This window comes from Streptomyces europaeiscabiei, from assembly GCF_036346855.1.
Lineage (GTDB): Bacteria > Actinomycetota > Actinomycetes > Streptomycetales > Streptomycetaceae > Streptomyces > Streptomyces europaeiscabiei.
Window position 1 is genome coordinate 10,451,696 of sequence record NZ_CP107841.1, and the last position, 57,671, is coordinate 10,509,366.

At 69.7% G+C, this 57,671-nt stretch carries 47 protein-coding genes and 2 pseudogenes (2 of these 49 running past the window's edge); 23 read left to right on the forward strand and 26 right to left on the reverse strand.

The window, feature by feature from the left end; translation table 11 throughout:
• The 4 genes in view from OG858_RS45450 to OG858_RS45465 are tightly spaced (at most 59 nt apart) and all read left to right on the forward strand, a layout consistent with a single transcriptional unit that may run on beyond the window.
• Nucleotides 1–239, forward strand: partial view of a CaiB/BaiF CoA transferase family protein gene (locus OG858_RS45450; RefSeq protein ID WP_319069226.1) — the 3' end only. It extends 1,021 nt beyond the left edge of the window; the window shows 239 of its 1,260 coding nt (coding positions 1,022–1,260); the start codon falls outside the window, past its left edge; its stop codon occupies nucleotides 237–239.
• 59 nt (nucleotides 240–298) lie between these two features.
• Nucleotides 299–1,480 (forward strand): acyl-CoA dehydrogenase family protein, encoded by a 1,182-nt coding sequence (locus OG858_RS45455; RefSeq protein ID WP_086748750.1) that lies wholly within the window; start codon nucleotides 299–301, stop codon nucleotides 1,478–1,480.
• 41 nt (nucleotides 1,481–1,521) lie between these two features.
• The gene (locus OG858_RS45460; RefSeq protein ID WP_086748749.1) at nucleotides 1,522–2,304 is read left to right on the forward strand and encodes an electron transfer flavoprotein subunit beta/FixA family protein; all 783 of its coding nucleotides are present in this window, start codon (nucleotides 1,522–1,524) and stop codon (nucleotides 2,302–2,304) included.
• Nucleotides 2,305–2,330: 26 nt separating this feature from the next.
• Nucleotides 2,331–3,296, forward strand: a complete 966-nt coding sequence (locus OG858_RS45465) for an electron transfer flavoprotein subunit alpha/FixB family protein (RefSeq protein ID WP_086748748.1) — start codon at nucleotides 2,331–2,333, stop codon at nucleotides 3,294–3,296.
• 989 nt (nucleotides 3,297–4,285) lie between these two features.
• On the opposite strand, the gene OG858_RS45470 is transcribed toward OG858_RS45465, so the two are convergent.
• The 6 genes from OG858_RS45470 to eno all read right to left on the reverse strand — a co-directional run bounded on the left by OG858_RS45470 (nucleotide 4,286) and on the right by eno (nucleotide 10,720).
• A complete protein-coding gene (locus OG858_RS45470; protein ID WP_086748747.1) occupies nucleotides 4,286–5,152 on the reverse strand; it encodes a 3-hydroxybutyryl-CoA dehydrogenase in 867 nt (288 codons plus the stop codon).
• Nucleotides 5,153–5,516: 364 nt separating this feature from the next.
• The gene (locus OG858_RS45475; RefSeq protein WP_086748746.1) at nucleotides 5,517–6,425 is read right to left on the reverse strand and encodes a LysR substrate-binding domain-containing protein; all 909 of its coding nucleotides are present in this window, start codon (nucleotides 6,423–6,425) and stop codon (nucleotides 5,517–5,519) included.
• Nucleotides 6,426–6,556: 131 nt separating this feature from the next.
• Complete coding sequence (locus OG858_RS45480; RefSeq protein ID WP_327725913.1) at nucleotides 6,557–7,663, reverse strand: alcohol dehydrogenase catalytic domain-containing protein; 1,107 nt, start codon at nucleotides 7,661–7,663, stop codon at nucleotides 6,557–6,559.
• A gap of 69 nt (nucleotides 7,664–7,732) precedes the next feature.
• Nucleotides 7,733–8,284, reverse strand: coding sequence for a carboxymuconolactone decarboxylase family protein (locus OG858_RS45485; RefSeq protein ID WP_086748744.1), 552 nt, complete (start codon nucleotides 8,282–8,284; stop codon nucleotides 7,733–7,735).
• Between the two features lie 26 nt (nucleotides 8,285–8,310).
• Nucleotides 8,311–9,321 carry a VOC family protein gene (locus OG858_RS45490; protein ID WP_328543775.1) on the reverse strand — a complete coding sequence of 337 codons (1,011 nt, stop codon included), beginning with the start codon at nucleotides 9,319–9,321 and terminating at the stop codon, nucleotides 8,311–8,313.
• Nucleotides 9,322–9,409: 88 nt separating this feature from the next.
• Nucleotides 9,410–10,720 (reverse strand): phosphopyruvate hydratase, encoded by a 1,311-nt coding sequence (gene eno / locus OG858_RS45495; RefSeq protein WP_319267243.1) that lies wholly within the window; start codon nucleotides 10,718–10,720, stop codon nucleotides 9,410–9,412.
• 477 nt (nucleotides 10,721–11,197) lie between these two features.
• Here eno and OG858_RS45500 point away from each other — a divergent pair, with 477 nt between their 5' ends.
• Nucleotides 11,198–11,764, forward strand: a complete 567-nt coding sequence (locus OG858_RS45500) for an NADPH-dependent FMN reductase (RefSeq protein WP_319267241.1) — start codon at nucleotides 11,198–11,200, stop codon at nucleotides 11,762–11,764.
• Between the two features lie 144 nt (nucleotides 11,765–11,908).
• Here the strand turns inward: OG858_RS45500 and OG858_RS45505 are convergent, their stop codons facing one another.
• Complete coding sequence (locus OG858_RS45505; protein WP_086748740.1) at nucleotides 11,909–12,940, reverse strand: LacI family DNA-binding transcriptional regulator; 1,032 nt, start codon at nucleotides 12,938–12,940, stop codon at nucleotides 11,909–11,911.
• 184 nt (nucleotides 12,941–13,124) lie between these two features.
• On the opposite strand from OG858_RS45505, the gene OG858_RS45510 reads away from it, so the two are divergent.
• Nucleotides 13,125–13,904: a fumarylacetoacetate hydrolase family protein gene (locus tag OG858_RS45510; RefSeq protein WP_086748739.1), complete on the forward strand. Its 780-nt coding sequence runs from the start codon at nucleotides 13,125–13,127 to the stop codon at nucleotides 13,902–13,904.
• A gap of 164 nt (nucleotides 13,905–14,068) precedes the next feature.
• Here the strand turns inward: OG858_RS45510 and OG858_RS45515 are convergent, their stop codons facing one another.
• Nucleotides 14,069–15,349 (reverse strand): MFS transporter, encoded by a 1,281-nt coding sequence (locus OG858_RS45515; protein ID WP_327745681.1) that lies wholly within the window; start codon nucleotides 15,347–15,349, stop codon nucleotides 14,069–14,071.
• A gap of 728 nt (nucleotides 15,350–16,077) precedes the next feature.
• Here OG858_RS45515 and OG858_RS45520 point away from each other — a divergent pair.
• The 3 genes from OG858_RS45520 to OG858_RS45530 all read left to right on the forward strand — a co-directional run bounded on the left by OG858_RS45520 (nucleotide 16,078) and on the right by OG858_RS45530 (nucleotide 18,740).
• Nucleotides 16,078–17,079, forward strand: a complete 1,002-nt coding sequence (locus OG858_RS45520) for a C-terminal binding protein (protein ID WP_319267237.1) — start codon at nucleotides 16,078–16,080, stop codon at nucleotides 17,077–17,079.
• Entirely contained in the window at nucleotides 17,079–18,131 is a 1,053-nt protein-coding gene (locus tag OG858_RS45525; RefSeq protein WP_327725915.1) for a phosphotransferase family protein, read from the forward strand. Before OG858_RS45520 ends, OG858_RS45525 begins: the two co-directional genes overlap by 1 nt.
• A gap of 78 nt (nucleotides 18,132–18,209) precedes the next feature.
• Complete coding sequence (locus OG858_RS45530; RefSeq protein ID WP_327745683.1) at nucleotides 18,210–18,740, forward strand: cupin domain-containing protein; 531 nt, start codon at nucleotides 18,210–18,212, stop codon at nucleotides 18,738–18,740.
• Nucleotides 18,741–18,991: 251 nt separating this feature from the next.
• On the opposite strand, the gene OG858_RS45535 is transcribed toward OG858_RS45530, so the two are convergent.
• Nucleotides 18,992–19,918, reverse strand: a complete 927-nt coding sequence (locus OG858_RS45535; protein ID WP_086748735.1) for a LysR family transcriptional regulator — start codon at nucleotides 19,916–19,918, stop codon at nucleotides 18,992–18,994.
• A 153-nt stretch (nucleotides 19,919–20,071) separates the two neighbouring features.
• Here OG858_RS45535 and OG858_RS45540 point away from each other — a divergent pair, with 153 nt between their 5' ends.
• A complete protein-coding gene (locus OG858_RS45540) occupies nucleotides 20,072–21,244 on the forward strand; it encodes an acyl-CoA dehydrogenase family protein (protein WP_328543773.1) in 1,173 nt (390 codons plus the stop codon).
• Nucleotides 21,245–21,367: 123 nt separating this feature from the next.
• The gene (locus OG858_RS45545; RefSeq protein WP_086748733.1) at nucleotides 21,368–21,865 is read left to right on the forward strand and encodes a flavin reductase family protein; all 498 of its coding nucleotides are present in this window, start codon (nucleotides 21,368–21,370) and stop codon (nucleotides 21,863–21,865) included.
• Between the two features lie 1,230 nt (nucleotides 21,866–23,095).
• Here OG858_RS45545 and OG858_RS45550 read toward each other — a convergent pair.
• Nucleotides 23,096–24,169, reverse strand: a complete 1,074-nt coding sequence (locus OG858_RS45550) for a 2-hydroxyacid dehydrogenase (RefSeq protein WP_328543772.1) — start codon at nucleotides 24,167–24,169, stop codon at nucleotides 23,096–23,098.
• Between the two features lie 202 nt (nucleotides 24,170–24,371).
• A complete protein-coding gene (locus OG858_RS45555) occupies nucleotides 24,372–25,421 on the reverse strand; it encodes an L-idonate 5-dehydrogenase (protein WP_319267233.1) in 1,050 nt (349 codons plus the stop codon).
• 284 nt (nucleotides 25,422–25,705) lie between these two features.
• Between OG858_RS45555 and OG858_RS45560 the strand changes: the two genes are divergently transcribed.
• Nucleotides 25,706–26,899 (forward strand): RNA-guided endonuclease InsQ/TnpB family protein, encoded by a 1,194-nt coding sequence (locus OG858_RS45560; RefSeq protein WP_319317119.1) that lies wholly within the window; start codon nucleotides 25,706–25,708, stop codon nucleotides 26,897–26,899.
• Between the two features lie 46 nt (nucleotides 26,900–26,945).
• Here the strand turns inward: OG858_RS45560 and OG858_RS45565 are convergent, their stop codons facing one another.
• Both OG858_RS45565 and OG858_RS45570 read right to left on the reverse strand, forming a co-directional pair.
• Nucleotides 26,946–27,731, reverse strand: a complete 786-nt coding sequence (locus tag OG858_RS45565) for an SDR family oxidoreductase (RefSeq protein ID WP_319069238.1) — start codon at nucleotides 27,729–27,731, stop codon at nucleotides 26,946–26,948.
• On the reverse strand, nucleotides 27,728–28,672 hold the full coding sequence (locus tag OG858_RS45570) for an NAD(P)-dependent oxidoreductase (RefSeq protein WP_319267229.1): 945 nt from the start codon (nucleotides 28,670–28,672) through the stop codon (nucleotides 27,728–27,730). The genes OG858_RS45565 and OG858_RS45570 overlap by 4 nt, the downstream gene beginning before the upstream one ends.
• Nucleotides 28,673–28,980: 308 nt before the next feature.
• Between OG858_RS45570 and OG858_RS48425 the strand changes: the two are divergent.
• The 3 genes and pseudogenes from OG858_RS48425 to OG858_RS45585 all read left to right on the forward strand — a co-directional run.
• A pseudogene (locus OG858_RS48425) lies at nucleotides 28,981–29,313 on the forward strand (MFS transporter); the annotation flags it as partial.
• Between the two features lie 85 nt (nucleotides 29,314–29,398).
• Nucleotides 29,399–29,914 (forward strand): MFS transporter, encoded by a 516-nt coding sequence (locus tag OG858_RS45580; protein ID WP_319267227.1) that lies wholly within the window; start codon nucleotides 29,399–29,401, stop codon nucleotides 29,912–29,914.
• 164 nt (nucleotides 29,915–30,078) lie between these two features.
• Nucleotides 30,079–31,566: a gluconokinase gene (locus tag OG858_RS45585; protein WP_319267225.1), complete on the forward strand. Its 1,488-nt coding sequence runs from the start codon at nucleotides 30,079–30,081 to the stop codon at nucleotides 31,564–31,566.
• Here OG858_RS45585 and OG858_RS45590 read toward each other — a convergent pair.
• From OG858_RS45590 to OG858_RS45615, 6 genes are all read right to left on the reverse strand, one after another.
• Nucleotides 31,514–32,155 carry an MFS transporter gene (locus tag OG858_RS45590; RefSeq protein WP_319267223.1) on the reverse strand — a complete coding sequence of 214 codons (642 nt, stop codon included), beginning with the start codon at nucleotides 32,153–32,155 and terminating at the stop codon, nucleotides 31,514–31,516. The genes OG858_RS45585 and OG858_RS45590 overlap by 53 nt on opposite strands.
• Nucleotides 32,156–32,200: 45 nt before the next feature.
• Complete coding sequence (locus OG858_RS45595) at nucleotides 32,201–32,608, reverse strand: hypothetical protein (RefSeq protein ID WP_330346580.1); 408 nt, start codon at nucleotides 32,606–32,608, stop codon at nucleotides 32,201–32,203.
• Nucleotides 32,609–32,811: 203 nt separating this feature from the next.
• Entirely contained in the window at nucleotides 32,812–33,708 is an 897-nt protein-coding gene (gene gnd, locus OG858_RS45600; protein ID WP_319069242.1) for a phosphogluconate dehydrogenase (NAD(+)-dependent, decarboxylating), read from the reverse strand.
• A 6-nt stretch (nucleotides 33,709–33,714) separates the two neighbouring features.
• Entirely contained in the window at nucleotides 33,715–34,665 is a 951-nt protein-coding gene (locus OG858_RS45605) for an NAD(P)-dependent oxidoreductase (RefSeq protein ID WP_328543771.1), read from the reverse strand.
• Nucleotides 34,662–35,729 carry an NAD(P)-dependent oxidoreductase gene (locus OG858_RS45610; RefSeq protein ID WP_086753269.1) on the reverse strand — a complete coding sequence of 356 codons (1,068 nt, stop codon included), beginning with the start codon at nucleotides 35,727–35,729 and terminating at the stop codon, nucleotides 34,662–34,664. The genes OG858_RS45605 and OG858_RS45610 overlap by 4 nt, the downstream gene beginning before the upstream one ends.
• The gene (locus OG858_RS45615; protein ID WP_319321322.1) at nucleotides 35,729–36,721 is read right to left on the reverse strand and encodes a cyclase family protein; all 993 of its coding nucleotides are present in this window, start codon (nucleotides 36,719–36,721) and stop codon (nucleotides 35,729–35,731) included. The genes OG858_RS45610 and OG858_RS45615 overlap by 1 nt, the downstream gene beginning before the upstream one ends.
• A 193-nt stretch (nucleotides 36,722–36,914) precedes the next feature.
• Between OG858_RS45615 and OG858_RS45620 the strand changes: the two genes are divergently transcribed.
• The 5 genes from OG858_RS45620 (at nucleotide 36,915) to tkt (ending at nucleotide 45,390) form a co-directional block, all read left to right on the forward strand.
• Nucleotides 36,915–37,706 carry an IclR family transcriptional regulator gene (locus OG858_RS45620; protein WP_256960999.1) on the forward strand — a complete coding sequence of 264 codons (792 nt, stop codon included), beginning with the start codon at nucleotides 36,915–36,917 and terminating at the stop codon, nucleotides 37,704–37,706.
• A 191-nt stretch (nucleotides 37,707–37,897) separates the two neighbouring features.
• The gene (locus tag OG858_RS45625; RefSeq protein WP_406202105.1) at nucleotides 37,898–39,466 is read left to right on the forward strand and encodes a sugar ABC transporter ATP-binding protein; all 1,569 of its coding nucleotides are present in this window, start codon (nucleotides 37,898–37,900) and stop codon (nucleotides 39,464–39,466) included.
• Nucleotides 39,466–40,719, forward strand: a complete 1,254-nt coding sequence (locus tag OG858_RS45630; protein ID WP_086752420.1) for an ABC transporter permease — start codon at nucleotides 39,466–39,468, stop codon at nucleotides 40,717–40,719. Before OG858_RS45625 ends, OG858_RS45630 begins: the two co-directional genes overlap by 1 nt.
• A gap of 114 nt (nucleotides 40,720–40,833) precedes the next feature.
• Nucleotides 40,834–41,952, forward strand: coding sequence for a substrate-binding domain-containing protein (locus OG858_RS45635; RefSeq protein ID WP_328545256.1), 1,119 nt, complete (start codon nucleotides 40,834–40,836; stop codon nucleotides 41,950–41,952).
• Between the two features lie 162 nt (nucleotides 41,953–42,114).
• A complete protein-coding gene (gene tkt / locus OG858_RS45640; RefSeq protein WP_328543770.1) occupies nucleotides 42,115–45,390 on the forward strand; it encodes a transketolase in 3,276 nt (1,091 codons plus the stop codon).
• Nucleotides 45,391–45,724: 334 nt separating this feature from the next.
• On the opposite strand, the gene OG858_RS45645 is transcribed toward tkt, so the two are convergent.
• From OG858_RS45645 to OG858_RS45665, 5 genes are all read right to left on the reverse strand, one after another.
• Nucleotides 45,725–47,335 (reverse strand): alpha/beta hydrolase, encoded by a 1,611-nt coding sequence (locus tag OG858_RS45645; RefSeq protein ID WP_319320157.1) that lies wholly within the window; start codon nucleotides 47,333–47,335, stop codon nucleotides 45,725–45,727.
• A gap of 284 nt (nucleotides 47,336–47,619) precedes the next feature.
• Entirely contained in the window at nucleotides 47,620–47,745 is a 126-nt protein-coding gene (locus tag OG858_RS45650) for a hypothetical protein (RefSeq protein WP_319269700.1), read from the reverse strand.
• A gap of 62 nt (nucleotides 47,746–47,807) precedes the next feature.
• Entirely contained in the window at nucleotides 47,808–49,319 is a 1,512-nt protein-coding gene (locus OG858_RS45655) for a tripartite tricarboxylate transporter permease (protein ID WP_086746596.1), read from the reverse strand.
• Nucleotides 49,320–49,349: 30 nt separating this feature from the next.
• Nucleotides 49,350–49,850, reverse strand: a complete 501-nt coding sequence (locus OG858_RS45660) for a tripartite tricarboxylate transporter TctB family protein (protein ID WP_327725926.1) — start codon at nucleotides 49,848–49,850, stop codon at nucleotides 49,350–49,352.
• Nucleotides 49,850–50,857, reverse strand: coding sequence for a tripartite tricarboxylate transporter substrate binding protein (locus tag OG858_RS45665; RefSeq protein ID WP_319320159.1), 1,008 nt, complete (start codon nucleotides 50,855–50,857; stop codon nucleotides 49,850–49,852). Before OG858_RS45665 ends, OG858_RS45660 begins: the two co-directional genes overlap by 1 nt.
• Before the next feature lie 120 nt (nucleotides 50,858–50,977).
• Between OG858_RS45665 and OG858_RS45670 the strand changes: the two genes are divergently transcribed.
• Nucleotides 50,978–51,865, forward strand: a complete 888-nt coding sequence (locus OG858_RS45670) for a LysR family transcriptional regulator (protein WP_319320162.1) — start codon at nucleotides 50,978–50,980, stop codon at nucleotides 51,863–51,865.
• 437 nt (nucleotides 51,866–52,302) lie between these two features.
• Here OG858_RS45670 and OG858_RS45675 read toward each other — a convergent pair whose 3' ends face one another.
• Nucleotides 52,303–52,881, reverse strand: a complete 579-nt coding sequence (locus OG858_RS45675) for a Rieske (2Fe-2S) protein (RefSeq protein ID WP_330346581.1) — start codon at nucleotides 52,879–52,881, stop codon at nucleotides 52,303–52,305.
• A gap of 193 nt (nucleotides 52,882–53,074) precedes the next feature.
• On the opposite strand from OG858_RS45675, the gene OG858_RS45680 reads away from it, so the two are divergent.
• Nucleotides 53,075–54,619 (forward strand): flavin-containing monooxygenase, encoded by a 1,545-nt coding sequence (locus tag OG858_RS45680; RefSeq protein WP_327745689.1) that lies wholly within the window; start codon nucleotides 53,075–53,077, stop codon nucleotides 54,617–54,619.
• Between the two features lie 234 nt (nucleotides 54,620–54,853).
• Here OG858_RS45680 and OG858_RS45685 read toward each other — a convergent pair.
• Nucleotides 54,854–55,051: pseudogene (locus tag OG858_RS45685) on the reverse strand (transposase); the annotation flags it as partial.
• 311 nt (nucleotides 55,052–55,362) lie between these two features.
• Between OG858_RS45685 and OG858_RS45690 the strand changes: the two are divergent.
• Nucleotides 55,363–57,671 carry the 5' portion of an ATP-binding protein gene (locus tag OG858_RS45690; RefSeq protein ID WP_327725929.1) on the forward strand. It continues 793 nt past the right edge of the window, so only the first 2,309 of its 3,102 coding nucleotides appear in the window; its start codon is at nucleotides 55,363–55,365; its stop codon lies beyond the right edge, outside the window.

Genomic DNA, 57,671 nt, shown 5'->3' on the forward strand with positions numbered 1-57,671 from the left:
TCAACTTCGCCAAGAAGCTCGGCCTTCCCGGCATCGTCGACATCCCCGCCACACCCGTCGGCGGAGTCGACGGAGCAGAAGGCAGGCCCTCCCGCCAGGTCGCGAACCCCATCGCGCTGAGTGGCACACCGGCGCGGTACCGCCTGCCGCCACCGAGCCTGGGCCGGCACACCGCAGAGATCCTGCACCGCTCTTCCGGCCACGACCACACCCCCGCGCCGAACGAAGCGGTCAGCTGACCGTTCCGGACGCGGGCACCAAGACCGACCTGATCACCCACAACCCCCAGGAGCCAACGATGAGCGTTGCCAAGCCGATGAAGGACCCCCTCGATCTGCTCGACATCTCCTCCCTCCTCAGCGACGAGGAGCGCGAGATCCAGGCCACCGTGGCCAAGTTCCTCGCCGACCGGGTGCGCCCGCACATCGGCGAGTGGTTCGAGAACGCCCACTTCGCCCGCGAACTAGCCCCAGAACTCGGCAAGTTGGGTGTTCTTGGTATGCACCTCGAAGGCTACGGCTGTGCCGGGACGAACGCGGTCAGCTACGGCCTCGCCTGTCTGGAGCTGGAGGCTGCGGACTCCGGGTTCCGCAGCTTCGTGTCCGTGCAGGGCTCGCTGTCGATGTTCTCCATCTGGAAGTGGGGCTCGGAGGAGCAGAAGCAGGAGTGGCTGCCCCGGCTGGCCGCCGGTGAGGCGATCGGCTGTTTCGGCCTGACAGAGCCCGACTTCGGCAGCAACCCCTCCGGGATGCGCACCCGGGCCGTCCGGGACGGTGGGGGAGACTGGATTCTCAACGGCTCCAAGATGTGGATCACCAATGGCGGGATCGCCGATGTCGCCACCGTCTGGGCGCAGACCGAGGACGGCATCCGCGGCTTCCTCGTCCCCCGCGGGACCGCCGGCTTCACCACGCAGGACATCAAGCAGAAGATGTCGCTGCGCGCGTCCATCACCTCGGAGCTGTACTTCGACAACGTACGGCTGCCCGACTCGGCCCGCCTGCCGCTCGCGCAGGGACTTCGCGGACCGCTGTCCTGCCTGAACGAGGCCCGCTTCGGCATCCTGTTCGGCGCGGTCGGCGCGGCCCGCGACTGCATCCAGGTGGCCATCGAGTACGCCGACTCCCGCGTGCAGTTCGACAAGCCCATCAGCGCCTTCCAGCTCACCCAGAAGAAGCTCACCGACATGAGCGTCTCCGTGGGCAACGCCGCACTGCTCGCCATCCACCTGGGCCGGCTCAAGGACCAGCACGCCATCCGCCCCGAACAGATCAGCGTCGGCAAGCTCAACAACGTCCGCGAAGCCATCGCCATCGCCCGCGAATGCCGCACCGTCCTCGGTGCCAACGGCATCTCCCTGGAGTACTCACCGCTCCGCCACGCCAACAACCTGGAGTCCGTCCTGACCTACGAAGGAACCAGCGAGATGCACACCCTTGTCGTCGGACAGGCGCTCACCGGCCAGGCGGCGTTCCGCTGACCGCTGAAGACCGGTCCACCGAAGGCTGAAGGAAGACGCCCGTGAACATCGTCGTACTCGTCAAGCAGGTGCCGGACACCGGTGCCGAACGCACCCTGTCCCCGGCCGACCACCGCCTCGACCGCGAGGACGCCGATCTCGTTCTGGACGAGATCAACGAGCGCGCCGCCGAAGAGGCCCTGAGTCTCAAGGAGACGGTGGACGCCCACATCACCGTCGTCTCCATGGGACCCGACTCCGCGCTCGAAGCCGTACGCAAGGTTCTGGCGATGGGCGCCGACCGGGGCATCCACGTCTGCGACGACCGCCTGCGCGGCGCGGACGTAGTGACCACCGCTAAGGTCCTGGCGGCCGCCGTACGGACCGTGGAGAACGTCGACCTGGTACTCGCCGGCGACGCGACCACCGACGGTCGGGCGAGCGCGGTCCCCGCAGTCGTCGCGGACCTGCTCGCCCTGCCGCAGGTGACCCACGTACGGAAGCTCGATGTGGACGCCGGGCGGGTGCGCGGCGAGCGTGAGACCGAGAACGGCGAGGCGACGCTGGACGCCCCGCTGCCCGCGCTGGTCAGTGTCACCGAGAAGATCAACGAGCCGCGCTATCCCTCGTTCAAGGGGATCATGGCCGCGAAGAAGAAGCCGGTGGACACGGTCGGCCTCGACGACCTGTTCCCGGACGCGGACGACGCCGCGTTCCTCGTGACGCGCACCCGTGTGCTGGAGGCCGTCCCGCGGCCCCCACGGTCAGCCGGAACCCGCGTCACGGACGACGGCTCGGCAGGCCGGCAGCTCGCCGCGTACCTGATCGCCCAGAAGCTCGTCTGAACCACCCGAACAGGAAACAGGCACCGATGCCCGATGTCCTCGTACTCGTCGACCACGACGGGGAACGTGTCAACAAGTACACATACGAACTCCTGGCCGCCGCGCGGCGGCTGGGGGACCCGGCCGCCGTTGTCGTGGGAACTCCCGGCACGGCGGCGCGTCTCAGGAAATCCCTCGCCCGTCACGGCGCCGCGAGTGTTCATGCGGCGGAGTCCACCGAAGCGGCCGAGTTCCTGGTCACGCCCGCCGTGGACGCCCTGGAGCTCGCGGTGCGCGAGACCTCTCCCGCCGCCGTGCTCGCTTCCGCGACGACGGACGGCGGGGAGGTGGCGGCGCGTCTGGCCGCGCGGCTGGAGGCCGGGTTGCTGATCGACGCCGTCGACCTGGACGCCTCCGGTGTGGTCACCCAGATCGCCTTCGGGGGCTCGTACACCGTGCGCTCCCAGGTAACCCACGGCATACCGGTGATCACCGTACGCCCAGGGGCCTTCGAGCCGGAGGAGCATCCCGGCGGGGCCGTGGAGCGGACGCTGGCCCTGCCGGTCGTCGACCCCACGACCTCCGCTCGTGTCACGGACCGGCGCGCCGCACCCGCGGGCGACAGGCCGGGGCTCACCGAGGCTGCCGTCGTCGTCTCCGGAGGCCGAGGTGTCGGAGGAGCGGACGGCTTCGAGGTGGTGGAGGCACTGGCGGACGCTTTCGGAGGCGCGGTCGGCGCCTCGCGTGCCGCGGTGGACGCCGGCTACTACCCGCACCAGTTCCAGGTCGGGCAGACCGGCAAGTCCGTGTCCCCTCAGCTGTACATAGCCCTGGGTATCTCCGGGGCGATCCAGCACCTCGCCGGAATGCAGACGTCCAAGACGATCGTCGCGGTCAACAAGGACCCGGAGGCGCCCATCCTCGACCTCGCCGACTACGGTGTGGTGGGCGACCTGTTCGCGGTGACTCCCCAGCTCACACAGGAAGTCGCCGCCCGCCGCGCCGTCGATTGAGGTGCTGCGCGACCGGAGGGGGCGGCCGACGGCCGCCCCCTCCGGCCATTCGCTGACTGCGGTGAGCGTTCACCTGCGGCAACCCCGAGACCGATGCCAGCCCTGAGACCGGGCATTGAGACACCGACCATGGGGGAGGACCCCATGCGATACATCGGGAAACCCGGGTCCTGCTGCGATGTGTACATCGACGCCGATCCCACGCGGGTGAGGGCGTTGGTGACGGACATTGCTCTGCCGGCCCGCCTGAGCCCTGAGCCCTGAGCCCTGAGCCCTGAGCTGCAGCGTGTGGAATGGCTCGACGGCGCCGAGGCGCCCGCACCGGGAGCCCGTTTCGCGGGGTACAACCACCACCGGATGATCGACGAGTGGCGGAAGGTGTCGCACATCGCCGAGCTGGAGGAACAGCGTGCTTCGGCTGGGCGGTCGTTGATCCGGACGGCCGCTACGGTGACCCGGTCGTGGACCCCGCGAAGCCCCTGCCACATGGCGCTTCGAATTCGGGCCCGAAGGGACCGGCACGAGGCTGAAACGGTCTGCCTGGTGGGGACCGGGCCGTTCCGGGGTCGATCCGGCCATGGAGCCCAGACCGGAGCGGGACAAGGAGATCGTGGCCTTCCGGCTGGCGGAGCTTCGCACGAACAATGGGAGCAGCCTTGTACGGCATCAGGGCGCTTGCCGAAGCAACCAGCCAGCCAGATCTGTCGCGACCGGCGCAGATCAGAGCCGGTTGGCCCACGTCAGCCATGCTCTCAAGTCGGCCTACGCATGAGCCCCTACTACCAAGAGGGCGGCCGGTTCGTCGGACGTTCCGCACAGCTGCAGGGTGCGCGAGTCCGCTCACCGAGGCCGCCCGGTGCGAGGCGAACCTGTGCGCGGCAGCCGACGGGGCGCACCGCGAGCGCGACGGCAGCTCCCACGGTAGTCCTGGCCGCCGGGCTGAGGCTGTTCTGTGAACCTGTACCCAACTACCGTCGCCTTTCCGGCCTTCAGGTCGCCTGGTAGTTGAAGAACCCTTGTCCCGACTTGCGCCCCAACAGGCCCGACTCGACCATGCGGCGCAGCAACGGGGGAGGGGCATACAGCGGTTCGCGGTACTCCTCGTACAGTGCCTCACCTATCGCCGCGACGGTGTCCAGGCCGATGAGGTCGGCGAGGCGCAGTGGGCCCATGGGGTGGGCGCAGCCGGCGGTCATCCCGGTGTCGATGTCCTCGGCCGTCGCCGTGCCGGAGCTGACCATCCTTACCGCTGCCAACAGGTAGGGAACCAGGAGGGAGTTCACCACGAAGCCGGCGCGGTCCTGCGTGACGATCGTCCTCTTGCCCAGAGTCTCGTCGGCGAAGGCCCGCACAAGCAGTTCGGTGACCTTCGAGGTGTGCAGCGAGGGGATTATCTCGACCAGTGGCATGACAGGGACCGGGTTGAAGAAGTGCAGGCCGACCACCGACTCCGGCCGTCCGGTCGCTGCCGCGAGCCGGGCGATGGGGATCGAGGAGGTGTTGCTGGCGAGTACGGCGGCCGGATCGGTGACCACCTCGTCGAGCTGCCGGAAGAGCGCCGTCTTGGCCTGCTCGTCCTCCACGGCCGCCTCGATCACCAGGTTCGCCCCGGACAGGTGGGAGAGGTCCCCGGTGGCTGAGATCCCGGCCAGCGCATGGGCACGGTCCTCCGAGGTGAGGGTGCCGCGTTTCTCCGCCTTGAGCAGGGAGTCGGCCACGCCGGCCAGACCGGCACGGGCCCTGTCCTCGGTCACGTCGCACAAGGTGACGCGCAGGCCGGCCCGGGCGCAGACCTCGGTGATGCCCCGGCCCATCTGCCCGGCGCCGACGACGCCCACGTGCTTGATCGATGTCATGCGTTCCTCCGCCTGTCCTTCTCCGTCCGGCGGCAGTCGACGGACGCCGCCACGGTCTGTTGTTGCCGAGTCGAGCCTAGGCCGGTCGCACCCCCTCTGAGCTGCTCGGACGGTGCGTTTCCCGCGTACAAAGATGCGCCGGTTCGGTGTCGGTCGGCGGTGCGGCGGGGAAGCCCCGCCGTCAAGATCAGGGATGGGCCCGGCGCCTGGAGAGGCGAGCCCGAGGAGGTGGTCGTGGGAGCGAGGACGGCACGACCGGACGGGGACATGACGGCACTGGCGGGGAGTGGGCCGAGGCACCCCGCGAAGGCCGCGGATCGCCAAGCTCGCCCCATGCCGTCCGCCTGCCGGCGCAACCGCGGCTTCAGCCGGCGGCGATCGTGGCGGCGGCCGCCTCCCGCAGGCGGCGGATCACGCCGCGCACGGCGGGGGAGGTCTCGCCTCTGCGGTAGGCGCCCACCAGTCGCGTGGTCAGCGGTACGTCCGCCAGCGGGCGGTAGGCCACTCCGGGGATCTGCACGCGGCGCAGCGACTCGGGGACCAGGGCCACCGCGAGACCACCGCCCACCAGTGTCAGAGCCGCGATGAAGTCCCGTACCGGGGGAGCGCACCGTGGGCTGAAACCACCCCGCTCCGCCACCTCCAGGATCTGGTCCCGGCAGCCGTACTCCTCGTCGAAGTGCGGGGCCACGAACTGCTCGTCGCGCAGCTGCGCCGCCGGTACCGCCTCGTACGCCGCCAGCGGCGCGTCGGTCGGCAGCGCCAGGACGACCTCCTCGGTGAGCAGACAGATGGCCGTGACCTCGGGCGGGTACTCCGGCCGCCAGCGCAGGAAACCGACGTCGATGTCCCCGCAGGCCAGTGCTTCCAGCTGCGCCGGGGTCTCCAACTCGCGTACCTGCAGGGTGAGCTGCGTGCCGGGGGCCGCACAGCGGGTGAGGACGTCGGTCAGTACTCCGGAGAAGGCGGCCGAGGCGACGTACGCGATCTGGGCGTGCCCCAGCTCCCCGCGGCCTGCACGTCGTCCCACGGCCTCGGCCCGCGCGGCCTGGGCGAGGGTCAGCCGCGCCTCGTCGAGGAACAGTCGCCCGGCGCTGGTGAGTGCCGGGCGGGTGCGTCGTCCGCGGTCGATCAGGCGGACGCCCAGGTGCGACTCCAGCGCCCTGATCTGGGCGCTGAGTGCCGACGGAGCGAGATGCAGACGGTCCGACGCCCGTGCGAAGTGCAGTTCCTCCGCGACGGTGACGAACGATTCCAGCCAGCGCAGTTCCACCGGCCCCTCCGTCCTGCTGGGCGTGTGCTCAGGCCTGCACCGGCCGAGTGTACGGCCGGTGGGTCGGGACACCCCGCGGCGGCGTCAGGGCAGAACAGGACCGCCGCGGGGTGAGTACGGTACGCCGTGGTTCAGGGGATGACGACGTAGTTGCTGAATCCGCCGTCGCGGTCCTCCAGGCCCGAGATCGCCTCGTTGACCCTGGACAGCGGGAAGGGCTTGACCTGCAGGTAGGACAGGTCCAGAGCGCCCGTGGCCACCATGTCGGCGAGTTCCTGCCCCTGAGCGGTGCTGAACCAGTTCGAGCCGATCAGCTGGACCTGCTCGTCCATGAGCCACTTCACGTCCACGGGCAGCCGGTCGGCCACGCCCCCGACGTTGACCACCTTGCCGCCCCGCCGGACGCCCTGCATGGAGTCGAGCATCGTCTCCACCGGGGCCTTGGCACCCAGCGCGCTGATGACATAGTCCGCGCCCTCGCCGCCGGTGCGGGACTTCGCCCACTCACCGGTGGAGCCGTCACCCAGCCGGAAGACCTCGACCCGCTCCGGGTCCAGTTCCTTGACGCGCTTGAGGAGTTCCTCGTTCCGGCCGGTCCCGAGAACCCGCGAGGCACCGGAGGCCAGCGCGAGCACGGTTGAGGCGACCCCGAGGGTTCCGGTGACCCCGTCGATCAGCGCGACCTGGCCGGGGCCGGCGGCGGCGTTCTTGAGGGCTCCGTAGGAGGTGCCGATGTAACCCAGCTTGCCGGCCTGCTCGAACGTCATGGTGTCCGGGAGGTTGACGATCGAGTACTGCGGGGCGGTCATGTACTCGGCGAAGCCGCCGTAGGGGTAGAGGTCGAAGATCCGCTGGCCGTCACGTGAGGTGCTGAAGTAGCCGTTCAACGTGAAGTAGCGGCACCGGCTCAGTTCGCCGCCCCGGCACACCTGGCAACTGCCGCAGGAACGCAGGGGGTTGACGTAGACCCGGTCGCCCGGCTTGGTGTGCAGCACCGCCTCGCCGACCGCTTCGACCACACCGGCGGCGTCCAGGCCGAAGATGGCGGGGAACTTCGGCAACGGCTGGTGCGGGAACCACGTGGGCCAGTTGTTGATCACGTTGGCCATGTTCGGCACGATCCCGCACGCCTTCACCCGCACCAGTACGTCGGTCGGGCGCGGCGTCGGCACGTCGATCGTGTCCACCGACATCGGCTCACCGAGCGCGTGCAGTCGTGCAGCGAGCATTTTCGCCATTGACATACTCCTCGGAACTGCTCCGTCCCGGGCGGCCGGGGGCGGAGACATCAAGAATTCCCTACGAACTCAGGAATTGGGGAAAGGGTTCGGGTAGTTTTCCTCAAGGTCGATGCCGAGCAGTCCCATGATGCGGACGCCGGAGTTGTACCAGGCGATGGACAACGACAGTTCGACCATCTGCTTGTCCGTCAGGCGGTCGGCGGCGGCACGCCAGGTCTCCTCCGAGACATCGACCCGGAGTGTGGATTCCTTGGCGAGACGCATCACCGCCTTCTCCGTGTCGTCGAACAGACCGGACGACTCGAAGGCGGCCACCGCCGCGAGCTGTTCCGCCGTGAGCCCGGCCTTGAGCCCGTGCGACTGGTGGTGCGCGACCTCGTACGCCGACCGGGTCGCGTATCCCACGGTCAGGATGGCCAGCTCCCGCAGCTTGGGGCTGAGGTCGGCGGCCCGCAGCGAGTTGGCGTAGGTCAGGAAGGCGTCCAGCTGGGTCGGCGCGTTGGTCAGGGCGAGGAAGATGTTCGCCGTAGGGACCTTGCGTTCGGCTTCCAGCCGGTCGTACAGGGGCTTCTGCGACTCGTCGGCGTCCTCGCGGCGCAGATAGGGGACGCGTGCCATGGGTGTCTCCTCGGGGGACGAAAGGATCAGCGGGTGGACTGGGGCTGTTCGCGCAGGAACCGCTCCAGCGACATGGGATTCGGCGGCTCGGCCGGCGGAGTCTGCTTGACGCCGACGAAGGGCGACGCCTCGAAGTACCACTTCTCCAGCGCCGGCAGGCCCCAGCGGGCGTTGGTGCTCAGCGATCCCGCGTCCCAGCGCACCGGCTCGATCTCGGTGTCGATCGTCTGGTAGTGGCTGTTGAAGACCTCCACCCGGTGCCCGTCGGGGTCGCGGAGGTAGGCGAAGAGCATCCCGCCCGGACCGTGACGGCCGGGGCCGCGCTCCACGCCCTCGCCGTAGCCATGGATGCCCGCGAAGTCGCAGGAGGTGAAGATGTCGTGACTCTCCGAGACGGTGTACGCGAAGTGGTGCAGGGCGGGCCCGGTGTTCTCGACGATCGCCAGGTCCAGGCACGTGCCCTTGCGGTACATGAACGCGCCCAGCAGCTTGTCGCCGTGCGCCAGGTACTCGGAGTTGCGGAAGCCCAGCTCGCCGTAGAACGCGCACAGCTCGTAGGTGTCGGGCGCGAAGGTCTGGTAGTGATCGAGCCGCTGCGCGTGCGCGCCCTTGTGGAGCTGGAAGTCGATGTGCAGCCTCGGCCGGGTCTCCATGTGCGCGCAGAGTTCGAGCGGAGTGCCGATGGGGTCGCTGACGTGCAGGGTGCGGCCCTGGTACGGGGCGTCGACCCACTCTGCGGGCAGTCCCCGCTCACGGAACCAGTCGTACGCGATGTCGAGGTCCTCGTCGAAGAAGACCCGGAAACCGATCCTCCTGCTGGAGCCCGCGCCCTCTTCGTCCAGTTCCAGGACGAGGCTGTGGTGGCAGGCTTCCGACAGGCCGCGGAGGTAGCAGGTGCGCTCGTCCTGGTCGCTGACGACGAGTCCCAGCACGTTCACGTAGAAGTTCCGGCTCTCGGCCAGATCGGCGACGGTGAGCCGGACGTGGCTGGAGCGGGTGATGTTGAAACTCGGGCGCAGATTGACGGGTGGCAGCATGCTGGTCTCCGTGCTCGGATCGGCTCTGGATTTCGCTGACTTTAATACTTCGAGACCCTTTTGCGGCTTGGCTGCAAGGGCCTCGGATTTATGGCTCGGCCGTGAAGGCAGCGGATCCGGCGAATGTGAAGGCGGACCACCCGCTGAATTCCGCGGATTCACCGAGGGACTCCTCGATGCGCAGAACCTCGTTCCACTTGGCCATGCGCTCGGAGCGGGTGAACGAGCCCACCTTCAACTGGCCGGCGTCCCAGCCGACGCTCAGATGGGCGATGGTGATGTCCTCGGTCTCGCCGGAACGCGCCGAGACGATCGTGCCGAATCCGGCTTCCTTCCCGGCCCGCAGTGCCTGGAGCGCCTCCGTGACCGTACCGGCCTGGTTCGGCTTGACGAGGACGGCGTTCACCGCTCCGACGGTGGCTGCGGTCTCCACCCGCTTCGCGTTCGTGACCAGGTAGTCGTCGCCGATCACCTGGCAGCGGTCGCCGTAGCGCCGGGTGAACTCCAGCATGCCGTCGTGGTCGTCCTCGCCCACCGGGTCCTCGACGGACAGGATCGGATACTGCTCGATCCAGCCGCCCAGCATGTCGATCAACGCCGCGGTGTCCAGAGTGCGGTCGTCCAGGGCCAGGGTGTACCGCCCGCCGCTGCCGAACTGTGAGGCCGCGACGTCCAGCGAGATGCCCACCTCGGTCGAGGGAGCGAAGCCCGCGGTCTCGATGGCGCGGGTCAGCATCTCCAGCGCCTCCTCGTTGGAGTCGAAGGCCGGCCAGAAGCCGCCCTCGTCGGCCACGCCCTGGGCCTTCCCCGCCGCGCGCATCAGGCTCCCGGCCGCCCGGTAGATCTCCGCGGTCCAGTCCAGGGCCTCGGAGAAACTGTCCGCCGCCGGGCACATCACCATGAAGTCCTGCACGTCGACCCGCCGGTCCGCGTGGGCGCCGCCGCCGAAGATCTGGATCTCGGGCAGCGGTATACGGACCGGGCGTTCGCCCGCCAGATGCTTCCACAGCGGGACGCCCGCCGATGCGGCGGCGGCGTGCAGGACGGCCATGGACGTGGCCACGATCGCGTTGCCGCCGAGACGGCTGCGGTCCGGAGTTGCGTCGAGGTCCACCAGAAGCCGGTCGACGGCCTCCTGGTCACTCGCGTCACGGTCGGCGAGAGCGGGTGCGATCTCGCCGTTCACCGAGCCCACCGCGCGCCGGACGTCGAGCCCGCCGAAGCGGCTGCCTCCGTCGCGCAGGTCGAGTGCCTCGCCCCGGCCCGTCGAAGCCCCCGCCGGCGCGATGGCCCGCCCGACCGAGCCGTCCGCGAGGTGCACCTCGACCTCGACGGTCGGCCGACCACGTGAATCCCACACTCTGCGGCCGTGGAGCTTGGCGATCCGCGCGTCTGTCATGCGGTGCAACCTTTCGGAGTTCGGACGATCCGGGTGATGGCCGGGATGCCCGTGCCTGTCATCGGGGGTGGGACGTCCGCACGGCCGAAGGCGTACGGAGGCCATCACTGACGGACGAGCGCGGGCGGACCCCGAGGGGGCGCCACCCGGATCGATACGAGGGCGTTGCGAGCGAGCGAAGGGTCGTACCACTCTCTTCGTCGCAGTGCTAACGATAGCGCAATCCTGCGAACTGTCGACGGTGATGTCAAGGGGCGAGTTGTGCTCCACCCTTATCGGTCTGCCGTGTGACTCTGCCTCTTGGGTCACCTTGAAGTGAATGCTATCGTTCGCACGATCCTGCTCCGGCAAGGACTCCGACGGGCCCGCACGCTTCCTGGACGGACGGACAGCACAGGAAGGGGCGGGCCCGCCGGGCCGGGCCGCGGCCGAAAGGAAAGTGAGCCCGATATGGCAACCGAGCCCTCTGTGGCGCCGATGACACTCACCACTGTGGTGGCCAGTACGCGTCCCGGGCGTGTGGGAAGGTCCGTCGCGGACTGGTTCACCACCCGGTCCGCTGAGTGCGACCAGTTCGAGTCGCACACCGTCGACCTGCGGGAACTCGCCCTTCCCTTCTTCGACGAGCCGCATCCGCCCGCCCTGCGGCAGTACACGAAGAGCCACACCCGCCAGTGGAGCCGGATCGTCGAGGCGTCGGACGCGTTCGTCTTCGTCACCCCCGAGTACAACGGCGGCTTCCCCGCCCCGCTGAAGAACGCGTGGGACTACCTCGCCGTGGAATGGCACCACAAGCCGGCCGCGTTCGTCAGCTACGGAGGCGTCTCGGCGGGCACCCGGGCGGTACAGATGGGCAAGCAGGTCGTGGCGAACCTCAGGATGCTGCCGATCGGCCCGACCGTGAGCATCCCGTTCGTCAACGAACGCGTCGAGGACGGCGCTTTCCGGCCCGGCAAGATCCATGAGGCGGCGGCCGAGCAGATGCTCGACGAACTCGTGCGTACCGCCCGTGTCATGCGCCGACTGCGCGGCGGAACGTACTGAACTGCCGCCGGATTCGGTGGGTTCGTGCGAAGACGCCCGGAGCGGTGGGCTCCGGGCGCCTTCCGCGTGTGCGGGTGCGGCTGCCCCTGGTTCAGAGGGACCTGGGGCTGCCCCGGTTCAGAGGGACCTGGGGCTGCCCCAGGGTCAGAGGGACCTGGACGAAGGCTTTCCGCCGGGGGATGCCGTACTGCCGCGCAGGATCAGTGATCCGACGGAGACCGACGTGTACGGACCGTCGTTGCCCGGTTTGGTCTTGAGGCGACGCATCAGCCACAGTGCGCAGCCGGTGGCCATCTCCTGGATGGGTAGGCCGATCGTGGTGAGTCCGGGACCCCACCAGGAGAAGCCCGGCTCGTCTCCGAACCCGATCACGGACAGCTTCGCGGGCACTTTCACACCCTGCTCGGACAGTTCTTCCAGAACCCCCCGGGTGAGCTGGATCGATCCCAGCACGAGCGCGGTGGGGGCGTCCGGGTCCTTCAGCAGCCGACGCATCGCCTGGCGGCCGTGGTCCACGGACGACGGCGGTCCCAGCTCCGTGCGACCGGCGTCGTCCGGCAGGCCGCCTTCGCGCAGAGCGCTGCGGAAGCCGCGCAGACGTTCCGAGCCCGTGGGCAGTTCCTCGGGGCCGCCCATGTACGCGATACGCGTGTGGCCCTGGGTCACCAGGTGGGCCGTGGCCTGGCGCAGCGCCTCGTGGTCGTCCACGCCGAACCACTGGGAGCCGAGCGAGGGGTGGCGGCGCAGCAGTTGCAGGTGCGGCACCGTGCGCAGGAGCTTGACGGAGTCGTTGTGCGGGCGCGCGGTGGGCACGATGATGACGCCTGCCACCCGGGTCGCGGACAGCTCCCGCAGATGGCGCAGCTCCACCATCCGGTCGTCGTCGGTCTCCGCGAGCATCAGCTGGAAGCCCTCGGCCTCCATGTTCTTGGACAGCTCGTGTGCGATGGTCGAGTAGAAGCTGTTGCGGATGTCCGGGATCACCAGTGCGACCACGTTGCTGGAGGCTCCGCGCATCATCCGGGCCGCGCGGTTGCCGACGTACCCCATCTCGGAAGCGGTTCGGCGGACCTTGAACTTGGTCTCCTCGCTGATGCGGGGATCGTCGGCGAGGGCCCGGCCGACCGTCGAGACGGAGACGCCGAGGCGTTCGGCGATGTCTTTGGTCGTGATCACGTAAGGGCCCCTTCGAGCTGGCTGATCCCGTGCCGTCACTTTCCGTGTGCCAACGATAGCGCTTGTGTTGCGCTCCGCGGCCAAGAGGGAGGGGTCGCGAGATTGATCGTTCGTTGCGTGCTAACGTTAGCATTGATGGATGAGTCGTGCAGCCGTATGCGGCTGCCTAGTTGCGGAGGTTTCCGTGCGCATCATCAGGTATGCCGTCGGCGGTGTGCGTCACTACGGAGAACTCGTATCCGGTGACGCCGGGATCGCGAGATTCGAGGGGGATCCCTTCACCGGGATGATCCCCGCCGGCCACGTCGACAAAATCGGCGACGTGGTCATTCTCCCGCCGCTCGAACGGCCCCGGATCTTCGGGTTCGCCTACAACTACGCCTCGCACGTAGACGAGACCGACCGTGAGCTTCCGGAAGTTCCCGTGTGTTTTATGAAGCCGAGCACCGCGGTGGTGGGTCCGGACGACTCCATCGTCTATCCGGCGGATGGTGAACTGATCCATTTCGAAGGCGAGTTGGTCGTCGTCATCGGAAAGGAAGCCCGTCATGTGAAGCCCTCCGAGGCCCACGAGTACATCCTCGGCTACACGTGCGGCAATGACGTCAGCGACCGCGTCGTCCAGCGCAGGGAAAGCGCGTACGGCACGCTTCTCATCGGGAAGGGACAGGACACCTTCGCTCCCCTCGGACCCGTCATCGAGACCGAACTCGACCCTTCGGCGCTGTCGCTGACGACCCGTGTGAACGGCGCCGTCATGCAGTCGGCGAGCACGGCCGACCTGCTGCTCTCCGTTCCCGACATCGTCAGCTACCTCAGCCGCTACGTCACCTTGCTGCCCGGAGACGCGATCATGACCGGTACGCCGTCAGGTGTCGGGCCGATCCGTCCCGGAGACGTGGTCGAGGTGGAGATCGAGGGTATCGGTGTTCTGCGTAACCCGGTGGTGGCCGAGAGCCTCTGACTTCGCCCGCCGGCGACCACACACAGGGGCCTGCCCACCGCTCGGCGGTGGGCAGGCCCCTGTGGAATGTCGGGGGTGCCTCCCCGCGTCCCCGTAGGGGCGCGGGGACGTGACGTGTGCGGCTCCGCCGGGTGGGAGCGGCCGGCCCCACCAGCCCGCAGGTTCTAGCGGAGCGCTTGGCGGGCCGCGTTGTTGAACTGCGAGGTGCGGACGAAGGCCAGGGCGGCGACGCCCACCAGAGGCAGGACCGTGACCTGCAGCAGCCCGGCCCGGGTCCAGCCGAAGGAGTCCACCAGGGCTGCGAAGAGCAGGCCCGAGAACGCAGCAGGTCCGTAGTAGCTGGTGACGAAGAGGCCGGAGGCGCGTCCGATCTGTCCGGGGCGGACGGCCCGCTGCATCGCGCTGTTGGTGTTGGGGTAGATGAAGCCCAGCCCGAAGGCGCCCATGAGGAAGGCGAACAGGCACTGCACGCCTACGCCGGCCTGCGTCTCGTAGATGCACACACTGATGGCGGAGACGGACAGCAGGCTCAGGATCAGCAGGTTGCGCTGGTTGAAGCGGTCGCCGAGCCAACCGCCGAAGATGGCTGTCATGCCGCCGAAGCCGAGGAAGCTCATGGACAGTGCGGCCTGTCCGGGGGTGTAGTGCAGCGAGGTGATGAGGAACGTCGGGTAGAGGCCGAGGAACCCATAGATGGCCACGCCGCTGATGACCGAGTGGACGGCGAGTGCGACGGTGTTGCGGTTGTAGGCGGAGGACGGCATGTACTCGTAGGTCCTGGTCGAGGCGGCCTTCTCGACGGAGTGCTCGGTCAGGCCGGCCTTCACGAGGAACAGGGAGGCGGCGGCGATCAGCAGCCCGGCCGCGCCGAACAGGTAGAAGGGCGAGTGCCAGGTGCCGTGGGTGCTCATGAGCTGGACGCCGATCAGCGGGGCCATGAACACGCCGACCGAGTAGCCCACGCCGATGATGCCGAAGGCGAGGCCGCGCCGGTGGGCGAAGAAGGCGCCGATCGCCGCGAAGATCGCGGCGGACTGCATTCCCTCACCGAAGCCCGAGACGACCCGGTACAGGGTCATGTCGGCGAAACCGGTCGCCAGCGGCGTGGCCATCGTGCCCAGGGAGTAGATCACGATGCTGGTCACCAGCACCGTCTTGCGGCGGAAGCGGTCCAGGAGATAGCCCGCGGGAAGGCCGGCCAGGGCCATGCCGAGGGTGAAGTTCGTCGCCAGCAGCCCGCCCTGCTCCAGGGAGAACCCGTACTCCTCACGGATGTTGGGCAGCAGGGGAGGAAAGACCTGACGGTCCATGGCGTTGACCATGTAGGAGAGGACGATGACCAGGAAGCCCACGCCGATCATGGGGCGGGAAAGGGAGGGTCGGTTGCCTACCTGTGTTTTGCCGGCGGGCACCGCGCTGGTGTCGACTTGCGCTGCGTGAGTCATAGCGGCTCCTGAGAAGGAATGGGCCACGGCGGGCCGCGGCGGTTCCACCGCCGTACGGGGCCGTACGGGCGATGACGAGAAGCGGTGGGCTGAACACGGACTCGAGCCGACGACGGCGATGTGGTCGTCGACTGAGGGAATGAGGGCGACGGAGTCCCGCGCGGTCGGACACCGCATGCGGAATTCAGCCGTATATCGCCCGTCGGGACGTCCGTGGCTATGGCGACTGCGACAGCCGGACTTCGTGCGGACACTTGTCGGTCACACGGTCGGCGCTGGCTGAAACCATGAAGGGAAGTGCCGGGCGCGTCAAGATGCGGACACCGGTTTTCTTCGGTGACTCACGTTTTCCCGTGGCGGAGGGGCTCCCTCGTGCTGACATGGGCCCTGCGATCGGATATCGACGAACAGGTGTACGTCGCACCCTTGACGCGCTGAACGCTCGGAATGCTATCGTTAGCACCATGTGGCTGTGACAAAGTGATTCGACGTGTCCTGGTATCCCGTGATCCGTTCCAGGTGCGTACCGCGGTGCCTGCCCCGACCACAAGTCGGCGAGCACCGACGAGCCCAGTGACCCCCTCAGTCCCACCCAAGGCGGCCGACGGCCCATCGGACGTGCCGGCGGCAGTGGTTCCGGGTGGCGATCAAACCCGCTCACCGGACGCGACCGGGCGTGACGCCCGACCGTCCGTCGCGGCCGTACGACTCTGCGAGGACGACCTGCCATGAACCAATCGAGCCGCCCAGACACCGTGCTGCTCACCGACTACGCCTGGCCCGACGACTCCGTCGAGCGATCCGTCATCGAGGCGGCGGGCCACACTCTGGTGACCGGCCCTGCCGAGCCCGCCTCCGCCGAGGCCATCGAGGAGCTGGTGGCCGAGCACCGGCCCGCCGGGATCCTGACCTGCTGGGCGCCCGTCTCCGCCACCGCGATCGGAACCTCACCGGACCTGCGGATCGTGGCCAGGCTCGGCGTAGGCCTCGACAACATCGCCGTGGAGGCCGCCACCGACCGGGGCGTCTGGGTCACCAATGTTCCCGACTACTGCGTCGAGGAGGTCGCGGACCACGCCGTCGGCATGGTGCTGGCCTGGACACGCGGCCTGGCCCTGTTCGACCGGGACGTCCGTGCGGGCCGTTGGAACCCCGCTGGCGCCCGGCTGCGCCGGCTTTCGACACTGACCTGCGGTGTCGTCGGATACGGACGCATCGGACGCGCGACCGCCGGTCGACTCGGCGCGTTCGGCTGCCGGATCCTGGCCCATGACCCGCACCCGCCGACGGACACCCTTGGAGTGGAGATGGTGGGCCTGGAGGAGCTGCTGCGCCGCAGCGACGTGGTGATCCTCCACGTGCCGCTCACACCGGACACGCACCACATCATCGGATCCGGGCAACTGGCACTGATGCGGCGGGGCGGCCTGCTGGTCAACGTCAGCCGGGGCGGCCTGGTGGACACCGACGCGGTGATCAAGGCGCTCGACAGCGGGCACCTGGACGGAGCCGCCTTCGATGTCCTGGAGAGCGAGCCGCACGTCCCCGACGGACTGCTGGCGCAGCCAGGTGCGCTGCTCACCCCGCACGTCGCCTTCTCCTCCGACTCCTCGGTCACGGAGCTGCGCCGCCGGGCTGCCGAGGAGGTCGTACGGATCCTGGCGGGCCAGGCACCGGCCCACGCCCGCAACAGTCCCCGCGGTCTGCCCGCCGGGTCCGGTGGCCGGTGATGAACCAGCCCTCCGCGCCGATGAGCCCGCACACCGAGCCGGCCGACTTCCTGTTCGCCCAGGGGCTCGCCGAACCAGGTGAGCCCGCGCGCTGGACACCGCTGGCCGGCGGTGTGTCGTCCGACCTGTGGCGAGTGGATCTGCCGGGACGTTCCCTGTGCGTGAAGCGGGCCCTGGCCCGGCTCCGGGTCGCCGCCGACTGGGAAGCACCGGTGTCGCGCAACGCCTACGAATGGGCGTGGATGCGGTTCGCGTCCCGGCACCGGCCGGACAGCGTGCCGGAGCTGCTGGCCCACGACGCCGAGGCCGGCCTCTTCGCGATGGCGTTCCTGCCTCCCGAGCAGTACCCGGTGTGGAAGGCACAGCTGTTCGGCGGCCAGGTGGAGGTGGCGACCGCCGCGGCCGTCGGGGAACTGCTCGGCACCCTGCACGCCGCGAGTGCGGGCGAAGCCGCCCTCGCCGCGGAGTTCGCCACCGACGACAACTTCCACGCGCTGCGCATCGAGCCGTACCTGCTGGCCACCGCAGCGGCGCACCCCGGTCTGGGCGACATCCTCCAGAACCTCGCCGACCGTACGGCCACGACCCACCTGGCCCTGGTGCACGGCGACGTCAGCCCCAAGAACATCCTCGTCGGCCAGGCCGGGCCCGTGCTGCTGGACGCCGAGTGCGCCTGGTACGGCGACCCGGCCTTCGACCTGGCCTTCTGCGTCAACCATCTGCTCCTCAAGAGCCTGGTCATGCCGGGGCACCGAGCCGATCTGCTCGACTCGGCCCGGGCGCTGACGGAGCAGTACGTCCGGTGCGTCGACTGGGAGCCCAGGCAGGCCCTTGAGACGCGGGCCGCGGCGCTGCTCCCGGCACTGCTGCTCGCGCGCGTGGACGGAAAGTCCCCGGCGGAGTACCTCACCGACGACCGGCACCGGCTGTTCGTACGCACCGTGGCGTCCGCCCTGCTGCGGGCGCCCGCCCCAACGGTGGCGGACGCCCTGGACGCCTGGGCGACCGCGCTCGACGCCCCGACCGAGCCCGCCAGTGGTCGGCACGACTGACAGCAACCGATTCGAGGAGTTCGTCGGGCCGGGCGGACCGGGCGGACCCGACGGACCTGAACGAGGAGAGAGAGACGTATGCGCAGAGTCGTCACCGGTCATGACGAGAACGGCAGATCGGTCGTCGTCAGTGACGGCCCCATCCCGCGCAGCCGGGACTTCACCAGCCTCCCGGGCTGGGTCTCCCGCCTGCCGTGGGCCACCGAACCGGGCGAGCGGGTCAGCCGGACCGGCGAGGACCCCACGCCGAAGGTCACCAGCCTCCTCCCGACGCCCGGCGGCACGCGGTTCATCGTCCTTACCTTCCCACCGGACAGCGCGATGGCCGACCCGACGTTCGACCCGGTCGCCTTCGACCGGGAACAGAGGGCGGACTCGCCCGGCATCGCGGACCTCATGGAGCCCGACGGCATGCACACCACGCCGACCGTGGACTACGGCATCGTGCTCCAGGGCGACATCGTCCTCGAACTCGACGACGGCCACCGCACACCCCTCTCGGCAGGGGACATCGTGATCCAGAACGGAACCCGGCACAGCTGGCGCAACCGCAGTGACCAGCCGGTCACCATGGCCTTCGTCCTCGTCGGCGCGGAGCGCGACGGCTGACAGGGGCGGAGCGGTTCCTGGCCCGAATCCGGGTTCGCCCTCTCCGCGTGAGACGACCGCAGTAGGCACGACGGCAGGCGGGCCGAAGGTCCGGGCCGGCGAGCCACCCGCTGCCCACTCTCCTCCTGAACGTGCAGGCGAGCGCCGAGCGGGTACGGGTCCGCGCTCCGCACATACGGATGAAGCCCCACGGCGTCGACGCTCCGTGGGGCTACCGCCGTACGCGGGAGCCGGCCGGAGCCGGGCGCGTGTCAGGCGCCGGTGTCCGGTCCGCCGAAGCCGGCGAGTGTCTTCTCGGCGTACTGGAGGAACGCGCGGGCCCGGTGTGTCGGGATGACGTGCGAGGCATGGGCGATCACGAGCTCGACATCGTCCAGCGGGTCGCTGAGCGGCACGGATGCCAGGGGGAGTCCTTCGACGCTGGTGTCGGTCGGCCAGGTCTGAATCAGTGTGGCGAAGCCGAGACCGCGGGCGACCATGCTGCGGACGGCTTCGATGCTCGAGGTCCGGTACCGGATGTTAGGCCGTGCTCCGGCTAGGGAGAACCAGTGGTCCGCGTTCTGCTGGGCGGGCGGCTCCGCGTGGATGATCAGCGGCTCGTCCGCCAGTTCGGCGAGTGAGACGGACTCGCGCCCCGCCACAGCGTGGTCGGCGGCCACGATGACGTACGGACGGCTTGCGCGGAGCGTCGTACAGGACAGGCCGGCCTCGTCACCGAATGCGTACAGCAAAGCGACATCGCAAGAGCCCTGTGCCAGGGCTTGTCTCATTTCGTTTAGCTGACCCTCGATCAGCTCCAAGTTGACCGCCGGGTGATGCCGGGTGAAACCGTCCACCAGGAGCGGGATCAGGAAAGGCGTCAGGGCGGCATAGCAGCCAACTGTCAAGCGGCCGGCCAGTTGGCCTTCCTCGGCCTGAGCGCCGGCCGTTATCTCGTCGGCCTGAGTCAACATCGCCTGGGCGCGTCCGAGGATCCGGCTGCCCGCCTCGGTGAGAGAGACCCCTTTCGCCCGACGTCGTATCAGCAACTGCACGCCGAGGCGGCGTTCGAGGTCGGCGATCGCCGTCGAGATGCTGGCCTGGGAGGCATGGCACCGCACCGCTGCCGCGCTCATGGAACCGGTGTCCGCCACGGCGACGAAGTATTCCAGCTGGCGGAGGGAAAAATTGGCTGCCATTTCTCTCCTACTGCTATGGGAACTCTCTATAAGCCTTATCGGAAAGTTCTGCTTTTCCTGGATGTAACGCAGATGTCATCCTAAGCCGCAGTTCACCCGTGGAAAAGGCTTGTTTTACGAGCAAGCCCCGGCGCGCTCAACGAGGAGACCTCCATGACCACGCTTCTTGACCCCACCCGATCCGCAGACCGAGGAATTGACGGCAGCGTGCTCGACCGCGTCCGCGCGCTCCTTCCCCAGATCGCCGCACGCTCTGCCGAGGGAGAGGACACCCGGGCGGTTCCGGCGGAGATCGTCGCCGCACTGCGCGAGGCCGGTGTGTTCCGGATGGCCCTGCCCCGGGTGTGGGGTGGAGAAGAGTTCGGGCTGCTGGAAGGCGCCCGGGTGGTGCGGGAGATCGCCCGAGCCGACGGATCGACGGGCTGGACCGTCCAGGCCGCTTCGATGGCATGGTTCTTCGTACGGTCGCTGCCCCGGGAGACGCTGGAGAAAGAGGTGTTCGGAGGTGGAGCGGATCCCATGCTCCGAGGAGCAGTGGCTCCGAAGGGACTGGCGACGCCGGTGAAGGGCGGTTACCGGATCAGTGGCCGATGGCCGCTGGCGAGCGGTCCGTTCACTCCGGACTGGATGCTCGGAGGATTTCTGGTCGAAGGGGCGCCTCCGCTGCCGGACGGCCGCCCGGACATGCGGGTCGCGCTGTTCCGGCCCGAGCAGGTCACCTTCCTCGACACCTGGGACGCGGTCGGCCTGCGCGCCACCCAGAGCACGGACTTCACCATGGACGACGTCTTCGTGCCCGAGCATCACACGGGGCCGATGTTCGGAGGCAACAACATCCCCGCACCCCTTTACGACCTGCCCTACTCGCCCACCGGGGCCTCGCACGACGCCGTCATCCTCGGCGCCCTCGACGGTGCGCTCGCCGATCTTGCCGAACTCGCCGCCACCAAGCGGCCGGCGTTCAACCCGAGGGCCCTCCTCGGTGAGGACCCGGTGTTCCAGGAGGAGTTCGCCGAGCTGCATCTGCGGGCGGGGGCCTTGGCTGCCCTGTCGGAGCAGACCGGACGCATCGTCATGGACCGTGCGCTCAAGGGTGAGGCGCCCACCGCGGCCGAGTGGTTCAGCTACAAGGGCACCACCCAGCACATCCATCACGAGGGCATCCGGATCCTCAACGAGATCATGACCCTCTCGGGCAGCGCGGGCCTCTACAGCGCCAGTCCGCTCCAGCGCCGCTGGCGCGATGTCCGCTGCGTCTCCCAGCACGTGGTCGGCAACACGGGAGCGATGCGCCGGCTCGGCGCGGTCCTGTCGGGACGGGACTGACATGCCTCTCAACCCTTCCGAGGAAGCAATGCATACGCGACTGACCCCCCTATCGCGAACCTCCGAGAGCCACGCCGAAGCTCGGCCGCACCGCACACACCGACACCGGAAGGGTGGCCCCCGATGAGCCCTCTGCATGCGACACCGACCAACCCTGCCCTGCTGCGTCAGGCATTCGGATGCTTCCCGTCCGGGGTGACAGCCGTGTGCGCACTCGACTCCGGCACCCCGGTGGGCATGGCCGCGAGCACATTCACCCCCGTCTCCCTGACACCTGCCCTGATATCGGTCTGTGTGCAGGACACTTCCACGACCTGGCCGAAACTGCGACGGCGAAGCCACGTCGGCGTGAGCGTGCTCGCGCAGGGACAGGACGAGATCTGCCGGTCCCTGGCCGGCAAGGAGGGCGACCGGTTCGCGGGAGTCGACTGGGACGCCAACGACGACGGCAGCGTGTACATCCACGGCGCAAGTCTCTGGTTGAACTGCTCACTGCACGCCGAACTCCCCGGCGGTGACCACACGATCGTCCTCCTGGAAATCCAGGGCCTGCAGGCCCAACCCGACAGAGAACCTCTGGTGTTCCACAACAGCAGGTTCCGACGCCTGGCCGTCTCATGAGCAGGCGGCCGCTGCGAGGGGCGCACGATGCCCGCCCGTAGTCCGATGCTGTGAGGGCCACCGCCGGCCGCAGACGATGTCAGACCCATCGTCTGCGGCCATGGCGATGTCTGGCGGTCACCATCGCGGTCTGCGCCTGCCGGGTACTGAACTGGCCGACGTGATGTCGTTGGAGGAATCACGCCGACGCGAAGTGCAAGCGGACTGCCTCTCGTTCGACCGCGACCGGCTTTTGGGGCGCCCCGAGGTGCTCGGACAGCGGTCCCCATGAGCACTTGTGGAAGCGGCGCCCGATCAGCGTCTTCGCATGAACACGACGTCAGGGCCTGCCCTGTCTGTCTCCGCTGAGTTCGGAGGGCGGCGACGAAGTGCCCGGCTCCGGGCCCGCCCGGCACGCCGCAGTGGCAGGAGACTTCGCGGCCCCGAGAACGCGAGCGGCGGACTCCGCGGCTCTTCGGATTTAGGTCAGCGCGTCCCGAACCGGTCGTCCTTCCCGGGGGACATCTGGACTCGACCCAAGGCCGTGTCCTGCCTTCCCCCGGTGACCGGTCATGACGTCTGACCGCCTGCGGACAGCGCCTTACAGCGTGGCGCGGGGACGGTCGACGGCTCGCTTCCCTGACCTTCACCGATCCCTGCCCCGACCGGGAGAGTTCCCGCACAGGCAGTGACCGCCGCGCGGAGGACCTGTGCCGCCACTCATGCCCTTTCACGTGCCGATGCCCCGTCTGTACGTCCACTCCGCAGCAGTTGGCTCGTCCGGAGCACGCTGTACGCCCTGCTGTTCGTGCTGCTGACGTGCCTCGGTGAATCAACACGATCTGCCGGAGTCACCTGCTTGCTCAGCCACAGTGTCGAGTGCAGTCACTCTGCCCGCAGAGGGCTCCGACGGCGAGACTCTCGATCCGTCCGAGTCTCCCGACCGCTGCCACGACCCCCGCCTCGGAAAAGCTGTCTTCCCACATGCGTCCCCTCGGGTCCTACCGCGCGCCCTCGTCGCGCTGTCGCTGACGGACGACACGGCAACTCCCGTGCGCCAACTCCCCGGCGTCGTCGGAGGACCGCTGGCGAGCGGCGGCCGGTCCGCTCGCACCGCCATCTGCGGGTGGCGCATATAGGAGCCATCCCGTGGGTCGGCCCTGGTCGCTGCGTCCCGCCCCGCCGCGCGCCTCGACCGTCGAAAGCCGACCGTTCGTGGGGCTCGGACACCGGGCAGCCACTTCCTTCTCTTCACGGGCCAAGTCTCAAGTGTGCCGATTGGCCTGGGGCATCACTTCGCCACGTCAGCCGACCGTCCTTCCGGGCCCCCGACGGCCGTGCCCTGGTCCCCGGCAGCGGCGTCGGCGCCGCTTCGCCTCCCAGTACGGCCTCGATATTGCTCGCCGCCAACTCGACCATCGCCGCGCGCGTGGCCTCCGTCGCCGAACCCACATGCGGCAGCACCACCAGATGTGGCTCGGCGAATAGCCGATCGTCCGGGTCCGTACGGGGCTCGTCCACCATCACGTCCAGTCCCGCCGAGTGCAGCATCCCGGCTCGCAGCGCGGCGACCAGAGCCTCCTCGTCGACGATTCCGCCCCGTCCGGTGTTGACGAGCGTCGCCGTCGGTTTCATCCGGGCGAGTTCCGGTGCGCCGATCATGCCGGCGGTCTCGGGCGTCAGGGGAGTGTGCAGGGACACCACGTCACTGGTGCGCAGCAGCTCGTCGAAGGTGACCCAGCGGGACAGGCCGTCGTCCTCCTTGCGGCGCGGATGGTGGTGTTGGACCCGCATGCCGAATCCGGCCGCCCGCCGTGCGAGGGCCTTGGCGATCTGCCCGTAGCCGATCAGCCCGAGCGTCGCGCCCTGTACGTCGAGCCCCAGGAAAGCGTCCATGCTGAAGGCGCCCCACTCGCCGCGCCGCAACGAGGCCATGCTGGCGCCGAGGCGCCGCCGCGCCATCAGGATCAGCGCCATCGCCACGTCGGCGGTGGTGTCGGCGAGCACGCCGGGGGTGTGGGTGACCACCACGCCGCGCGCGGCGGCGGCGTCGACGTCCACGCCGTCGTAGCCCATCGACGCGAGCGCCACGACGCGGAGGCCGGGGCCGGCCGCGTCCAGCAGTGCGGCGTCCACCCGGTCGCTGCCGAGGACGAGCAGCCCCTCGCAGCCTCGGACCAGTGTGCCCAGTTCGGCGGAGGTGGGAGGCGCCGTTCCTTCCCAGGCGGTGACGTTGTACCGCGAGGCGAGCCGCCCGACGGCGGGGCCTGGCAGGCCGGTGCGGCTCACCGCGACACGGGGACGGGGTACGGGCGTGCCCGACATGCTGGACTCCCATGGTCGGAGGGGATGCTGGCGGGTGAGTGGTAGCCCTGGGTGGACCGGAGTGGATGGGCCACCTCGCCGGGACCGTGCGGGTGAACCGGTCCGGGAAGGTGATGCTCGGAGCAGGCGGGCGGACACGACCGCCGCCGGGACGGGCGGGCCGGTTCGGGGCCGGCCCGCGTGAGGGCGTCGTCGGACCGCGTCAGGGCTTCGCCGCATCCGCGAAGTCGAGGAGCACCTTGCAGGACCGCGCCGGGTCGGCTGCCAGTTCGAAGGCTTCGCCGGTGTGCGCCACGGGGAGTACGGAGGTCACCACCGGGTCGACCGGGAGGCGGCCGTCGGCCAGCGCCCGGAGTACCTCGCCGAGCTCGGTGTCGAAGCGGAAGGAGCCGACCAGCCGTAGCTCCCTCGTGATCACCGCGTTCGCGGCGACCGGGGTGTCCCCGGGCGGGAGCAGGCCGAGGCCCACCACCAGGCCGCCGCGGTCCACTCCGTACACGCAGGTACGCAGCCCGGCGGGGTTGCCCGAGGATTCGATGGCGATGTCCGCCGCCAGCCCCTCCATTCCGTCCCCGCCACTCACGGGGCCGCCGATCCGTACGGTCGAGTCGGCGCCCACCTGCTTGGCGACGGCCAGCGGCGCCTCGTGGACATCGGTCACGGTGATCTCACCGGCTCCGGCTGCGCGCAGCGCCGCGACCACCAGGCAGCCGATCGGTCCGGCGCCGGTCACCAGGACCCGCTTGCCCCGTACGTCGCCGGCCTGTCGTACCGCGTGCCAGGCGACCGCCGCGGGCTCGGCGACTGCGGCGAGCCGCAGGTCGAGCCCCACAGGCAGGGGCAGGACCCGTTCCGCGGGCACCACCAGGACATCGGCGAAGCCGCCCTGGACGTGGGGGTTGCGGGCGGCGCTGCCCAGATAGCCGGTGTCCAGGCAGGTGTTGCGCCGTCCCGCCGCGCACTGTCGGCACGTGCCGCAGGAGGCCAAGGGGTGCACGGCCACCGGGGTTCCGGGCGGTGGTGCCTGCGCGCCGGGGCCCGCCGCGCGTACCAGGCCGACGATCTCGTGGCCGAGGACAAGCGGTTCGCGCAGCCGGAACTCGCCGACCGCGCCGTGCCGCCAGTAGTGGAGGTCGGAGCCGCAGATCCCGCCGTAGCGGATGTCGACCGCCACCTCGCCGGGTCCGGGCACCGGCACCGGCCGCTCCTCCACGCGCAGGTCGCCCGCCCCGTGGGCCACGACCGCTCGCATCGTCGATGAGGAAGACGAAGAAGACGAAGAAGACGAGGAAGACGAAGAAGACGAAGAAGACGAGGGAGACGCGGAGGACGAGGGAGACGCGGAGGACGAGGGAGATGAGGGCGAGTTAGATGGGTTCGAGCTCGATGAGTTTGGTGAGTTCATCGGGTTCCTCCGTGGATACTCCGGCGTTTATGCCGGAGAGGAAACGGATTCCTGCGGAGCAGGGCAAGGGGCGAGATCGTGCCCTGACCCGGAGGTTTGATCTTAAGTCGCAGCCTCGCTAGTTTGTGAGCGTGACCGCGAAGCATGTGAAGCGGGCGTTCAAGTACCGCTTCTATCCGACGGATGCGCAGGCGGCGGAGCTGTCGCGCACCTTCGGATGCGTGCGCAAGGTCTACAACCTCGCCCTCGCCGCTCGCACGGAGGCGTGGGCACGCCAGGAGCGGGTCAACTACAACGCCACTTCGGCGATGCTGACCGCCTGGAAGAAGACCGGGGAACTCTCGTTCCTGTCCGAGGTGTCGTCGGTCCCGCTCCAGCAGTGCCTGCGGCATTTGCAGACGGCGTTCACCAACTTCTTCGCCAGGCGGGCCAAGTACCCGCGCTTCAAGTCGCGGAAGAAGCCGGCGAAGTCCGCCGAGTACACCACCTCCGGTTTCCGCTTCCGGGAAGGGAAGCTGACCCTGGCGAAGATGTCCAGTCCGCTGGACATCGTGTGGTCCAGGCCCTTGCCGGAAGGCGCGAGCCCTTCGACGGTGACCGTCTCTCAGGACAGCGCGGGGCGCTGGTTCGTCTCGATGCTGTGCGAGGACCCATCCGTCAGAGCGCTCCCCGCGGGCGACAGCGCGGTGGGCATCGATGTCGGCCTGGACCACCTCCTGACCCTCTCGACGGGGGAGAAGATCGCCAACCCTCGCCATGAGCGCCAGGACCGCGCCCGGCTGGCCAGGGCTCAGCGGAATCTGATGAAGAAGACGAAAGGTTCGGCGAACCGGGCCAAGGCCCGGCGCAAGGTCGCCAAGGTGCACGCCCGGATCGCCGACCGGCGACGCAACCTGCTCCACCAGCTCACCACTCGGCTCGTGCGTGAAAACCAAACGCTCGTGATCGAGGACCTGACCGTACGCAACATGGTCAAGAACCGCTCCCTCGCCCGTGCCATCAGCGACGCCGCATGGCATGAGTTCCGGAGCTTTCTGGAGTACAAGGCAGCGTGGTACGGAAGGGAAGTCGTGGTCGTGGACCGCTTCTTCCCCTCCTCCAGGCTGTGCTCCACCTGCGGCATCCTCCGGGAAAGGATGCCGCTGCATGTCCGGACCTGGACGTGCGGCTGCGGAACGACCCACGACCGGGACGTGAACGCGGCGAAGAACCTGTTGGCGGCCGGACGGGCCGTTACAGCCTGTGGAGTTGGTGTAAGACCTCAACGGAGTTCTCCGGGCGGGCAGTCGGCGATGAAACAGGAAGCCTCACGGCGCGAGCCGTAGGAATCTCCTCCCTTCAGGGAGGAGAGCGTCAAGTCCTCGGTCCTTCTCAGATGACCGCGGTCAGGCCGCCGTCGACGGCGATCACCTGACCGTTGACGAAGTCCGACGCGGGGGCGGCGAGCCACACCAGCGTGCCGACGAGATCCTCGACCGAGGCCCAGCGTCCGGCCGGGGTGCGGCCCCGGATCCAGGAGTCGAAGGCGGGGTCGTCGACGAGGGGGCGGGTCAGTTCGGTGACCACATAGCCGGGCGCCAGGCCGTTGACCGTCAGCCCCGACCCGGCCCACTCCGCGCACATGCCCCGGGTCAGCATGGCGAGGCCGCCCTTGGAGGCCGCATAGGCGGCGATGCCGGGACGGGCGAGCCAGGTCTGGACGGAACAGATGTTGACGATCTTTCCGTGGCCGCGCCCGACCATGCCCGCGGCCACCGTGCGGCCGACCAGGAAGGCGCTGGTGAGGTTGGTGTGCAGGACCCGTTCGAAGTTGTCGGCTGAGACCTGGAGGAGCGGTTCGCGGTGCTGTACGCCCGTGTTGTTGACCAGGATGTCCAGCGGGCCGACCCCGTTCTCTATTTCCTGGACCGCCGTCTGTACGGCCGCCTCGTCGGTGACGTCGAAGGGTACGGCGTGCACCTTGGTCCCGGTGCGTACGGCGAGTTCGGCGCGGGCGCGTTCCAGGGCCTCGGGATCGCGGCCGTTGAGGACGAGTTCGGCGCCCGCCTCGGCCAGTCCCGCAGCCAGGGCGTATCCGATGCCCTTGCTGGATCCGGTGATCAGGGCCAGTCGGCCGGAGAGGTCGAACAGCGAAGGCCCCTTGGCTGAAACCGTCATGACCGGCCTCCCGTCGGACCGTTCCCGGTTCCCATTCCCATTCCCATTCCCATTCCCATTCCGGTGATGGTTCCGGTTCCGTAGTAGTGCATGAGTGCGGCGTTGTCGGCGTCGCCGTGGCCCGCCGCGGCCAGCCAGCGGTGGAGTTCGGAGACGGCGGTGGTGACCGGCAGCGGCACTCCTTGCGAGCGTGCGTAGTCGCGGGCCGCCTCCAGGTCCTTGACCATGTTGCTGACCCGTCCGGTGGGGGTGAGATCGATCTCGGCGAACTTGACGAAGAACTCCTGGAGCAGTGCCGAGTCGGCCCTGCCCCCGGTGAGCGCCGCCTGTACCTGCCGTGGCGGCAGACCGGCCGCCCGCACCAGGGCGGCGGCCTCGGCGAGGGCGGCGAGACCACAGCCGACCAGCACCTGGTTGACGGACTTGACCAGCTGCCCCGAGCCGGCCGGGCCGAGGTGGGTGAGCTGGGAGGAGAGCGCCCCGAGCACGGGCAGCGCCCGCTCCACCTGGTCGTCCTCGCCGCCGAGCATCAGCGTCAACTCGCCGCGCTCCGCGCCCGGCGCGCCGCCCGACAGAGGGGCGTCGACCCAGCCGGCGCCGAGCTTCGCCGCACGTTCGGCGAAGTCGCGGGTACGCCCGGGATCGATGCTGGACATGTCGATGACCAGGACGCCCTCGGGTGTGGCGGTGAGGACCCCTTCGGGGCCGAAGACCACATGCTCGACGATGTCAGCGGTGTTGAGGGAGAGGATCACCACGGAGGACGAGGCGAGCTGCGCCGCCGAGTCCGCTGGGACGGCGCCGTCCCGGGCGAGCCCTGCCACAGCGTCCTGCCGGACGTCGTAGACCCGCACGATGCGTTCACGCCGCAGCAGTCTGCGGGCGATGGCCGACCCCATGACCCCGAGCCCGGCGAGCCCCACCTCTGGATGTCCTGACACTCGAACCAACCCCTCCTGAACCAAATGCTGTACGTCGAACAACATATTGGCCGCAAGTGACGGGGAAGTGCAACTGTCCGCCGCTGTGCATCCTCGTATGTTCAGCATATTGGCTTGAGTCCCGCATACTGTTACGGTCCTGGGCGTCCACAGATGTACGGCGCGTTACCGCGCACCGTCGAGACGGAAGGGCGGCATGCCATGCAGGGGCGAACGATGACATCCCGGCCTGCCGACGGGGTGAGCGACCGGAAGAACCCCGGCCTGCACCGTGCGCTCGTCACCAGTTCGGTGGGCAGTGCCCTCGAGTGCTACGACTTCGCCATCTACGGCACCGCCTCGGCCCTGGTGTTCAGGCACCTCTTCTTCCCCGGACTCGGCCCGGCGGTCGGGTCGTCGCCATCGTCGCCACCTACGCGGTCGGCTTCTTCGCCCGCCCGCTCGGCGGGCTCTTCTTCGGCTCGCTCGGAGACCGACACGGTCGTAAGGCCGTGCTGGTGGTGACCGTCGCGCTGATGGGCGGCTCGTCCTTCGCCATCGGACTGCTGCCCACCCACCACACGGCCGGTGTGTGGAGCCCCGTCCTGTTGATGTTCCTGCGCCTGCTCCAGGGCTTCGGAGCCGGAGCGGAACAGGCCGGGGCCTCGACGCTGATGGCCGAGTACGCCCCGCCGGCCCGACGCGGCTACTACGCGGCACTGCCCTTCGTCGTTCAGCATCAGCTACGTGACCACCGTGATCGGCGTCTCCACCTCGGTCGGCCCGCTCGCCGTGGCCTGCGCGTCGCTCGCCGGTATCGTCACCATCCCGCTGTTCGGCATGCTCTCCGACCGGATCGGCAGGGTCCCGCTCTACCGGATGGCCGCACTGTTCCAGGCGGTCCTCGCCGTCCCCGCCTTCGCGCTGATGAGCTCCGGGAACACCGTGCTGATCTGCGTGGTCATCACCCTCGGCATCGGAGTCGGCGTCAGCGGCATGCTGGGGTCCCAGTGCGCGCTGCTCGCCGAACTGTTCGGGGCGAGGCACCGCTACACCGGCGTCGCGATCGGGCGGGAGTTCAGCGCGATCGTCGCCGGCGGTATCGCCCCGTTGCTCGGCGCGACGCTGCTGCTGGCTTTCAACGACGCCTGGTGGCCGCTGGCGGCCTACGTCGTCCTCCTCTCGCTGATCACCTTCGTCACCACCTTCGTCACTCCGGAGACCCGGGGCCGGGATCTCACCGATCTCGCCGACGCCCGCTGAGCGATCCGGCCGCCCCTCGGCGGCCCGGACCCCGGACGCCGGGCCCTGAGACAGCCGGCCCCGCGCCCTGCCCCCTGCCCGCGGGCGCGGGGCCGACACCCATACGACCCCACGGAACAGCACACCGAGTCGAGACCGCCACGGAAACGGAGAAGGAAACAGTGATGAAGGACGAGACCCAGGTGGTGCTCGGGATCGACCTGGGTACCACCGCGACCAAAGTGGTCGCGGTGGACGGTGCCTCCCGTGTGGTCTCGACCGTCGAGCGACCCGCACCCCTGCGCACCGGACGGCACGGGGAAGCCGTCCACGACCCGGAGACGGTGCTGGCCGGAGCGATCGAAGCGGTCCGGGAGAGCGCCGGGATCTGCGCCGGGCGCGGTCTCCCGGTCGTCGCCCTGTCCTTCAGCGCCGCGCTGCACACCCTGCTCGCCCTGGACTCCTCCGGCGAACCGCTGACCCCGGCGCTGAGCTGGGCCGACACCCGGGCCGCCGACATCGCCCGACGGCTGCGCGCGACCGGAAGCGCCGACGCGCTGCACCGGGCGACCGGAACCCCCGTGCACTCCATGGCCCCGCTCACCAAACTCGCCTGGTTCACGGCACACGAGCCCGACCTCGTACGGCGCACGGCCACGTGGTGCGGCCTGAAGGACTACGTCCTCTCCCGGTTCACCGGTCGGCTGGTCACCGACCGGTCCTGCGCCTCCGCCACCGGCCTGCTGGACATGCGCACCACCCGATGGCACGGCCCCGCCCTGGACATCGCCGGGGTGAGCGCCGACCGACTGCCCGAACTCGTGCCGACGACCGCCGCGTTCACCCTGCTCCCCGGCATCGCCGCCGCGCTGGGCCTGCCCGCCGGGCTGCCCGTGGTCGCGGGGGCCGGGGACGGCCCGCTGGCCAATCTCGCCGTCGGGGCCACCGCTCCGGCAACGGCCGCGCTGTCCCTCGGCACCAGCGGCGCCCTCCGTGTCGTACGCGACCGGCCCGGCGTGGACGAACGCTGCCGGGTGTTCTGCTACCACCTCGCGGACGGGCTGTGGGTACTCGGCGGGGCGGTCAGCAACGCCGGGGTCGTCGCCCAGTGGGCCGCCGAGTCCTTCGGCGGCGTCGACGTGGGCGATCTGCTGAAGGAGGCGGGCCAGGTGGAGCCGGGCGCCGAGGGCCTGATCGCCCTGCCGCATCTGCTCGGGGAACGCGCACCCTGGTGGGACCCGGACGCGTGCGGCGCCCTGATCGGGCTGCGCCGCGGACACGGCAGGGCCCACATGACCCGGGCCATGATCGAGGGTGTTGGGCAGCAACTCGCCCTGGTGCGCGACTCCTTGCTCGCCGCCGACGCACCGATCACCTCGGTACGGGCCACCGGGGGCGCCCTGCGCTCCCCCCTGTGGGCGGAGATCGTCGCCGCCGCGCTCGATATGCCGCTGGAGATCACCGACGACACCGCGGGCTCGGGCTTCGGCGCGACGATGCTCGCCCGGCACGCGCTCGGCGCCCTGCCCTCGCTGACCTCCCCGGTGCCCGGTGCCCGCGTCCACCGCACCGTGACCCCCGATCCGACGGCGGCGCGACGGCTGGCGGAGACCCGCGGACTCAGCGAACAGCTGTACCAGCTCCTGCGCGAGGTGCAGAGGCCGCACCTGTGACCACCGCGCCGGCGTCCCGCCGCAGTCGTGCCGCCTCCGCGACCGTGACCAGGGGAAGCAGGGCGAGCATCGCGAACGCCACCCGGTAGGGCGCGGCGGGACCGGCCAGTCCCAGGAGGGGCGCTATCGAGCCCGCCGCGTGCAGCGCCAGGGCGCCGAAGGCGACCCCGAGGCCGACGGCGAGCTGCTGCACCGTGCTGGAGAGCGCGTTGACGCCGCTGGTACGGTCCGCCTCGATGTCGGCGAAGCCGATCGTCGCGTACGCGCTGAGCGAGACGGACCGGCACACACCACTCATGAACAGCACGGACACCACGACGGCCAACGGCGTGTGCGGGCCGAGCAGCCCGCACAGCACGAAGGTCACCGCCGTCGCGACCCCGTTCACCAACAGCACCGTACGGAAGCCGAAGCGGCGCAGCAGCGCGGTGGTGAGCGGTTTGACGGCGACGTTGCACGCGAACACCGCGATGAGCACCAGCCCGGCGGTGGCCGCGCTCCAGCCGAAGGCCCCCTGGAACATCAGGGGCAGCAGGAACGGCACGGCGGTGATCGATGCGCGGAACAGGGCGCCACCCGCGTTCGGCACCCGGCAGGTGTCAACCTTCAGTGCGCCGAGGTCGAGCAACGGGCTTCAGCTGACGTGGAAATGACGCACCGTCACCAGATACAGAGCGACTCCCGCGGTGAACCAGGACGCGCCCGAGCCCCAGGCGGCGGGCACATCCCCGAACCGCTCCAGTCCCAGCACCACGGCCGCCGGCCCGGCGCCGCCGGCCCTGAAGCCCACCCAGTCGAGACGGGTGCGTTCCGTCCGCCGGAGATCGGGGACGAGCCGCAGGGCGAGCGGCAGCGCCGGCCCGCCCAGCGGCACGTTCACCAGGAAGATCCAGTGCCAGGAGGCGTGCGTCGTGAACAGCCCGCCCAGCGCCGGTGCGAGGACCGGGGCCAACAGCCCGGGCCAGGTCAGCCGGGCGATCGCCCGCACTTTCCCGGCGAACTCGGGGGTATCCGGGGAGGGGAGGGGAGGGGCGCGGACCACGGACCGGGGGCGACTCGAGGGCCCCGGTGTGAGCGCGTGATGCTTGGCCCTCGCTTCTGCGGGGCCGTCGTCCGGGTACGTCGACCACCTGCAGTGCGTACGGCGGCCGTGCCGCTGCCGTACGGCCTTCGTCGGTTCCCGGACAGGGTGCGGGCTCGGTGTTCCACCTGACCACCGTCCCCCGTGGGGCACGGCAGGGTCGGTCAGACCTGCGCCGCCCCGCCCCCGGCAGTGGCGTGCACCGCGTGGCCGCCGAACTGCCGGCGCATCGCCGCGAGGGCCTTCAGCTGGTCCGCATCCGGCTTGCGGGAGGCGAAGCGGGCGAAGAGTGCGGCGGTCATGGCGGGGGCGGACACGGAAAGGCGTACCGCCTCCTCGACCGTCCAGCGGCCCTCGCCCGAGTCGTCGACGCGGCCGGAGAGAGTGGCCAGGCCCGGGTCCTCGTCCAGGGCCCGCACCAGGAGGTCGAGCAGCCAGGAGCGGACGACCGTGCCGTGCCGCCAGGAGGCGAGCACCTTGGGCACGTCGGGCACGTACTCGCTGGCCTCCAGCAGTTCGTAGCCCTCGGCGAGCGCCTGCATCATGCCGTACTCGATGCCGTTGTGGACCATCTTGGCGTAGTGCCCGGCGCCGACCGGGCCCGCGTGGCACAGCCCGTCCCGGTCCGGGGCGAGCGACTCCAGCAGCGGCCAGACGCGCTCGACGTGCTCGTCCTGGCCGCCACACATCACGGCGTAGCCGTTCTCCCGGCCCCAGACGCCACCGCTGACCCCGCAGTCGACGTAGCCGATACCGTGCTCGGCGAGCATCAGGGCGTGCTCGGTGTCGTCGCTGAAACGGGAGTTGCCGCCCTCGACGATCACGTCGCCGGGGGACAGCAGTTCCGCGAGCTGCCGCAGGGCCTGGCGGGTCGGGTCGCCCGAGGGGAGCATCAGCCACACCACGCGGGGTCCGGCGAGCTTCGCGACGAGTTCCTCCAGGGAGTCGGCGTCACGGTCGGGGGAGGTGCGGCTGTAGCCGAGCACCTCGTGGCCGCGGTCCCGCCAGCGGGCAGCCATGTTGCCGCCCATGCGTCCGAGTCCGACGATTCCTATCTGCATGTGTCCTCAGTCCTTCGTGTGGTGATCGGTGGGGTAGGGCGAGGCACCGCGCAACAGGCCGAGGACGACGCTGTTGTCCAGGTCGCCGAGGCCCTGTTCCACGACCGCCGCGTACAGCCCGGCGACGGTCGTGGAGAGCGGCAGCGCGACGCGTTCGTCGTCGGCGCCGTCCAGGACGAACCCGAGGTCCTTGTGGAGGTAGCGGGCCGGGCCGGAGGGAGTGAAGTCGCCCTCGGCAAGGTGGTGCCGTTTCTGCGCGAGCACCTCGGAGGAGGCGAGCCCGCCGGCGAGTACGTCGAGCAGTGCGGCGGGTTCGAGGCCGCCGCGTTCACCGAGCAGGACGGCCTCGGCGAGCGCGACCAGGGTTCCGGCGACGACGAGTTGGTTGCAGGCCTTGGCGAGGGAGCCGGATCCGGTGTCCCCGAGGCGCCGTACGGTCGAGCCCATCGCCTCCAGATACGGGCGGATCCGTGCGACCGTCTCGTCCGGGCCCCCTGCCATGATCGACAGGGTGGCGTCGCGGGCGCCCCTCACGCCGCCGCTGACGGGGGCGTCGACGACCGTGATGCCCTGCGGGCGCAGTCTCTCGGACAGGGCGCGTACCGCGACGGGGGAGACGGTGCCCATCACGACCAGGGTGTCCATGACCGGCTGTCCGGAGCGCAGTCCGTCCGGGCCGTCCAGCCGCTCGATCACCTGGGGGAGGTCGGGGAGCATGGTGAGGACGACCGGTGCGGCGGCGGCTACCTGCTCCGGGCTGTCGGCGGTACGGCAGCCGGCGGCCGCGGCGGTCTCCAGCGGGGTCCGGCCGCGGTTCCAGGCGAGTACGTCGAAACCGGCCCGGGCGAGGTTCACCGCCATGGGCAGTCCCATGGCGCCGAGCCCGAGGAAACCGACAGCCGCCGGACGGCCGGGCCGCCCGGTGCCAGTGCCGGTGCCGACGTCGGCGCCGCTCATGCGCCGGCTCCCGCCGGAGTGCTCTGACGAGCCGTCAACTCGGCAAGACGGCCGATCAGCCGAGGGCTTTCGACCACATCCCGGTTGACCACGAAGGGCGGTACGCGGCCCGCCGACACCTCCAGCACGGCCCGGACCGCGCTGCCGCCGTTCCCGGCGGACATCTCGTCCGTCCACGCCAGGGCGTGCGGGCTGAGCACGACCTGGTCCATGCCCAGCAACGGGTTGTCGGCGGCGGGCGGTTCGCTCTCGAACACGTCCAGCCCGGCGCCCCTGATACGCCGTACCCGCAGCGCGTCGATCAGGGCCGCCTCTTCCACGATGGGTCCGCGGGCCACATTGAGGAGGACGGCTGTGGGCTTCATCAGCGACAGCCGTCGCGCGTCGACGAGATGACGGGTCTCCTCCGTCAGCGCGCACATCACGATCACGGCATCGGCCTGCGCCATCACGGTGTCGACGTCCACGAGCCGTACGCCGAGCCCGGCGGCGGTCTCCGGCGGGCAGTAGGGGTCGTACGCCACGACGTCGACCTCGAATGGCCGCAGCAGTCCGACCAGATCGCGGGCCGTGTTGCCGAGGCCGATCAGACCGATGCGGCGGCCGGTGAGCCCCAGGCCCATCCACTGTTCCTTCTCGGCCCAGCGCCCCTCCCGTACCAGCCGGTCCTTGGCGGTCACGTTGTGGAGCACGGCGAGCAGCAGGGTGAGGGCGGCGGTGGCGACCGGGCGCCGGGCGCCGTCCGGGGTGATGGTCACCAGGGCGCCGTTGCGGGTGCACGCGTCGAGGTCGACGGTGTCGTAGCCGACCCCGAAGCGGGCGAAGAGGAGAGGGGGGCGGGCGGCGCCCTCGAAGGTACGCGCCGTGACGGCGGGGCCGGCGAACAGGACGGCGTCCAGGCCGTCGACGTCCGCCGCGAGCAGTTCCTGGGTGTCGCGCGGCAGGTAGTGCCAGTCGACACCGGCGGCGTCGAGTTCGCCGAGCCGGATGTCGCCCCACACGTTGCGGCCGTCCGCGTCCAGGAAGTCCCGGCTGACTCCGACTCTGAACCCCGCGGCGCTCATCACAGCACCGCGATCGGGTTGACGGGCGAACCCGTGCCGCCGGGGACGTTCAGTGGGGCCACGACGAACAGGAACTCGTAGCGGCAGGCCTGCGCGCAGGCTGCGGAGAGCGCTTCGAGGTCGAGGTTGTCCAGCAGCGGTACGCCCATGGCGGTGATCGCGAGGGCGTGCACGGGGGAGTGCAGCCCTTCGACCGGGGAGGGCCGTACGTCGCTGTCCCCGTCGCCGCCGAGCAGCGCGATCCCGCGCTCGGCGAACAGCGGCATGGCGTCCACGTGGAAGCCGGCGCTCGCGTTGTCCGGGTTCCAGGCGCCGAGTTCGGCGCGGCGCCGGAAGTGGCCGGAGCGCAGCAGCACGGCGTCGCCGTCGCCGATGGTGATGCCGAGGGTCTTCTCGGCGGCGGCGACGTCCTCGGCGTGCACGGCCCGGCCGGGCTCCAGCCAGTCGGTGCCGAGGACGGCGGGCATGTCGATCAGTACGCCCTTGGTGACCAAGGGGCCGAGCGAGGACACGGCGCCGAAGCGGGCGCCGCCCGCGTCGACGACCTCGCGTGCGGTGCGGCCGTCGTAGAGCTGTCCGCGGTAGGCGATGTGGGAGAGCGCGTCGAGGTGGCTGACGCCCTTGCCGTGGTAGTCCACGGCGATGAAGTCCTTGTGACAGGACGGTTCGGGGGCCTCGACGTCGCCGAGGTCGGACATGTAGTGGAGGGCGGGCTTGCCGTTGTCCGGGCCGGGCGCCGTGTTCCACGGCAGGGCCGTGGGGACGGTGGTGCCGGTGCGGACCAGGGTGGTGGCGCGGCGTGCGTGCTCGGGGGTGACCCGGTTCCAGGCGCCGCGGTCGGCGTCGGCCGGGGCCCAGCGGCCCCAGGTGCTCAGCTCGTCGAAGAGCGTGTCGAACTGTGCGCGGGACAGGGCGGGTCCGTTGTCCGGTTCGAGGCCGGAGGGGTGGTCGCCGGGAGAGGGGGGAGATGGATCGTGCGGGCTGCTGGTCATCTGCTGCTCAGCGCTCCAAGGCTCGCAGGGTGTCGTCGGCCGGCCCGGAGGGCGCGCTACGGTCGAGTGGTCCCGAAGGGATGCGGAGAATCTCGACGGCAAAGCGTGCGCCGACGGCATTGTCGTTCGGGGGCACACGAGAGACAATAGCCAATATGCTGAACGACGAACAGAATGATGGGTGGAGTTGCTGGTGAGCGCAAGTGACCCGGGTAGCCTCGTTCCCGCTGTGACGCGGGCCGTGGCCATCCTCGACGCACTCGGCGAGGCGGAAGGGCGCCCGCTGTCGGTGAGTGAGATCGCGCGCGCCCTGGGCCTGCCGAAGTCCTCGACGGGCAATCTGTGTGCCTCGCTGGAGGCGGCCGGCATGATCGCGCGCAACGGCTCGGGCTTCAGTCTGGGTCGCAAGCTCGTCGAGTTGGGTGGCCGCTACCTGGCCACCGTCGATCAGTTGCGCGACTTCTACGAGCTGTGTCGGCGCAGTGCCCACATCTCGCGGGAGACTGCACGGGTGGCCGTACTCGACGGCTTGGACGTCCTCTACCTGGGGCGTTACGACGGCACGCAGCCGTTGCGGCTGACCGCCAACATCGGTGACCGCTTCCCGGCCAACTGCACGGCCACCGGCAAGGCCATCCTGTCCACGCTGGATCCGGCGGTGGCCGAGGACCGGCTGCGCGGCCGTACCCTGCCCGCGCTCAGTGAGCGGTCCATCACCTCCGTGCCCGCCCTGATGGACGACCTGGCGAAGGCCCGGGAGCGCGGCTATGCGATCGACGACGAGGAGGCCACGGCGGGCATCCTCTGTCTGGCCGTACCGGTCGCCGGCTTCCGTACGGACTCGGCGCCCTTCGCGATCAGTGTCACCGTGCTCAAGGCCCGGCTCGACGACGAGTTCCGAGAGGCCCTGCTGAAGGACCTGCGGACCATCGCCGCAGGGCTGGAGAACCCCATGCTTCCGCAGGGGGCGCCGCCCGGCGGCTGAGTTCCGGGGGCCTGTGCGCGCCCTCTTCGGTGTCACCCACGGCGGCCGTACGGAGATCTCTCCGTACGGCCGCCGTAACTTTGGGGCAATAAAAAACCGCAGAACCATTGACCAACATGCTGGTAGCTGTACAGGATTCTGGTCGAGCCGATGGAATGGTCCTCGGCTGGCAGATCCCTTCGGAGAAGTCCGTGTATGACGCTCCCGATGACACAGCCGACACAGCTGACATAGCTGACACATCTCCACACCGCCCCTTGGTGAGCATCCGGGGGCTGCGCAAGCGATTCGGCGGCACTCTCGCCCTCGCCGACGTCGACCTCGACCTTCACCCGGGCAGGGTTCTCGCCCTATTGGGTCACAACGGTGCCGGTAAGTCGACCCTGATCAAGGTCCTCGCCGGGGTCTACAAAGCGGACCAGGGCGAGGTCACGGTCGCGGGCCACCCGCTCGGCACCGAGGCAGCCTCCGCGGAGATGTCCTTCATCCACCAGGACCTCGGCCTCGTCGAATGGATGACGGTCGCCGAGAACATCGCGCTCGGCACCGGCTACCCGCGCCGCGCCGGGCTCGTCTCCTGGAAGCAGGTCCGCGAGCGCAGCACCGAGGCGCTGGACATCGTCGCCGGTCACCTCGACCCGGACGCCGCGGTCGCCGACCTCACCCGCGCCGAGCGCTCCCTCGTCGCCATCGCCCGCGCCCTCTCCACCCGGGCCCGGCTCATCGTCCTTGACGAACCCACCGCGAGCCTGCCCGCCGCGGACTGCGCCCGCCTCTTCGACGTCCTGCACACCCTGCGCGACCGAGGACACGGCATCGTCTACGTCAGCCACCGGCTCGACGAGGTCTACCAGGTCGCCGACAGCTTCGCGGTCCTGCGCGACGGTCACCTCATCAGCGAGGGCCGCCTCGCCGACCACGGCCCCGACCGCATCGTGCGCGACATCGTCGGCCACGAAGCGGAGACCCACCGCCCCGAGCCCGGCCCCAAGGCCCCCACCGGCGAGGCCCCTACCGTGCTGCGTCTCACCGGTGTCACCACCGAGGGCGCGGGCCCCGTCGACCTGGAACTGCGCGCCGGGGAGGTCCTCGGCATGGTCGGCCTCACCGGCGCCGGCCACATGGACCTCGGCCGTGCCCTCGCCGGTTCCCGGCCGATCCAGGACGGTGAGGCACTGCTCGACGGCAGGCCTTACCGGCCCGACTCGCCCGCAGCGGCCGTCGACGCGGGCATCGGCTTCGTCACCAGCAACCGCCAGGAGGAGGGCTGCGCCCTCGAACTCACCGTCAGGGAGAACTTCCTGGCCAACCCGCGGGCCGACAGCCGCTCCCCGTGGCGCTGGATCAGCCCGTCACGCGAGCGCGCCCAGGCGACAGCGCTGATCGAGAGGTTCGGCGTACGCCCGGCCAACTCCGAGGCACCCATCGCGACCCTCTCCGGCGGCAACCAGCAGAAGGTCATGATCGGCCGCTGGCTGCGCCTCAGCAGGCGCGTCGTGATCCTGGAGGAGCCGACCGCGGGAGTCGACGTCGGCGCCAAGGCGGAGATCTATCGCCTGCTCGACGACGCGCTCGCCCAAGGACTCGCTGTCCTCCTCATCTCCACGGACTTCGAGGAAGTCGCCGACGTGTGTCACCGCGCCCTGGTCTTCGTACGGGGCCACGTGACCGCCGAACTCAGCGGCGAAGCCCTCACCGTCACCGAACTCACCCACGCCGCGTCGGCCATGCCGGCGCTGACCGGAACGGCGGACAACTGATGGCCACCGAGACCGAAGCCGCCCGACCGCGGGCCGACCACGGCGGAACCCCACCGCAGGACGGGACCGTCGGGGACGGCGCAAACAAGGGAACACCCCGCGGGTCGCGCAAGCAGTTCCCGGTCGGCGCCGACAAGGACGCGAGCAGCGGCTCCCTCGTCGCCCGGCTGCGCGGCGGCCACCTCATCGGCACCTACGGCCTGCTCGGCCTGACCCTCCTGCTGTTCGTGATCTTCGCGCTGGCCCTGCCGGACACCTTCCCGACGATGGACAACGCCTCGTCGATCCTTTCCAACCAGTCGATCCCCGCGATCCTCGCCCTCGGCGCGATGATCCCCATCGTCACCGGCAAGTTCGACCTCTCCGTCGGCTACGGACTCGGCTTCGCCCACGTCCTGGCCATGCAGCTCATCGTGAACAGCGGCTGGCCCTGGCCGATCGCCTGCGTCGTCGTCATCCTCGGCGGCGGCATCGTCGGGGTGCTCAACGGCCTGCTGGTGGAGTTCGCCAAGATCGACTCCTTCATCGCCACCCTCGGCACCGGCAGCCTCCTGTACGCCTGCACCGGCTGGATCACCGACGGCGCCCGAATCGTGCCCGGCCCAGGCGGCCTGCCCCCGGCCTTCACCGACCTGTACGACTCCTCGTTCCTCGGCCTGCCGGTCCCCGCGTTCTACGTCCTCGCGCTCGCCGTGGTGCTCTGGCTGCTGCTGGAGCGCCTGCCGCTCGGCCGCTACCTGTACGTCATCGGCTCCAACGCCCGCGCCGCCGACCTCGTCGGCATCCCCACCCGCCGGTACGGCATCTATGCCTTCGCCGGGTCCGGACTCGTCGTCGGCTTCGCGGGCGTCCTGCTCGCCGCACAGCAGCAGATCGGCAACCCGAGTGTCGGCATGGACTACCTGTTGCCCGCCTTCGTCGGCGCCCTGCTCGGCTCCACCGCCATCAAACCGGGCCGAGCCAACGCCGCCGGAACCGTCGTGGCCGTCGCCATCCTCGCCATCGGCCTGGCCGGCATCCAGCAGCTCGGCGCCGAGTTCTGGGCGACCTCCCTGTTCAACGGCGGCACGCTGCTCCTCGCGGTCGGCCTGGCCGGTTACTCCGCCCGCCGCAGACTGCGCGCCGGCGCCAGTGCCACCCGCCGCTCACTGTCCACGCCCGGGACGGAACCCGCGACGGAGCAGCCCGCTCCTGCCGCGCCCGGTCCGTCCGCCACCACCGCGTCCGACGACGACGCGCCACACACCCCCTGACCGCGGACGACCTCCGCGCCCGTCTCGCCGCCTGCTCGCCTCCAGCCTGTCGTACCGTCCTCAAGGAGCACCGCCGTGTCGTACCACCCCACTCGCAAGGCAACCATCAGAGCCATGGCCGCCCTGGCCATGCTCACCGCTTCCGTCGCAGGCTGCACCCGGGGCTCCGAGAGCTCCGGCTCCACCTCCGTCGGCGAGTCCTCGAAGGCCGGATGTCCGGCGGTCCTGGCGAAGGCGAAGAAGGCGGTCGCGGGCGCCGAGGCCGTCGACGCCCCCTGGGGCGGGCCGACCACGGGCCCCAAGGCGGTCCCCGGCAAGACGGTCGTCTACGTCGCCCAGAGCATGACCAATCCCGGCGTCGCCGGCGCCGCCGAAGGCGTCAAGGAGGCCGCCAAGGCCATCGGCTGGAAGGCGCGGATCATCGACGGCCAGGGCACCCCGGCCGGTATCCAGGCCGCCGTCAGCCAGGCCGTCGCCGTGAAGCCCGACGGCATCGTCCTGTCCGGCTTCGACCCCAAGTCGACCGCACAGCAGGTCGCGCAGGCCAACGCCGCAGGCATCCCGCTCATCGGCTGGCACGCCGTCGGCACCCCCGGGCCCAGCAAGGCCCCGAAGCTCTTCAGCAACATCACCACCAAGGTCGAGGACGTCGCGAAGATCAGCGCCGACTGGGTCATCAGCCAGTCCAACGGCCGGGCCGGCGTGGTGGTCTTCACCGATGCCTCCATCCCGTTCGCCAAGGGCAAGTCGGACCTGATCGAGAAGGAGCTCGCCACCTGCTCCGACACCAAGGTGCTGTCCACCTCCAACATCCCGATCGCCGACGCCAGCAGCCGTACTCCCCAGGAGGTCTCCGCGCTGCTGTCCCGCTTCGGCACCAAGTGGACGCACTCGGTGGCCATCAACGACCTGTACTTCGCCGACGCGGCACCCGCGCTGCGAGCGGGCGGCAAGCAGGGCAACGGTGCCCCGTTCAACATAGGCGCCGGCGACGGCGACCCCTCGGCCTTCCAGCGCATCAGCAGCAAGCAGTTCCAGGCGGCCACGGTGCCGGAACCGTTGTCCGAGCAGGGCTGGCAGATCGTCGACGAGTTCAACCGCGCCTTCGCCGGCAAGCCCGCCAGCGGCTACATCGCCCCGGTACACATCACCACGGCGGCCAACAGCGGCGGCGGCTCCTCCTGGGACCCGGAGGGATACCGCGAGGCGTACCGGAAGCTCTGGGGCAAGTAGTCGACACCGTCGGCGCCGGCACGTCCTTCCGGTCCCTCCCGCCCCTCCCGTCCCTCCCCGGCGGGAGGGGCCGCTCCCTCGGCCCCGGTCCCCCCTCTTCATCCGCCCGTCCTCACATTCCCCACGTCCTCACATTCCTTCCGTAGACACAGGAGCTCACGCGTGAATCCGCACTCGACCGCTTCCGCCCCCGAGTGGACCGAGTTGGACCAGCGGGCCGTGGACACCGCCCGAGTCCTCGCAGTCGACGCCGTACAGAGGGTCGGCAACGGCCATCCGGGTACGGCGATGAGCCTCGCGCCCGCCGCGTACACCCTCTTCCAGAAGGTGATGCGCCACGACCCCGCCGACCCCGACTGGGTCGGGCGCGACCGTTTCGTGCTGTCCGCGGGCCACTCGTCCCTGACTCTCTACACGCAGCTCTACCTGGCCGGTTTCGGTCTGGAGCTGCATGACCTGAAGGCGTTTCGGACGTGGGGTTCGAAGACCCCCGGTCACCCGGAGTACGGGCACACCAAGGCCGTCGAGACGACGACCGGGCCGCTGGGCCAGGGTGTCGCCAACGCGGTGGGCATGGCGATGGCCGCCCGTTACGAGCGCGGTCTGTTCGACCCCGAGACCGCCGTCGGCGAGTCGCCGTTCGATCACCACATCTTCGTGATCGCCGGTGACGGCTGTCTCCAGGAGGGCATCTCCGCCGAGGCGTCCTCGCTGGCCGGTCACCAGAAGCTCGGCAACCTGGTCCTGTTGTGGGACGACAACCACATCTCGATCGAGGGCGACACCGAGACGGCCGTCTCCGAGGACACCGCCAAGCGGTACGAGGCGTACGGCTGGCACGTGCAGCGCGTCGAGCCGAAGGCGAACGGCGACCTCGACCCGGCCGCGCTGTTCGAGGCGATCGAGGCCGCGAAGGCCGTCACCGACAGGCCGTCGTTCATCGCGATGCGCTCGATCATCGCCTGGCCCGCCCCCAACGCGCAGAACACCGAGGCCGCGCACGGCTCGGCACTCGGCGCGGACGAGGTCGCGGCCACCAAGCGGGTTCTCGGCTTCGACCCGGAGAAGAACTTCGAGGTCGCGGGCGAGGTCATCGCGCACACGCGCGCCCTGGGCGAGCGTGGCCGTGAGGCCCGTGCCGTCTGGGAGAAGCAGCTCCAGGAGTGGCGCGACGGCAACGCCGAGCGGGCCGCGGAGTTCGACCGGATCAGCGCGGGCGAGCTGCCCGAGGGCTGGGAGTCGCACCTGCCGGAGTTCGAGACGGGCAAGAGCGTCGCGACGCGTGCCGCGTCCGGCAAGGTCCTGCAGGCGCTCGGCGCGGTCGTCCCCGAACTGTGGGGCGGCTCGGCCGACCTCGCCGGTTCGAACAACACGACGATCGACAAGACGTCGTCCTTCCTCCCGGCGGACAACCCGCTGGCGGAGGCGAACCCCTACGGCCGCACGATCCACTTCGGCATCCGCGAGCACTCCATGGCCGCGGAGATGAACGGCATCGCGCTGCACGGCAACACCCGTATCTTCGGCGGCACGTTCCTGGTGTTCTCCGACTACATGCGCAACGCCGTACGCCTGTCCGCGCTGATGCACCTGCCGGTGACGTACGTCTGGACGCACGACTCCATCGGTCTCGGCGAGGACGGCCCGACCCACCAGCCGGTCGAACACCTGGCCTCCCTGCGGGCGATCCCGGGCCTGAACATCGTCCGCCCGGCCGACGCCAACGAGACGACGATCGCCTGGCGCGAGATCCTCAAGCGCTGGACCAAGGAGTTCGGCAAGGGCGCCCCGCACGGTCTGGCGCTCACCCGCCAGGGCGTGCCGACGTACGAGGCCAACGAGAATGCCGCCAAGGGTGGTTACGTCCTGTTCGACGCCGAGGGCGGCGACGCCCAGGTCGTCCTGATCGCCACCGGGTCCGAGGTGCACGTGGCCGTGGAGGCCCGTGAGCGGCTCCAGGCGCAGGGCGTGCCCACCCGGGTGGTGTCCATGCCGTCCGTGGAGTGGTTCGAGGAGCAGGACCAGGGGTACCGGGACAGCGTTCTGCCGCCGGCCGTCAAGGCGCGGGTCGCGGTCGAGGCCGGTATCGGTCTGACCTGGCACCGGTACGTCGGTGACGCCGGCCGCATCGTTTCGCTGGAGCACTTCGGCGCTTCGGCCGACGGCAAGGTCCTCTTCCAGGAGTTCGGCTTCACTGCCGAGAACGTGGCCGCCAAGGCCCGGGAGTCCATCGCCGCCCTGGACCGCGGCCCCAACCGCAAGCACCACCAGGTAGGGGAAGCGACTTCCATGACAAGCGACGCACTCAAGCACCTTTCAGAGGAAGGCGTCGCGATCTGGCTGGACGACCTCTCCCGCAGACGGATCACCTCCGGCAACCTCGCCGAACTGATCAAGCGCAAGCATGTGGTCGGCGTGACCACCAACCCCACCATCTTCGAGCAGGCGGTCGGCAAGGGGGACGACTACGCGGACCAGATCCGTGAACTGGCGCTGCGTGGGGTGACGGTTTCCGAGGCCGTCCGCATGATCACGACGGCGGACGTCCGCGACGCCGCCGACATCCTGTGCCCGGTCTTCGACGCCACCGGCGGCCGCGACGGCTGGGTTTCCATCGAGGTCGATCCGCGTCTCGCGCACGGTACGGCCGCGACCGTGGCGGAGGCCAAGCAGCTCGCCTGGCTGGTGGACCGCCCCAACACCCTCATCAAGATCCCGGCCACCAAGGCGGGCCTGCCGGCGATCACCGAGGTCATCGGCATGGGCATCAGCGTCAACGTCACACTGATCTTCTCGCTCGCCCGCTACCGCGAGGTCATGGACGCATACCTCGCAGGCCTGGAGAAGGCCAAGGAGCGTGGTCTTGACCTCTCCAGGATCCACTCCGTGGCGTCCTTCTTCGTGTCCCGCGTCGACACCGAGATCGACAAGCGGCTGGACGCGATCGGCACCCCGGAGGCCAAGGAGGCCCGCGGCAAGTCCGCACTGGCCAACGCCCGCCTTGCCTACCAGGCTTACGAGGCGGTGTTCGGCTCTGCCGACGGATCGACACAGCCCTCCGGCGCCTGGACCGCCCTCGACCGGGACCGGGCGAACAAGCAGCGCCCCCTGTGGGCCTCGACGGGGGTCAAGGACCCCTCTTATCCCGACACCCTCTACATCACCGAACTGGTCGCACCGGGCACGGTCAACACCATGCCGGAGGCCACCCTCGATGCCACTGCCGACCACGGCGAGATCACCGGCAACACCATCGCCGGGACGTACGAGCAGGCCCGCGCCGACCTCGATGCCCTCGCCGGGCTGGGCATCTCCTACCGCAATGTCGCCCACGTCCTGGAGGAGCAAGGGCTTCAGAAGTTCCAGCAGTCCTGGGACAGCCTCCTGAACGCCGTACGGCATGCGCGGCCGCCCAAGGCGCCCGCTCTTGGCGACTGAGATGGTCGGCCGGCTCCGAGAGGGGCCGAGGTGGGTGCGTGACGGGCTGGGAGCGGAGGGAACGGAGCATTGTCATTCCCCCGTTCTGTGGAGACCTTCCTATGCAGCCAGTTCCACCGCACTGAGGTACGCATGAAGTGCGGGCGAGATGTGGATCGGTCTCGGTTCCGTGTCGGGCTGCCGTTCGGGACGACCCATCGCCCGACCGCCTGGTGATCGGCGTGGCCGACGACTGGACGAGCGGCGTCCGATGCGTGCGAGGGGGCGCGGCTCCGGTGGCCAGGGTCGCGCCCCCTCGGTCAGGCCTGTGGCAGACCAGGCCGCTTCGCGGAGCTCACCGGTGCGTGCCTGCGCCCAGCAGGTCGGGCAGCGGGTTGACGAGACCACCGCTCGGCGACTGCCGCTGGGCGGAGGGCCCGGCCGGCCAGACCGCGGGGCAGTGGATGCCCTTGCGGGGGGCCTTGAGGGTGATGAGATAGGTGTCGATGGCGTCACGTGCGCACGGGCTCAGCCAGTAGTCGCCGTGGCCGACACCGTCGTATGTGACGAACACGGCCTCGCGGCCGATCTGGCGGGCCGCGTTGGAGCCCCAGGAGTGCGGGGTGGCCACGTCGAAACGGCTGTTGGTCAGCAGGATCGGCGGGGTGCCGTCGACACGGAGCCGGTGCGGCGGGTTGGTCACCTCGGCAGGCCAGTCCTGGCAGCCGGTCAGGTCGGTCCAGGCGAGGGAGCTGAGCCGGGTGACGGGGGCAAGCCGGGCGAGCTTGCGCTCGTAGCGGGCGAGGGTGGCGTACGAGGACACGTCGAAGTCGTAGTCCTGGCACATCACCGGCAGATATCCGAACGGGGTCGGCTCACCACGCTGCCGGAGGGTCCGTCCCGCGGCGGGGTCGGCGGCGTCCGTGTCGGCGAGGAACTGGGCGAAGTCGAACCAGGTGGCCGGGTCGTACATGTAGCCGAAGGCGACGCCCTGGAGATCCTGGGTGGTGACGGTGTAGGGCGGGTCGCCCGGCAGGACCAGCTCACCGGCCTCGGCGCGCCGGTAGAGCGAGTCGAACAGGGCGCGGGCATCACGGTCGTGGAGCACGCAGGACGGCGTACGGGCGCACCAGTCGGCGAACTGGCCGTACGACTCCTCCATCGCGACGGTCTCGGTCTTCTGGTAGTTCCAGTTGTCGAGACTGTGGTCCATGTTCGAGTCGAGCGTCATCGCGCGGACACGGTGCGGATAGCGCTCGGCGTACTGCTGGCCGATCCCGGTCCCGTACGAGACGCCGTAGTAGCTGATCCGCTTCTCGCCGAGGCCGACGCGTATCGCCTCCATGTCGCGGATGACGCTCGCGGTGTCCATGTGGTCGACGAGCGGGCCGGTGAGGTCGTGGCAGTTCTCGCCGAGCGCGCGGTTCGCCTCACGGAGGGCGGCGAAGGACGAGGCGCTGTCCGGATAGAGCAGCGCGCCCTGTGCGGCCACCCGGTCCTCGTCGCACATCACCGGGTTACTGAGGCCGACACCGCGCGGGTCGAAGCCCACGATGTCGAAACGCTCCAGCAGTTCGGGCGAGAAGGACTCGGGGGCGCTGAAAGCGAAGCCGACGCCGGAGCCGCCCGGGCCACCGGGGTTGATCAGCAGCGAGCCGATGCGGTGCTCGGGGTCGGTCGCCAGGTGGCGGGCGAGGGCCAGGTCGATGGTGGCGCCGCGCGGGCGCTTCCAGTCCACGGGAACCTTGACGGTGGCGCACTCGAAAGTGCCCTGGCCCGAGGGTGATTCACATGGCTCCCAGGCTATGCGCCCGGGCGACGGAGTCTTGGCCGAGGGTTTCGTGTCCGAGGGGGCGGCGACGGCGGTGCCGGCGAGCAGTTGGCCGAACAGTGCGGTGACCAGGGCTCCGACGGCCAGTCTCCGGCGCCCTCTCGAACGTGGGGCCAGTGGGGGGTTGAACGGCACGGACGTTCCTCCATGGGGTAGCAGTTCACAGATGGATCACAGCATGTCCCGCAACGTGCTTGCAGGACAAGCAACATGACGCTGGATCAGATGCCAGATGCCAGATGCCAGATGCCAGATGCCAGATACCGGCCGTGCCAGTTGATGCCGCCGTTCGCTGCGATGACCTTCAGCTCGCGGGCGCGTACCGTGCGGAACGGCCCGTCCTGGCCGGCGTTGCAGCCGGGCGGGAGATAGGCGAGGTACCTCTGTTGAGTCGGTCGAACAGCGGCCCAGGACGGAACTCAGCAGTAGCTGACACTGAATCGCAGCAGCTCACAGACGGTGGTCATCACCGCGTTCGCGGCCTTCTCCGCACCGAACCGCTGCTGACCGCCGTCACCCCGCCGGGACGGGAGCGGCTCCTGCACCAGCTGGCGCGTGAACCGGCACCGCACACATCACATGCGTCGGCAGCGCACCATGCGGACGGTCATACCGTCTCCTTGCTTGGGTCGAAGGGTTCTTTGCGGTTGGGCCAGAACCTGCGTACGGCGGGTGCCAGTGCCACGGCGAGGAACAGCACGAGAAGGGTTCCGGAGATCGGGCGTGTGACGAAACCGCCCGGGTCTCCGTCGAACATCAGCAGTGAGCGGCGAAGCGAGGTCTCCAGCAGCGATCCCAGGACGAAGGCCAGCACGAGCGGGCCGGGGTCGAATCCGAGCTTCTTCATCAGGTATCCGATGACGCCGAAGAAGACCACCAAACCGATGTCGAAGATGCTGTTGTTGACGGTGTAGGCACCTATGAGAGTGATGAGCACCGTGATGGGGGCGAGGATGGACGGGCGTATGCGCAGGATGCGCACGAACATCCCGACCAGCGGGATGCTCATGATCAGCAGGAGGATGTTCCCGAGGTACATCGAGTTGACGACGCCCCAGAACAGCTCGGGATGCTCGGTGACAAGCTGTGGGCCCGGGGTGATGCCCTGGATCAGCAGGGCGCCGAAGATGACTGCCATGGTGGCGTTGGCGGGTATGCCCAGGGACAGAAGCGGGATGAACGACGATGTGGCGGCGGCGTTGTTGGCGGTCTCGGGGGCGGCCACCCCTTCGACGGCGCCGTGGCCGAACCGCTCGGGATGACGGGACCGGCGTTTTTCCAGGGCGTAGGCGGCGAGCGAGGCAAGTACCGCTCCGCCTCCGGGGAGGATGCCGAGAAGGAAGCCGAGGACGCCGCCGCGGCCGATGGCGCCGGAGGACTGCCGTAGGTCGGTCCGGCTCGGCCAGACGTTGGCGACGGTGGTCGGTGCGTGCACGACGCGGTGGCGCTCCTCCAGGGTGTAGAGGATCTCGCCGAGGCCGAAGAGGCCCATGGCGATGGGCACGAAGTCCAGGCCGTCGGCCAGCGACAGGCTGTCGAACGTGAAGCGTTCGGTGCTGGTGAATCCGTCGCGGCCCACAGTGGCCAGGAGCAGGCCGATGGTCGCGGCGATGAGGGCCTTGAGCATGCCGCCGCTGGAGACCGTGGCTACGAGCAGGATGCCGAGCAGGGCCAGCAGTGTGTATTCGGGCGGACCGAAGTCGAGTGCGAACTCGGCGACCACGGGTGCGACGAGGGTCAGGGCGATGACCGAAAGGGTTCCTCCGACGAAGGAGCCGATCGCGGCTATGCCCAGAGCCGTGCCTGCCCGGCCTTGACGGGCGAGCGCGTGTCCGTCGAAGACGGTCACCACCGAGGACGCCTCGCCCGGCAGGCGCAGGAGTACGGAGGTGACGGTGCCGCCGTACTGCGCGCCGTAGAAGATGCCCGCCACCATGATGATCGCGGTCACGGGTTCGATGCCCAGGGTGATCGGGAGGAGAATGGCTATGGTCGCGGCCGGTCCCAGACCGGGCAGGACACCCACCAGCATGCCGATGAGTACACCGACCAGGCAGTACAGAAGGTTGACCGGCTCAAGAACGACGGCGAAGCCGTCGAGCACGGGGGATACGTCCAACGGCCCTCCCAGACGTGTGGTGGTATCGGGTCAGAACAGGTGGGGGATGGTCACCTCGAGCGCGCCGACGAACAGCGCGTAGAGGACGATCGTGAGGACGAGGCTGACGGCGATGGAGGTCCGCCAGCTCTCCCGTCCGAGCACGCGGAGCCAGAAAAACGTCAGGAGCGCCGCAGGGATCTCGAAGCCGACGACGCCGACGACCGCCACGAACGCGACCATGCTGCCGACGGCTACGAGAACGAGAAGTCCGGTACGGGTGAACTGCTCGGCGTCGTCCATGCGCCGGGCATTGGCGGCCAGGAGGACACCGAGGACGGTCAGTGCCGCGCTCACGAGGGCAGGCCAGGTGCCAGGGCCGGGCTTGGCGGGGCTCCCGACGCCCAGATTCAGCGCCCCCGTGAGCGCGGTGGCACCGAGAGCCACGACGACGACGGCCGTGACGAGCTGGGTCGCCGGGCCTGCCGCCGGAGGTCGATTCTCGTCGGCGGGTTCACCTGCAGCCGACGGGATCTCCGTGGGCGAGCCCATCAGTCTTCGCTCAGGTCGATCTTGTACTGGCCCGTGAGGTCGCGGTACTTCTTCAGCGCGGCCGTCCACTGGTCGATCACGGTGGGACCGTCCACCTCGTTGGGAGTGAGCAGTCGCTGCGTGTTGAAGTCCTTGTACTCCGCGTCGGCGAACACCTTCTGGAACGCCGTTCGCAGTCGCACGACGACATCCTTGGGGGTGCCCTTGGGGGCGACGATCGCGCGTGACTGCTGGACTGGGACGTCGTAGCCCGCTTCGACGGCTGTCGGGGTGTCCGGCATGTACGAGGGCCGCTTGTCCGCGAACGTCACCAGCGGGGCTATCCTGCCGGCCTTGATCTGGGGTTGGGCCTCGCCGAGTTGGACGGAGGCGACGTCGACCTGGCCGCCCATGACTGCGGTGAGCGTGGGGGCGCCGCCGTCGAACGGCACCGCGGTCGCGTCGACCTTCGCCTGGGAGAACAGCAGTGCCTGACTGAGGTGGCTGCCCGTGCCGACGCCGGTGGTGCCGTACTTGATGGCCTTCTTGGCGTCGACGATGTCCTTGACCGTCTTGAAGCCGGACTCGGCGCTGGCGACGAGGACGTAGTCGTCCTGGGAGAGGCCGGTGACGACCTCGTAGTCGTTGATGTCCACGGCTTCGTCGGCCGGGACAGCCAGCGGGGTTATGTACGCCAGAGAGCCCACGAAGACCATCAGCGTGTAGCCGTCGGCCTTGGCACCGGCGAGCTCTTTCGCGGCGAGGGCGCCGTTGGCGCCAGGCTTGTTGAGCACGGTGACGGTCTGCTTGAGGTCGGAGTCCGCGGGATCGGCGACCGCCCGCGCGGTGAGGTCGGTGCTGCCGCCGGCGTCCTGGCCGACGAGGAGGGTGATCCCGCGGTCCGGGAAGGAGGCGTCGTCCTCGGACTTCTGATCCCCGACGTTTCCGCCGCAGCCGGCCAAAGCGAGCGTAGCGGCGAGTGTGGCTGCAGCCGCGATGCAGCGGCGCACCCGAAGCCTGTTCTGCATGAATTCTCCCCAAGCGCGATGAGTGTGGTGGGGGTGCCGCGGTCCACGCTGTCGCGCAGCTTATGATCACCCTTCATGCCTGTCCAACTCCGTTAGTGCATAGGCTGATACCTTCTTTGCATGGGTTACACCCTGGAGCAACTCCGCGGATTGGTGGCCGTTGCCGAGGAGTTGCACTTCGGCCGGGCGGCCGCGCGACTGCGTATGACCCAGCCACCGCTGAGTCGCCAGATACAGAAGCTCGAGGCCGCCATCGGCGTCCAACTACTCGAACGCGACAACCGTCATGTGGAGCTGACTCCGGCCGGCGAGGCCTTCCTTGTCGAGGCGCGACGCATCCTGGCCATCGCCGAGGCGGCGCCGAACCTGGCGCAGCGCATCCACTCGGGATCGCGCGGTGTGGTTCGTCTTGGCTTCACCGCGGCTTCAACGTTCGGCACGCTCGGCCACCTGCTCAACCGGCTGGAACAGCAGTTGCCGGATGTGCGCATCGAACTCTACGAGATGGTCACCCGCGAGCAGATCGCGGCGCTGGCCAGCGAGGACCTCCATCTGGGCCTCGCGCGCCCGCCGTTCGACTCCGAGCTCTTCGACTCCCGGCTGCTCCACCGGGAGGCCCTGCTGCTCGCCGTGCCCGCGGAGCACAGGCTGGTAGACCTCGACCGCCCCGTGGGCGCCGAGGACCTCACCGGGGAGCCGTTGATCTTCCACTCGCAGCAAAAGGCCCGGTACTTCTACGACCTGATGGTGAGCATGGTCCCGCTGGCACAGGAACGCGTGGTGCACAGCGTAAGCCAAGTGCTCACGATGCTGTGGCTGGTGTCTGCCAACCGCGGTGTCGCCTTCGTCCCTGCCTCCGCAATGTTGCTCCGCATCCCCAACGTTGCGTTCGTACCACTGGCTACGCATATCCCCGAACCCGTGGAACTGCATCTGCTGTGGCCCCGACACTCGCGCAATCCCGCACTCGCCCGCGCACTGATCGCCCTGGAGGACATCAGCCCCTAGTACTCCCGTCGCGGTTCTCCGTTTTCCCTGTTCGGAGGCCTTGTTTGGAATCTACTTGACTGACGCTCCACCAGGTCGGTGGTGGTTCGTGACTCGCCCGATCGGGGTGCGTGCGGCGTTGGTAGTGGTCGTGGCGGGCTATGGCTTGGTGGCGTCCGCGCCAGTGGGGCCAGTGGAGCCGGTGCGAGGTATGCCGGAGCCGGTCCGCCGGGGGACGGGCAAGATCCAGGAGCCGTCCCACTCCTGTCATGGTGAGGGGAACGAGGCTGCTCGGACCGATTCTTCGGCCCTCTTTTTCGAGGGCGTGGGCGGTCATCGCCGTCAGGAATGCGTGGGCGAGCATGGCCAGGTTGATGTGCCGGTACCAGCCCACGTAGCGGCGGACCTCGTACTGGTCCGGGATGGCACTCGTTCTCACTTCTGGTTCCCTTTCACGATCAGGATGTAGTGCACGCCCAGGCCGAGCAGATAATCGGCGTGCTCGCGCTGGGTGTGCATCGAGGGCACACGTTCTCCAGGTCGGTCACTGCTACTTCCGTGCTCCAGGCGGCTGTCGGAACGACCCCGGCCTGGGCGGTGCCGGGGATTTCCCAGGTGGGTGGAGCGCCATCCGGTTCGTACCAGGCGAAGAGGAAGCCGTTGCGCTCGCTGATGGAGTGGTGCTGCAGGCGGGCGCGCGGGGGCGGACCGTCGGGCGTGCCGACGCACGTGCCATCGGGGGCGAAGGCGAAACGATGGAAGGGGCATACCAGGTTCTGGCCCTCCACGGCGCCGCCCGCCCCCAGATGAGCGCCCAGGTGAGGACAGTAGGGATGCACCGCGCGGGGCCGGCCGTCGCGCGTGCGGTAGAGGACGATGTCCTCGTCCATGAGGCGGCGGGTCAGGACATGACCGGGGGCCAGTTCTCGTGAACGAGCCAGGCAGAACCAGCCACTGGGGTAGGGCAGGTGCCGCCCCGGCTCGTGGCCATCGGCGTGGGGACCACGAGAGCTGGGCAGTTCGTCCCTCATCGTCATGGTCGGCAGCCAAACACAGGGGAACACACTGCATTCAGCCCACCTAGCAAGATCACCCTTATGAGGTAACTGCCAGTCATATCGCCACAGACGGTGCGGGGTAGCCCTACGATCGGTCGCTCTGAGTAGGCGACGGGGGGCGGCTCGGCAGCAGCGCCGGGATGCTCACGAGGCAGACAAGGGGCGGGCGCTGGTGGCCGACGACAGGATCGACAACCATCATCATGAAGCGGAAGTCCTCGTCATCGGGGCTGGCCTCTCCGGCGTGGCCGCCGTGATCGCGCTGCGCCGAGCCGGTTTCGATGACGTCGTCGTGCTGGAGAAGTCCCGTCGCCTCGGCGGCACTTGGCGCGACAACACCTACCCCGGATGCGGCTGCGACGTACCGTCGGTGCTGTACGAATACTCCTTCGCACCCCACGCGTGGAGCCGGGGCTTCGCCGACCGGTCCGAGATTCTCGAGTACCTCGACACCACTGCGGCAACGCACGGCGTGCACAAAGCGATCCGCTACGGCACCGAGGTGTTGAGCAGCCGCTGGGAGCCGGAAGCACACCGCTGGCACCTGCAGACCACGTCGGGCACATATACCGCCCGCGTTGTGATCGTTGCCACCGGCCCTTGGCATCGGCCCCGCTATCCCGACATCGCCGGCCTCGACACTTTCCCCGGCGCCGTCTTCCACTCCGCCCGCTGGAATCACGAAGTCGACCTGACCGGACGGCGCGTGGCAGTGGTGGGCACTGGAGCGTCAACCGTGCAGTTTCTGCCCGAAATTCAGCCGAAGACGGCTCATGTCGACGTCTTCCAGAGCACGCCGCAGTGGGTGCTTCCGAAACCTGACTACCCTCTCTCTCCCGGGCTCCACCGCTTCCTCGATCACCACCCGGCAGCACGCCGCGCACTGCGCGGCCTGCACCACTTGACTCAGGAAACCATCGGCGTGCCCCTGCGTCACCCTCACCTGTTGAGGCCCTTGGAGGCCCTGGCCCGCTTCCACCTGCGTACCTCGGTACGGGACCGCGCCCTGCGCCGGGCCCTCACTCCTGACTATCGCCTCGGCGGCCGCCGCCTGATCACCTCCGGCAGCTACTACGCTGCCCTCACCCGGGCCAATGTGCGGCTGCATCCCACCCGGGTGACTGCTGTGGAGGGCACCTACGTCGTCGGCGCCGACGGCACCCGCACCCGAGCCGACATCATCGTCCTCGCGACCGGATACCACGTCGGCGACATCCCGCTGGCCCCTCATCTGCACGGCACGGAGGGCACGTTGGCCCAGTCCTGGGCCGACAGCCGCCGTGCCTACCTGGGCACGAGCGTCAGCGGACACCCCAACCTCTTCCTGCTCATCGGCCCGAACCTGCTCACCGGCACCACCGCCGTCCCTACCGTCCTCGAAGCCCAGCTCCGCTACATCACCGCCGCCCTCGAGCACCTGCGCGTCAGCGGGTCGTCTGCTCTGGATGTCACGCCCGAGGCCGAAGCAGCCCACCAGCGGTCTCTGCACGAGGCGCTGCGCGACACCGTCTACAACGCCGCCGGCAGCACCGGCTACTACTTCGGCCTCCCGGGCATCAACACCTTTTGCTGGCCATGGTCGACCGCCAGGCTCGTCAAGCGCCTGCACACCTTCGACCCGGAGGTCTACAGCTGGTCGCTGCCGCTGCCGCTGCAGACCCGGGTCGGCGCCGAGTGGGAAGGTCTGCCCGCCCGGCCCTCGGACCGGCTCCGGTAGGTCACGGTCAACTGATGTCAGACGGCTGTCCGGAGCAGTGCGCAGGAGTGCGCCGCCGGACACACGACGCCCGGTCCATCCCGGTCGGCGAATTCGCCGACCGAATTACCGAGTTGCCGAGGAGACTGAACCGTCCGCGACCGGTGATAGCTCCGGACCGTCCCTTGTTGAGCGGAGTCGAGTCGCTTGGTTTCACGCCAGGTCGAGGAGACGGTCGGCTCGGCCGCCCTCGGTGAGACGTTCGCGGAAATCGGCCAGCACGCAGTGATGGAAGCCGGGATCGTCCAGCTCCATGGCCAGCGCGTACTTGAAATCGATGCGGCAGCGAACCGCCCAGGCCGCCTGCCGGTCCGACAGACCGAGCAGGAACTGCAGCACACAGACGGTGGCCAGCTGGGCGGGCGAGAGCCCCGGGCGGCGCTGACCGGGGTGACGGCAGGGCCTGGCCTCGGGCGTGAGGTGGCCGCCGGCTGCAGGGCGTCCGGGCCTACTCGGCGCCATCGGCTTCCTCGGCGAGGGTCTGGAACGGGAGGTCTTCCTGCGTGACGCGAGTGCAACTGGCAAACGAGAGGCAGGAGTTCACTGATCCCTCTAGGGAGTCTGTGTGCCAGGAGTCGTACTGGCAGGCCTCGCGGTCCCCCGGTAGGGTCCTGGCCCGACAACGATGATCAGTAGTGGCATGACGGCACACCGTCACATTCTCTCGGTGGTCGGCGTCCTGGGCTGACCGTGGGGAGCGTGTGATGACGTTCGGTGAGATGTTGCGGGATTTGCGCCGGGCTTCGGGGCTGACGCAGGAAGGGCTCGCCGAGGCCGCCGGGCTGACGGCCAGGTCGATCAGGGATCTGGAGCGGGGCCGTCGGCAGCGGCCGCAGCGGCGCACGGCCGAGCTGCTGGTGTCGGCGCTGGGGCTGGCCGACGCCGACGCTGCGGCGCTGCTCGCCGCCGGGCGTACTGGTCGGCAGGGCGGTCCCTTGGCCGATGACGGTGTGACGGGATCAGGTCTGCTCGATCGCCGCGGTCAGCTGGCGGTACTGGAGCGCGCTGCCGGTGAGGCCCGGGCCGGCCGGGGTGGAGTGGTGCTGGTGCGGGCGGGTGCGGGGATGGGGAAGACCACCCTGGTGAACGCCTGGGCGGCGGCCGAGCGGTCGCGGGGGATCAGGGTGGTGCGGGGCAGCGGGGGAGAACTGGAGCAGGACTTCGCCTTCGCCGTACTGCGGCAGCTGGTCGAGCCGCTGCTGGCCCGCGCCGGGCATGCCGGGCGGCAGCGGCTGTTGTCGGGCCCGGCGGAGCCGGCGTCGCACGCCCTGCGGGTGGCCGGCGACGGCGACAGCGGAGGACTGTCGCCCGAGGCGGCACTGGGCCTGTTGCACAGCCTGTACTGGCTGATGGTGCATGTCACGGACGACGGGCCGCTCGCTCTGGTGGTCGACGACGTGCACTGGGCGGACGGCCCGTCCATACGGTGGCTGGAGTACCTGACGAGGCGACTGCGCGGTCTGCCGTTGCTGCTGGTGCTGGCGGCACGGCCTGGCAGCGGGACCCAGGCCGAGCCGCTGCTGGAAAGGATCGCCGCCCAGCCGGACTGCCTGCAGGTCGGGCTGCCGGCTCTGGGCGCCGACAGCGTGGCCCGGCTGGTGCGGGCGAGTCTGGGCCAGGACGCCGAACCGCGGTTCACCGCCGCCTGCGCCGAGGCGACCCAGGGCAACCCCCTGCTGCTGCGCGAGTTACTGCGGACCCTGGCCGACAACGGGGTCGGGCCCGCCGGTGACCAGGCGCATCTGGTCGAGGAGTTCCGCGGCCGGATCCTGGCGGACACCGTGGTCAAGCGGCTGATGGGCCAGCCGGAGCCGACCCGGCGTCTGGTCGAGGCCCTGGCGGTGCTGGGGGACGGGGCCGACTGGCATCTCGCTGCCGAACTGGCGGAGTTGGGCGAGGCGCAGGCCCGGGAGCACCGCAGCAGGTTGCAGCGGATCGGTGTGCTGGCCTCTGGCGAGGCGGCGCGATTCGACCACCCCCTGGTCCGCGCCGCGATCGCCGAGACCGTCGTCGGACCGGTGCGGCTGGCCGCCGGACACGCGCGGGCGGCCGAACTGCTGCGACGCGAGGGGGCGGCCGGCGATCGGGTGGCCGCCCACCTGCTGCTGGCTGAACCCAGCGGTGAGGCCTGGCGCGTCGACGCCCTGCGGCAAGCGGCACGGGCCACACGCGGCCGAGGTGCCCCGGAGATCACCGCAGCCTATCTGCGCCGGGCCCTGCGGGAGCCGATGACGGGCAAAGAACGCGGCCCGCTGCTGCTGGAGCTGGGCGGCGACGAGTTACAGCTCGATATCGGCGCCGCGCGGCATCATCTGACGCAGGCCTCGGCCGCGTTGACGGACCCGTACTCCCGTGCCCAGGCGGCCTACCTGCTCGCCAACGCGCTGTTCCTCGGGCATGAGCACGCGGACGCAGTCGAAGTGCTCGCCCGCGCCGTGGAGGATCTGCGGCAAGCCGACGACGGCACCGGGACGGCCCGTGAAGTGTCCTGGTTTCTCCAGGCCCAGATGCTCCTGATCGGTTATGACCAGCTGTCCACTCTCCCCGCGGCCCGGCACCTCGCAAGCCGGCTGTGGGGTCACAAACTGGCCGGTGACACTCCGGGTGAGTGCGCGGTCCTGGCCGCGCTCGCCGCCTCGGCCGTCACCGGGGATGCCAGCGCCGCGGTCACCAACAGCCTTCTCGACCGGGCCCTGCGCGGCGGGTTGGCGGCCATGGACCAGTCGCAGATGCTCGTGAGCCTGGCCGGGATGGCCTTCCTGGCCACCGACCGTCTCGACGACGCAGCCGCGCGGTTCGACCAGATCGCCGACATCGGTGCGCGGTGGGGCATGTTCCTCATGGTGTCGACGGCGACGGTATGGCAGCTCACGGTCCATGCGCGCCGGGGCCGACAGCAGGCCCTCACCGCGGATTTCGGTCATCCCGCCACCACGAACGGCCAGGACCTGGAGCATCGGGCCCAGCTGGCGCTGATGGCCCTGGTGGGCGAATCGCTGATCGAGCGGGGCGA

What these genes read in the sequence shown, in the direction of transcription:
- OG858_RS45455 (WP_086748750.1), top strand. Translation starts at nt 299, where the DNA reads ATGAGCGTTGCCAAGCCGATGAAGGACCCCCTCGATCTGCTCGACATC.
- OG858_RS45465 (WP_086748748.1), top strand. Translation starts at nt 2,331, where the DNA reads ATGCCCGATGTCCTCGTACTCGTCGACCACGACGGGGAACGTGTCAAC.
- OG858_RS45470 (WP_086748747.1), bottom strand. Translation starts at nt 5,152, where the DNA reads ATGACATCGATCAAGCACGTGGGCGTCGTCGGCGCCGGGCAGATGGGC.
- OG858_RS45480 (WP_327725913.1), bottom strand. Translation starts at nt 7,663, where the DNA reads ATGGCGAAAATGCTCGCTGCACGACTGCACGCGCTCGGTGAGCCGATG.
- OG858_RS45485 (WP_086748744.1), bottom strand. Translation starts at nt 8,284, where the DNA reads ATGGCACGCGTCCCCTATCTGCGCCGCGAGGACGCCGACGAGTCGCAG.
- OG858_RS45490 (WP_328543775.1), bottom strand. Translation starts at nt 9,321, where the DNA reads ATGCTGCCACCCGTCAATCTGCGCCCGAGTTTCAACATCACCCGCTCC.
- eno (WP_319267243.1), bottom strand. Translation starts at nt 10,720, where the DNA reads ATGACAGACGCGCGGATCGCCAAGCTCCACGGCCGCAGAGTGTGGGAT.
- OG858_RS45500 (WP_319267241.1), top strand. Translation starts at nt 11,198, where the DNA reads ATGACACTCACCACTGTGGTGGCCAGTACGCGTCCCGGGCGTGTGGGA.
- OG858_RS45515 (WP_327745681.1), bottom strand. Translation starts at nt 15,349, where the DNA reads ATGACTCACGCAGCGCAAGTCGACACCAGCGCGGTGCCCGCCGGCAAA.
- OG858_RS45520 (WP_319267237.1), top strand. Translation starts at nt 16,078, where the DNA reads ATGAACCAATCGAGCCGCCCAGACACCGTGCTGCTCACCGACTACGCC.
- OG858_RS45525 (WP_327725915.1), top strand. Translation starts at nt 17,079, where the DNA reads ATGAACCAGCCCTCCGCGCCGATGAGCCCGCACACCGAGCCGGCCGAC.
- OG858_RS45530 (WP_327745683.1), top strand. Translation starts at nt 18,210, where the DNA reads ATGCGCAGAGTCGTCACCGGTCATGACGAGAACGGCAGATCGGTCGTC.
- OG858_RS45535 (WP_086748735.1), bottom strand. Translation starts at nt 19,918, where the DNA reads ATGGCAGCCAATTTTTCCCTCCGCCAGCTGGAATACTTCGTCGCCGTG.
- OG858_RS45540 (WP_328543773.1), top strand. Translation starts at nt 20,072, where the DNA reads ATGACCACGCTTCTTGACCCCACCCGATCCGCAGACCGAGGAATTGAC.
- OG858_RS45545 (WP_086748733.1), top strand. Translation starts at nt 21,368, where the DNA reads ATGAGCCCTCTGCATGCGACACCGACCAACCCTGCCCTGCTGCGTCAG.
- OG858_RS45550 (WP_328543772.1), bottom strand. Translation starts at nt 24,169, where the DNA reads ATGTCGGGCACGCCCGTACCCCGTCCCCGTGTCGCGGTGAGCCGCACC.
- OG858_RS45555 (WP_319267233.1), bottom strand. Translation starts at nt 25,421, where the DNA reads ATGCGAGCGGTCGTGGCCCACGGGGCGGGCGACCTGCGCGTGGAGGAG.
- OG858_RS45565 (WP_319069238.1), bottom strand. Translation starts at nt 27,731, where the DNA reads ATGACGGTTTCAGCCAAGGGGCCTTCGCTGTTCGACCTCTCCGGCCGA.
- OG858_RS45585 (WP_319267225.1), top strand. Translation starts at nt 30,079, where the DNA reads ATGAAGGACGAGACCCAGGTGGTGCTCGGGATCGACCTGGGTACCACC.
- gnd (WP_319069242.1), bottom strand. Translation starts at nt 33,708, where the DNA reads ATGCAGATAGGAATCGTCGGACTCGGACGCATGGGCGGCAACATGGCT.
- OG858_RS45605 (WP_328543771.1), bottom strand. Translation starts at nt 34,665, where the DNA reads ATGAGCGGCGCCGACGTCGGCACCGGCACTGGCACCGGGCGGCCCGGC.
- OG858_RS45610 (WP_086753269.1), bottom strand. Translation starts at nt 35,729, where the DNA reads ATGAGCGCCGCGGGGTTCAGAGTCGGAGTCAGCCGGGACTTCCTGGAC.
- OG858_RS45615 (WP_319321322.1), bottom strand. Translation starts at nt 36,721, where the DNA reads ATGACCAGCAGCCCGCACGATCCATCTCCCCCCTCTCCCGGCGACCAC.
- OG858_RS45630 (WP_086752420.1), top strand. Translation starts at nt 39,466, where the DNA reads ATGGCCACCGAGACCGAAGCCGCCCGACCGCGGGCCGACCACGGCGGA.
- OG858_RS45635 (WP_328545256.1), top strand. Translation starts at nt 40,834, where the DNA reads ATGGCCGCCCTGGCCATGCTCACCGCTTCCGTCGCAGGCTGCACCCGG.
- OG858_RS45660 (WP_327725926.1), bottom strand. Translation starts at nt 49,850, where the DNA reads ATGGGCTCGCCCACGGAGATCCCGTCGGCTGCAGGTGAACCCGCCGAC.
- OG858_RS45665 (WP_319320159.1), bottom strand. Translation starts at nt 50,857, where the DNA reads ATGCAGAACAGGCTTCGGGTGCGCCGCTGCATCGCGGCTGCAGCCACA.
- OG858_RS45670 (WP_319320162.1), top strand. Translation starts at nt 50,978, where the DNA reads ATGGGTTACACCCTGGAGCAACTCCGCGGATTGGTGGCCGTTGCCGAG.
- OG858_RS45675 (WP_330346581.1), bottom strand. Translation starts at nt 52,881, where the DNA reads ATGACGATGAGGGACGAACTGCCCAGCTCTCGTGGTCCCCACGCCGAT.